This is a genomic window from Stenotrophomonas sp. GD03794, assembly GCF_029842145.1.
GTDB lineage: Bacteria > Pseudomonadota > Gammaproteobacteria > Xanthomonadales > Xanthomonadaceae > Stenotrophomonas > Stenotrophomonas riyadhensis.
The window spans coordinates 1-57,671 of the sequence record NZ_JAOCFV010000028.1 but is presented as its reverse complement, the minus strand read 5'-3'; the positions used below and the strand labels follow the sequence as shown (position 1 = coordinate 57,671).

Sequence of the window (57,671 nt, the reverse complement as noted above, 5' to 3'; positions counted from 1 at the left end):
TGCCGTGCGCGTGGCGTTGCGCCTGCACACGTTCCCCGGCCCCCACGCCGCCTTCCGATGCCCCTGCGCCACTTGCGCCTGCATCGCCGTTTCCGATTTCCGGGACACACCACGCCGCCCATTCCCCTATTCCATACCTACAAGGGAGCCCCATGCAGGACACGCCCGATTCCCATGCCCACTTCGGCTGGTTCAAACGCCGCCGCCACCTGAAGGTCGATGAGATCACCGTCGTCGACAAGCCCATGCTCAAGCGCGCCGTCGGTGCCGCCGCCCTCGGCAATGCCATGGAGTGGTTCGACTTCGGTGTCTACGGCTATCTGGCCGTCACCATCGGCCGGTGTTCTTCCCGTCGAGCAATCCCACCGCACAGGTGATCGCAGCCTTCGCCACCTTCACCGTGGCATTCCTGGTGCGTCCACTCGGCGGTCTGGTGTTCGGCCCGCTCGGCGACCGCTATGGGCGCCAGAAAGTGCTGGCGTTCACCATGATCCTGATGGCGCTGGGTACCTTTGCGATCGGCCTGATTCCTTCCTACGAGCGGATCGGCATCTGGGCACCGGTGCTGTTGCTGCTGGCGCGCGTGGTGCAGGGCTTTTCCACCGGCGGCGAGTATGGCGGTGCGGCCACCTTCATCGCCGAGTATTCCACCGACCGCAACCGCGGCCTGATGGGCAGCTGGCTGGAGTTCGGTACGCTGGGCGGCTACATCGCCGGCGCCGGTACCGTGACCGCGCTGCACATGCTGTTGAGCAGCGAACAGATGCTGGACTGGGGCTGGCGCATTCCATTCCTGGTGGCCGGCCCGCTGGGCCTGCTCGGCCTGTACATGCGCATGAAGCTGGAAGAGACCCCGGCATTCCGCGCCTTCGCCGAGGAAGCCGAGAAGCGCGAGCACGACCGGCCCGGGCTTGGCGCGCTGTTCCAGGTGCACGGCCGCCAGCTGCTGGTGTGCATGGGCCTGGTGCTGGTGTTCAACGTCACCGACTACATGCTGTTGACCTACATGCCCAGCTACCTCAGCGTCACCATGGGCTACGCCGAGAGCAAGGGCCTGCTGCTGATCATCATCGTGATGCTGGTGATGATGCCGTTGAACATTGTCGGCGGGTTGTTCAGTGACAAGCTGGGCCGCCGCCCGATGATCATCGGCGCCTGCATCGCGCTGCTGGTGCTGGCGATTCCGTGCCTGCTGCTGGTCGGCAGCGGCAACGACTGGATGATCTTCCTTGGCCTGATGCTGCTGGGCCTGGCGCTGGTGTGCTTCACCAGCTCGATGCCGTCCACGCTGCCGGCCCTGTTCTATACCCCGGTGCGCTACAGCGCGCTGTCGATCGCCTTCAACGTCTCGGTATCGCTGTTCGGTGGCACCACGCCGCTGGTTACTGCATGGCTGGTGGAACGTACCGGCGACCCGCTGGTGCCGGCCTACTACCTGATGGGCGCAGCGGTGATCGGCCTGGTCACCATGCTGTTCGTGAAGGAAACCGCGGGGCTGCCGCTGCGCGGTTCACCGCCGGCAGTCGGCAGCGACAAGGAAGCCGCCGCACTGCTGAAGAGCGATGTGCCGGTGACGGTGGACCCGAGCCTGCCGCCACTGCCGGAGGCTGCGGAACCTGAGCAGGTAAAGCCGGCCTGAGGCTCGGCGGAGCCGGCGTTGTAGAGCCACGCCCGCGCCCGGTTGCCTTTCGGGGGATCAGCCGAGCGTGGGCTCGGCTCTACAACGCATGCGCCCTCAATCGGGCGCAGCGTTCAACTCCATCGCGCGCATTACGATGGGTTTGGCCCAGTCCGGCGTGTGCAGCAGTTCGGCCACCGAGACCGGGTACTGCAGCTGGCCATGTGCCATCGCCAGCACCGGCAGCGGTTCGACGCAGCCTTCGGCATCGGCGGGCGCGCTGTTGTCGTAGACATGCAGTTCGGCCAGGTGGGGCAGCAGTTCCAGCAGATTCTCGCGCGCCGAATCGAAGCGCGCATGGATCTTCTCCACCGGGATGTCATGGCCGCCGGCAGCCACCCGCGCCGCAACGCGGGCGATATGCAGTTCCACCGTGGCCAGGCCGCAGAACCAGATCGCAACGTGATGGCGTTCGCAGGCTTCGCGCAGCAGGCGGGGAATGGTGTTGCCGCCCAGCGTGGTCTCGAAGGCGAAGTCCGTGCCATCGGCCATGGCCTGGCGCAGGCGGCGGGTGCCTTCCTGCCAGGCCTCGGCATTGGCGTCAGGCAGCGGCCAGCCGGTCTCCACCAGGCGGCGGGTGAACGAATCGGGGTTGAACCAGCCCAGCCCTTCGGCTTCCAGCCAGGTGCCCAGCAGCGAACTCTTGCCGGCGCCGTTGACGCCGGCCAGCACCAGGATCCGCCCCATCGGTCAGAGCGGACGGCCGAGGGTGACCTTGCGACCGCGACGGATCGGCTGGCCGAGCACCTTGCCCAGCCCTTCCCCACGCTGCAGGCCGGCCAGGGTCTGGTCGAATTCGCTGCGCAGGCGCAGCAGCTCTTCGTTGCGCTCTCCGGCGTCTCCGCCAGCCGCCTTGGCCAGCAGCTCCTGGTAGGTGCGGATGTCGACGATCACCGCTTCGGGGTGATTGTGGTTGGTAATGACCAATGCCTGTTTCTCACGCACGGTACGCATCAGGCTCGGCCAGCCCCGGGTCTTCACCGATGAGGCCGGGGCCTTTTCAAGGCCAGGCAGATCCAGCGGCAGGGTCATGGCACGGCTCCAGGCGGCGACGGTTGTGGCCATTATGCCCAATTTGGCCCAATTGGGGATAAATGGACATTCAGCTGCCCGAACCGGGCTCCGACGCGCCCGGGGCATCGGTCTGCAGCAGGCTGTCACGCTCGCGCAGCGGGAAGCGGATCCAGGCATCCAGCCCCTGCGGGCCGAAGCGCAACTCGCCGCTGCCGGCCAGTTCATAGGGCACGCGCTGCTCGATCAGCGCCCGGCCCAGGCCACGCTGGCGTGGCAGCTCCCAGTCCTCCACCTCGGCATGGCGCTCGGACCAGTGCAGGCCCAGCCAGGGCTGCCCAGCCTGAACCTGCAGGTCCCAGGTCACCTCGATGCGACCGTCTTCATGGCTGAGCGCGCCATGCCTCAGGGCGTTGGTCGCCAATTCGTGGATCGCCAGGGACAGCACTTCGGCCGCCTTCGGTGGCAGCAGCACGTCCTCGCCCTGCAGGCGATAGGCGGCCGTGGCCGGCATCTGCGCTGCGATCTCCTCATCCAGCATGCCGCGCAGGCAGACCCCCGCATTGGCGCCACGGGTCAGCAGGCTCTGCGTGCGCGCCAACGACATCAATCGTCCGCACAGGCGCTCGGCATATTCGTCCACGCTGCTGACCGACGCGCGGGTCCGCCAGGCAATGGCGTGGATGGTCGACATGATGTTGCGCACCCGATGCTGCAGTTCGGCCAGCAGCACCGACTGGCGCTCGGTGGCGCGCTTGAGATCGTCGATGTCCACGGCAATGGCGAACACGCCGCTGACCTCGCCATCGGCGTCGCGCAACGGCGCCGCAGCGACCCGCGTCCAGCGCGCGCGCCCATCATCATGCAGGTACTGGAACTCCAGCCCGGGCACCACCGTCTCGCCGCGCATCGCGCGGGCGATGGCGAAGTCGTCCGGCCCGATGAGGCTGCCGTCGGCATGCCAGCCCCGCCATCGATGCTGGTTGGCTTCATCGGTGGAAGGCACCTTGCCGCTGGGCAGATAGCCACGCATCTGGTCATTGGACAACAGCATGCGACCTTCAAGGTCGACGATGCACAGGCCCACCGGCAGCATCTTGAAGGCGAGCTCCAGACGGCGCTCGCTCTCGCGGCGACGCAACTCCTCGCGCTCGCGCGCTGCCTGCGCCACATGCGCGGCGGTGGTCTCGAACAGGGTCACCAGGACGCCATTGATGCGCCCTTCCTCACCACGGATCGGGCTGTAGGTGATGGTGAACCAGATGTCTTCCAGCCGGCCGTGGCGCGCCAGCGGGTACAGCTTGTCTTCGAAGGTGAGCGTCTCACCCTGCCAGACACGGGTATAGAGTGGGCCGTTGATGTGCCAGACCTCGGGCCAGCATTCACGGGTCGGCTGGCCGAGCCCGCCGGGATGCTTGTCGGCCAGGATCTCGGCATAGCCGTCGTTGTAGAGCTGCACCAGCTGCTCGCCCCACAGCACGATCATCGGGAAGCCGTGGGCCAGCATCAGGTCCACGGTGGCGCGCAGGTGTGGTGGCCACTGGTCCAGCGCACCCAATGGCGTGGACGACCAGTCGTGGCGGGCAATGCGGGCCGCCATGCCATCGTGGCGGGCATGCAGGCGCAGTGCGGGTGGCATCGCCCCGCGCGGTTCGGCAACCTGGAGACCTTCGATACGGCGCACCATGCGGCGCGATCAGGCGATGCCCGCAGAAGCCTGCGGCGTCGCCACCAGCCCGGCCAGCTGCTGGACCAGGGCTTCGATGTGATAGGGCTTGGTGCAGCGCGGGGCGGCAGCGAAACGACTGGGCAGATTGTCGTCGTAGCCGGAGGTCAGCAGGAACGGGGTGCCGGCCTCGGCCAGGCGGTCGGCCAGTGGATAGACCTGTTCGCCGCCCAGATTGATGTCCAGCAGGGCCACATCGATGGGATGTGCATCAACCAGCTGCCCCAACGCCTGCAGGTCACCGGCAGGCCCCACCACCTGCGCTCCCTTCAGTTCGAGGTAGTCGACCAGGAACATTGCAATGGCGAATTCATCTTCCGCCACCAGCACACGCAACCCTTTCAGGCCCTCTGGTTTGTTACCTGCTTCCAGCACGCCCTGCACTCCTCGATGCACGCGACCCGCCTGCGGTCGCCACGCGGGCAGGATGCGCGATCGGCCCTACAAGAGCGCGTGATGATCGATGAAGACTCCGCGCAGAGCGTACTCACTCCGTCGTTGCATGGACACCACTGGGCGCAGGTTCAGAACGCGCGCTCCCACTTCAGGCTGAGCAGGCTGCGGTCATGGCTGTACAGCCAGCCGACGTTGCTGTCGATGCGGGCGTAGCGCAGGCTCAGGCTGGGCACCAGCCCGGCCACGGCAAGGCGCTCGCTGCGCAGGATGGCGATCAGGTTCTGTTCGTCGTCCTGCCTGCGCGCTTCCAGCAGGGGACTCCAGGCATCGTAATCGCGATGGCGCAGCGATATGAACACAGTGGCCGTGGTGCCGCTCCACTGCCGTGCCGCGCCCAGCCGCAGGCCGCGCTGGCGGTAGCCGTTGGCCGGGGCGGCAGCGCTGCTGTCGGTGACATCCAGCCCGGCAAAGACCGTCCAGCGCGGATTGAGCGCGCGGAACCAGGTGGCATACAGCGATGCCAGCTCGCCGTCGTAGTTGCCGGCCAGGCCCTGCTGGCGATACCGCTGGCGCTTCCAGTCGGCCTCCAGCTTGAGCAGGCTGCGCGCGTCCAGCGCATATTGCCATTCCCCGTGCACGCCACTGCCGCCCTGCAGCGCATGATTGCCCAGGCCCTGGTAGTCATAACTGGGGGCAAGCATCACGGTCTGCCGTGCACTACGCCAGCTGTAGCCCGCCTGCACGTTGGCATTGAGCTCGTTGTAGGCACTGTGCCCGCGCCATGCCTGACCGAAGGCAAGACCGCGCACGTACAGCCCATGATGCCCGCCGAGTACCCAGCGCCGTTCCAGGCTGGCGTCGTAGTCGAGGCCCGCCGCGCGCTGTGCGTCGGGCAGTTCCCGTTCGATGATGCAGGCGTCGCCTACGCCGAACAGGCAGGTGCGACTGGCCGAGCTGCGGTTGATGTTGTCACTCCATGCCGGGCCGGCGGACAGCGCGCCTTTCCAGCGCTGGCGCGCCTGCAGGGCACCCAGGTAGCCGTCCACGCGCGCGCGGACGCCGGCCGTGGCTGGATCATCGGCATTGATGCCATCCGCGATCGCCGTGAACAACGCCACCGCATCGCGATCGCGCTGGTCCTCGGCGTAGACGCGCGCAAGTTCAAGGCGGGCCGGCAGGAAATCCGGCTGTGCCTCCAGCAGCGCCTCGTACTCGTTGGCCGCGCGATGGTGATTGCCGGCCACCCGCGCCAGGCCGCCCTGCGCATAGTGGCGCAGCAACGGGTCGTGGCCAGGCAGTTCGATGTATTCATCCAGGAAGCGTTGCGCGGCGCCCCATTGCTGATGCTGCAGCGACAGGTACAGCGCCTGGCCCAGATCGTCGACCGTGCGCTCCACGCGCAGGGTCTGGCCGTCGATGGTGATGGTCGGTCGCTCCGACTCGGCCTGCTGCAGGCGCTGCTGGTCCTGCTGCTGGTGGCGCAGGTCGGTGCCCTGTTCGAGCACGCGGCGAAGATCGTCCTGCTGGGCGCACACGTCGGCGGCCGCCAGCAGCAGTACGACAAGGAAGATGGGATGGCGCATGGTCGATCCGTGGTGGTGCATGCAGCGGGCCGAAGCAGGGACTGGCGGATCGCGGCTTGTCCCTGCCCTGCCCCGTCAGGGGCGTGGCAATCAGTTCTTGCTGCCGCCGAAGGCGGTGTCGTACTGGCTGTTGCCGCTGAAGGTGGCGATACCGGCCAGGGCGGCCGCGTTGGCGCCGAAGAACTGCCCCTGGGTGGTGCCGGCAACGCTGCCGTTGGCGGTGGCCGAACCGGCGAACGATGCGTCGGCACTGTTGATGTTGGCAACGATGGCCAGGTTCAGGCCGTTGCCCGACAGCGCACCATCCAGGGTGCCGGCGCCGAAGTCGGCGTCGAAGGTGCCGCTCAGCAGGTTGCTGCCGTTGAACTTGTTCAGGCCAGCCACGGTGTAGGACGCCACGCCGGCAGGCAGCGTGGTGCCGGCGCGGTCACCGACGAAGTAGACCTGGCGGTTGTTGAAGCCACCGGCGGCGCCATCCTTGGACCACTCACCGAACCAGACATCGCCACTGCCGACCTTGACGAAGTTGAAGTGGCCCATACCGGCGTGGCTGCCCGGTGCGCCGGTGATCGGCATGGCCAGGGTACGTACCGTCACGCCATTGACGGTGGTCGGTGCCGAGTAGGCGCTCAGGCCCTGGAAGTCCACCGGCTTGGCCTGGGACACGGTACCGACACCGATACCGGCCTTGCCAGCGCGGTGCGGGCCGCCATTGACCTGCGATTCGCCAACCGCCACATACAGCTCGGCATCGGTCTTGGCACTGGCGGCACCGACGATATCGGCAGCCTGCGCGGCACCGACCAGAGCCAGCGAGGCAGCAACGGCGAGAACCGAACGGGAGATCATTTTCATGGTATTGCTCCTTGGTTGAGGGAACTACGGGTACAACGCTTGAAGGTGGGAGATCAGAAGCGCGCGGTGACGCCGAGCTTCAGGGTGCGACCCGGGGCCGGCAGCGTGGACCGCGTGGCTGGATCGACGTAGTAGCGGTTGCCGAGGTTGCTGCCGACCAGTTCGACGCTGGCATGCTCGTTGAAGCGCCAGCGCGCATAGGCATCGACGGTGGTGATGTTTCCCCAGGTGAACGGCACGTTCTGCCAGAGCAGGCCGCTGCCACCGCTCAGCAGGCGGTCACGGTAGGCCTGCAGATCAGGGTTCTCGTGGCGCTGGTAGTGCACGATGCGGCTGCCAAGCTCCAGGCGCTCATCGAACAGGCGCGTGCCCAGCGACCAGTTGATCGACAGCTTGGGAATGGCCTGGGTCAGCAGGTAGCCACCGACGAAACCATCCTGCACGCAGTTCGGGACCAGGCCGCGGTTCGCATCCAGGAGCACCGCCGTGCTCTCGTCACACACCTCGTTTTCCAGCGTGCGGGTGATGCCCAGATCGGTGAAGAAGCGCCGGTTGTCGAAGCGGGCCTGCAGTTCGATGCCACGGATGGTCTGCTTGTCGATGTTGTCGAACAGGAAGTTGCCATCGCGCTCGATCACGTCACGGGTCTTGTGCACGTAGTACGCCAGCTTGACGTCGGCATCGGCGGTGTTGCCGAACAGGGCGGACAGGTTGTGCACGTAGCCCACTTCGTAGTTGTAGGCGTGCTCGGGCTTGAGCGCATGCAGCGGATTGAGGCTGCCGGAGAAGGCAATCGTGCTTTCGAACATGCTCGGGAAGCGCACCGCTTCGCTGTAACGCACGTAGGCACGGGCGGCCGGGGACAGGTGTGCAGTGGCCGAGAAGGTCGGCAGCCAGGCATGGTCGCGGCGGCGGCTGTTGCGTGCATCGACCGGCTGCGACTGTACGCTGTTGCCGATGTTGCAGACCTGGTCGCTGCCGGCAAACACCGGCTGCACGCCGGGAATGGCCGCCACTTCGCCATTGAGGCAGGGATTGCCGGCGCGGGTGTAGTTGCCATCGGCATCGGGCAGCCAGGGCCGCGTGTACCTGACCGGACGCGGCGTCTCGTACGGTGCCAGCAAGGCACGGATGCTGTCATCGATGAACCAGCCCATGCCGCGCTTTTCCCATACGGCGCGGCGTGCTTCCAACGCGTCGATGCGGGCCTGCAGATTGGCGGGACGGGGCGGCAACTCGTTCACGGTGTACTGCGCTTCCTTGCCACCTACGCCCTTGGTCAGCAGCTCGGGGTGCGCCTCGAGGAAATCGTCGAAGGCCCAGTAGCGGCTGTAGCGCACGCCTGCATTGAGGGTAAGGAAGTCGACCGGACGCCACTCCAGGGTCAGGTAGCCCTCACCCTCCTGGCGGCGCCCGGCACGCGGGAACATGCGCCAGCCATCGGTGGTACCGAAGTACGGATCGCTCGAGCCGAGCTTCTCGTACTGCCAGTTGCCGCCCACGGTCAGGTCCAGGGTCGAATGCAGGGCGAAGCGGTTGCTCAGGATCAGGCCGGTGCGGTCGTTGCGCGCGTTGGCCAGCGCGGTGTTGCGCAGGATCGGGCTGGCGTCCGGGTTCCATGCCGGATTACCCACTGCGAAGTTCGGGAAGCCGCCTGCGGTGTAGGTATCGCTGTCCGTCTCGGTGCGCCACAGGTTGGCGTAGAGGTCCAGCCAGCGGCTGCCGGCCGGTTGGAAGCGGTATTCCAGGTTCCAGGCATCGGACGCAACCCGGCTGAGCGGCCACTGGATGCGCCCGTAGTCGGGCGCGGACAGGATGCGCGACGGCATGATCTCGCCGTAGTGGGACAAGGTGCGCCGCCAGGTCGCCTTCAGCTGCTGGTCGTCGTTGATCTGCCAGGTTCCCTTGACCAGCCACGACTCCTGTTCGCTGGAGGTATTGGGCACTTCATCGCCCGGTTTGAAGTAACGCGCCAGCGTGGTGATGTAGTCGATGCCCTGGTACTCGTACTGCTCGCGCCGGTCCTGGTCGTAGTACGCGCTCCCCTTGCTGCCGGAGAAGTAGTTGCCGCGCTTGCGCCAGGCGTAGGCAGCCATCAGGTCGACGTTGTCGCCGCGTACGCCCAGTGCCAACCGCCAGGCCTGGTCTTCGCCATCGAAGGGGTTGTTGCCACTGCGCGACTTCACCGGCACCACCAGGGTGCGGTCGTCATAGGGTGAGTTCGGCGAGCCCTGCGGGAACCCCGGCACGGTGCGGTAATCCTCGCCGGTGTGCAGGTGCGGCAGGCGCGGTGCCACCGCATTGCTGCTGCCTTCGATCTTCAGCTCCCCGCCGAAGCGCTCGCCGGCAGCAACAATGTCGTCAACGTCGATGGTCTTGATCACCAGCGCACCGCCGATCCCGCTGTGCACATCGCGCACCAGCCCTGGCCCCTTGATGACCTGGATGCCACCAATCAGGTTGGGATCGATGTAGTTGCGGTTGCTGACGCCGTTGTAGCCGCGCCAGACCGTGAGCGCCTGTTCGCCACCGTCGATGCTGACCGGCACCCGCCCGGGCCCCTGGATGCCACGGATGTTGACGTCCAGCGCGCCGCTGTTGCGCGCATCGCCGCTGAACACGCCGACCAGATCCTTGACCACGTCGGCCGGATTGGAACCGCGATAGCGCTCCACCCGGTCGCGCCCCGAATACGCCGTGGTCAGGTCCAGCGCGAACACATCATCGTAGCCGCGCCGATCGCGCGCCTCACCCCCTTCCGACTGAAGGCGACCGGCCACGTCCAGTGTTTCGGTCACCCGCACCCCTTCCCCTTCACCCGCCTCCGCTGCGGCTCGCAGGCTCCAGGTACCGTCCATGCCACGCTGTGCGCGCACGCCGCTGCCGCGCAGCAGCTGCTGCAGGGCCTGCATCTGGCTGTACTCGCCACTCACCGCACTGGAGCGGCGGCCCTCCACCAGGTCACTGCGGAACACCACCTGCACATCGGCCTGGCGGCCAAAGGCACGTACGGCATCAGCCAGTGGCTGCTCCGGGATGGCGTACTGGCGCACCGGCGCGACGATCGCCGGTTGTGCCTGCACGGCCGGCACCCAGGCCAGCGACAGCAATGCGGTGGAAACGGCCAGGGCCAGAACGGTGGCGCGACGATGACAGGCGGATGCCGTGGACGGCATGGACAGGAACTCCTCAAGCGTGGCTGGACCACGGGCACATCCGGTGCCGGTGGTGTGTCTGGCTTGAGGAAAAACGGTGTTTCGCTCTGGCTATACCTCTATAGACAGCGGGACACTGCAGGTGCCCACGGTTTTTTCATGTTTTTTTCATGCGGCCCGTTCATCCGGGTGCTACGCGGGCCTCACCACACCACCAACGCGCCACCGGGCAAGCGCTGCACGCGCAGTCCTGCCTGTGCGGCCACCGCATCAATGGCAGTCTCCGGCTGCTGCAGGTGGAACAGGCCACTGACCCGTACGCGTGCGCCCTGCCCGCCCAGTACCCAGACCGGGGCACGGCGGTAGCGCGCCAGATCGGCGATGGCCTGCGCGGCCGGCTGATCGTCGATCACCACCTCGCCACGCCGCCACGCCGCCATGGTCTCGCGATCTTCCAGCTGCACCGGCTGCAGCCAGCGACCGTCACGGAACACGCGTGACTGCCCCGCATGCAGGCGCTGTACGCTGCCATCGCCCGGGAACACGTCGACCACACCCTCGCTGACCTGGGTGGTGACCGTGGTATCCAGCATCGACACACTGAAGGCGGTACCAATGTCACGAACCAGGCCGCCCGCCGCCTCGACCTGGAACGGGCGCGCCTCGTGCGCCACCTGGAACCAGGCCTGGCCGCGCAGCAGGCGCAGGTGCCGCTGCTGGCCATCGAACTCGACCGCCAATGCGGTGCCCGCATCGAGCACGGCAGTGCTGCCGTCGTCCAGCTGCACCACGCGCGGCGCATCACTGCTGCGCAGGTCACTGCGCGCCAGCAACAGCGCCTGCGGTGCGGCCGCGACCATCAGAACCACGGCGGCGGCGCTGGCCAACAGCCATGGCAGGCGACGGCGCGGTGCGACCGGACGCAATCCCTGGCGGTCGGCGGTCAGTTCCGGCAGCGCCGCCAGCACGTCGGGCCCGGCGGCATCCAGCCCCTGCCAGAAGGCCTGCTGCTGGCGCCAGGCCAGCGCATGGCGCGGATCGGCCTGCAACCAGCGCTGCAGGGTTCGTTGCTGGCGTTCCGGCAGCGGGCCTGCACTGCACCGGATCACCCAGCGCAACGCCTGCCTGGCCTGACGCGGCGAGGGTTCGGACGTGGTCATGGTTGTGGCCTGCCGCACCACGAACGGGTGCGCTTTCCTGTTGTGACAACGGCGGGCGCGATCTGCCCACTGCAATCGCCGCTCATCGATGCATTCCCTGCTGGTGCTGCTGGATCAACAGTGCCGCGCGCAGCACATGCTTGCCGACCAGGCTCTTGGAAATACCCAGCCGTGTCGCGATCTCGCGCTCGCTCAGGCCCAGGTAGCGGTTGAGCACGAAGCACTCGCGGACCTGCGCTGGCAGCGCGAGGATGGTCTGGGTGATCTCGCGCAGCTGTGCCTGGTCCAGTGCCTGGGCCTCGCCGTCGTGGCCCGCCTCGGCCATGTCGGCGGCGTACTCGGCCATCGCGCGCCGCTCGCGGGCGTCGGCCTGGCTGCGGTTGAGTGCATGGTGATAGGCCATCCGGTACAGATAGCCGCGCGGCTCCAGGATCGGTGGATCACCGGGCACGCTGCTGGCCTTCAGGTACAGGTTCTGCAGGGTGTCCTCGGTACTGGCCGGGTCGAGATAGCGCGCGATGAAGCGAGACAACGCACGGCGCTCGCGGATCAGCAGCTCGACCAGCGCCAGGGCATTGGGAGACATAGGTGCCAAGGCCGGACCGGGGAATGATGGGCGTGATGGCGACGGTCCGGACATGGATTGTGGGCTGCGCGGCCGCAGGCGGCAAGCGAAGGCCGGTCGCGCGGCACCAGGATCATCCACGCATGGCGTGGATCTACCAGGCGGCGGCGGATCCAGTAGATCCACGCCATGCGTGGATGCGGAGCCTACGGTTCGTCCAACGCCTCGAAACGCTCGGCGAGGTAATCGATCAACGCGCGTACCGCCGGCAGCAGCCCACGCCGCGAAGGGAACACCGCATGCACGATGCCGTGTTTCGGCACCCACTCGGGGAGCACCGGCAGCAGCGCCCCGCTCTCCAGCTCATCGGTGATCATCATCCGCGGCAGCATCAACAGCCCGACCCCGGCCACCGCAGCTGCGCGCAACGCGATCATGTCATCGCTGACCAGGCGCGGGCGGTGATGCACGCTGGCCTGGACCTCGCCAGGCCCATTGTATTCCCACACATGCTGCTGACTGGGCGAGGCCAGATCGACGGTCGGCATCATCGCCAGGTCGGCCGGCACCTGCGGCGTGCCCAGCCGCTGCAGCAGCGCCGGGCTGGCACTGGTGCACCACACCCGGCGCGCCAGCACGCGTACCACAAGGTCGCTGTCCTCCAGTGGCGGCGGCCGTACCCGGATCGCCACGTCCACGCCCTCGCCCACCACATCCACGCGGCGGTTGGTGGCGTCCAGCTGCACCGTCACCTGCGGGTGCAGGGCGAGGAAGTCGGCCAGCATCGGGCCGATGCGCGCGTGCAGGATCGCGATCGGGCACGCCAGGCGGATCGTGCCGCGCGGCTCGGCGCGCGACATCGCAATCGCTTCTTCGGCTGCTTCGGCTTCGACCAGCATCGCCTTGCAGTGGCGGTAGTAGTCCTGGCCGACCTCGGTGACCGAGAAACGCCGCGTCGAGCGCTGGATCAGGCGCACGCCCAACCGTTCCTCCAGCAGCGCGATGCGCCGGCTCAGTTTCGACTTCGGCATGGCCAGCGCCCGGCCGGCCTGCGAGAAGCCGCCGTGCTCGACCACCATGGCGAAGTAGAACAGGTCGTTGAGGTCGCAACGGCGGATATCAGCGATGAACACGGGGCGATCTCCTGTGGCGCAAGGCGCGCACCCATTGTTCACCAGATAGGACTATGACGGCAAATATTGACGTCTACCGGCCCAATTGTCGCGGCGATATCGTCTCCTGCAACGAAGAACAGCGGCCGGCAGCCCCGGCCAGGAGATCGCCATGAAGCGTGTCACCGGTACCTACAGCGCCCCCCGCCCGCACTGGGTAGGCGACGGATTCCCCGCCCGCTCGATGTTTTCCTACAACACCCACGGCCAGCACCTGAGCCCGTTCCTGCTGCTGGACTATGCCGGCCCGTACAGCTTCGCGCCCAGTGATACCCCGCGTGGTGTCGGCCAGCATCCGCATCGCGGTTTCGAGACGGTCACCATCGTCTATGAGGGCGAGGTCGCCCACCGCGATTCGACCGGGGCCGGCGGCACCATTGGCCCGGGTGACGTGCAGTGGATGACCGCTGCCTCCGGCATCCTCCACGAGGAATTCCACACGCCGGAATTCAGCAAGCGCGGCGGCACGCTGGACATGGTCCAGCTGTGGGTCAACCTGCCGGCGCGGGACAAGATGGGCGCACCGGGCTACCAGACCCTGCTCGACGCCGACATTCCCTCGGTGGATCTGCCTGAGGGCGCCGGCCGCGTGCGGGTCATCGCCGGCCGTTTCGACGGCCATGCCGGCCCGGCCCGCACCCACACGCCGATGGATGTCTGGGACATCCGCCTGCGGCAGGGTCACCACGCCGAACTGCCGGTGGCCGATGGCCGCACGCTGGCGCTGGTGGTGTTGAAGGGCTCGGTCCGGATCAACGGCGGCCAGCCGGTCGGCGAGGCGCAGCTGGTCACCTTCGATCGCAGCGGCGAGGACGTGTTCGTCGACGCCGACAGCGACGCCACTGTGCTGCTGCTCAGCGGCGAGCCGATCGACGAGCCGGTGGTGGGCTATGGCCCGTTCGTGATGAACAGCCAGGCCGAGATCGCACAGGCGGTCAACGACTTCAACAGCGGCCGTTTCGGCCAGATCGCGCACTGAGCGCTTCCGCGCGGCGGGCGATGACCCGCCGCGCCAATGGGCCATCGCCCACTTTCCCCAGGAGACTGACCATGAGTACCCCCGCCAACTTCAACGGCGCGCGCCCGGTGATCGACCCGGACAACGCCGCGATGCTGCTGATCGACCATCAGAGCGGCCTGTTCCAGACCATTGGTGACATGCCGTTCACCCGCGTGCGCGCCCACGCCACCGCGCTGGCGAAGATGGCCACGCTGGCAAAGATGCCGGTGATCACCACCGCCTCCGTTCCGCAGGGCCCGAACGGCCCGCTGATCCCGGAGATCCACGACGCGGCCCCGCATGCCCAGTACGTGGCGCGCAAGGGTGAGATCAACGCCTGGGACAACCCGGAATTCGTTGCTGCGGTGAAGGCCACCGGGCGCAAGCAGCTGATCATTGCCGGCACCATCACCAGCGTGTGCATGGCCTTCCCGTCGATCGCCGCCGTGGCCGATGGCTACCAGGTGTTCGCGGTGATCGATGCCTCGGGCACCTATTCGAAGATGGCCGAAGAGATCACCCTGGCCCGCGTAGTGCAGGCCGGCGTGGTGCCGATGGACACCGCCGCGGTGGCCTCGGAGATCCAGCGCAGCTGGAACCGCGACGATGCCCAGCAGTGGGCCGAGGTCTACACGAAGATCTTCCCGAACTACCAGCTGCTGATCGAGAGCTACCTCAAGGCGCAGGACGTGCAGAAGAACCAGGAGCAGCTGGATTCGCAGCGCAGCTGAGCTACCCCCCGGGGTGCCGGCCCGCTGCCGGCACTCCTCCCAACCGGAGACCCATCATGTCCAGTGAACCGATCCGCGACCCGGCCAGCGACCACCTGCTGACCCCGAAGAATTCCGCCTTCATCATCATCGACTACCAGCCGGTGCAGGTGAACTCCATCGCCTCGATGGACCGCCAGCTGCTGGTCAACAACATCGTCGGCACCGCCAAAGCCGCTGTGGCTTACGGTCTGCCGATCGTGCATTCGACGGTCAACGTCAAGACCGGCCTGAACAAGCCGCCGATTCCGCAGCTGCGCAAGGTGCTGGGCGACTACCCCACCTACGACCGCACCACCATCAATTCCTGGGAAGACGTCGAGTTCCGCAAGGCGGTGGAGGCCACCGGTCGCCGCAAGCTGATCATGACCGCACTGTGGACCGAAGCCTGCCTGACTTTCCCGGCCCTGGATGCGTTGAAGGAAGGCTATGAGGTGTACGTGGTGGTCGATGCCGTTGGCGGCACTTCGCTGGCGGCGCATGATGCCGCGTTGCGCCGCATCGAACAGGCCGGGGGCCAGCTGATCAGCGTGCCGCAGTTGTTCTGCGAGCTGCAGCGCGACTGGGCCCGCTCAGAAACGGTGCCGGCGTTCATGAACCTCTTCATTGAAACCGGTGGTACGGCAGGCATCCAGTTCTCGTACGATCGTACCGAGTGAATGGGTGGCGGCGCTGGCCTTGGCTGGCGCCGCCTTTGGGAGCAGTCGAGCATGGCTCGACGCTACAGTGGGTTTGGTCGAGCGTGGCTCGACGCTAGAGACAGATGGAGAATGTGATGGCCTACGCGCGCATTGTTTCGACCGGCGACAACTACCTGCACCACATCAGCAATGGAAGCTTTGATGTAGACGCTGACGAGCCCGCCTCGCTGGGCGGTCAGGGCAAGGGCTTCGCGCCCTTCGATCTGTACCTGGCCTCGCTGGCCGCCTGCACCGCCATCACCCTGCGCATGTATGCGCAACGCAAGGGCTGGGAGCTGGGCGAGTTCCATGCCGAGCTGCGCTCGGAACGCGACGAAGATGGACGCTTCCACGTGCACCGCGTGCTGCATGCCAGCGCCGAGCTGAGCGATGCGCAGTGGCAGCGGTTGCTGGAGGTGGTGGAAAGGACCCCGGTGACGCTGGTGATGCGCGAAGGTGCGCGCATCACCAGTGAGCGCGGCTGAAGGAGGTCTGGCCCACCTGCGGCGGATCTTGGCCGGTTCCTCGCTTGCTCCGGCCTCGCCCCTGTTCCAAGCTGCGCGTCCGCGTTCGGATGCAGTGAGCGCGCAGCAACAGGAGGACCGCACGCGATGTTACGTGCCCATGCTTTGGATCTGGATTTCAACGGCCGCGCCCTGCTGGCCGACGTCAACCTGCACCTGCCCTCAGGTGCCCGCATCGCCCTGATCGGCGACAACGGCAGTGGCAAGAGCTGCCTGCTGCAGATGTTGGCCGGTACTCTGGTGCCCAGTGGCGGGACCATCATCCGGCGCGATGGCGCACGCATCGCCTACGTGCCGCAGCACGTGCTGGATGACTCCTCTCGCAGCGGCGGCGAGCAGATGCGCCATGCGCTCGCCCGCGCGCTCGATGCCGCCCCCGATGTACTGCTGCTCGATGAACCCAGCAATCACCTGGACCGCAGTGCACGCCGCTCGCTGATCGCGCGCCTGCGCCAGTTCCACGGCGCACTGTTGGTGGCCACCCACGATGAAGCCCTGATCGATGCGCTCTGTAATGAGCTCTGGCACATACGTGGCGGGCGCGTGAGCCACTTCGGCGGCCGCTACCGCGACTATCAGGCGGACCTGCAGCAGCGACGCGAGGCCAGCGACCGGCAGCTGCGCCAGCTGGATCAGGAGCGCGGCCAGGCCCATGAGGCGTTGATGCGCGAACAGCAGCGCGCTGCCAGCTCGCGGGAACGCGGTGTGCGCAAGGTGGAACAGCGCAAGTGGGGCGGCGTGCGTTCAGCCACCAAGCTCGGCCGTGGCAATACCACCGCCGGCAGCAAGCAACTGCTGATCCGTGAGCAGCAGGAAGACATCGTGGCTCGTCGCAATGACCTGCAGCGCGAGACCATCATCGAGCCTACCTTCGCGTTGCCGGCCGGCTGGCGACGTGAGGGAGTGGTGGTGCAGCTGACCGACGCCAGCGTGGCGCATGCCACGGAAACGGTGCTGGGTGGACTGCATCTGCGCCTGGATGTCGGCGATCGCCTGGCGATCACCGGTGACAACGGCAGCGGCAAGTCCACGCTGGCACGCGCGCTGTGCGGCGACCCAAGCATCCGCCGTGATGGTGACTGGTTGCTGCCGCCAGCTGATCAGATCGCCCTGCTCGACCAGCACTACCGGGACCTGCCGATGCAGGCCACGCCTCTCCAGGCGCTGTCTGCCCAGATGCCGGACTGGAGCCAGACCCAGTGCCGGCTGCACCTGGCCGACTTCCTGTTCCGCGGCGATGCCACGGCGCAGACGCCCGTGTCCGCATTGTCCGGTGGCGAACGGGCGCGGCTTTCATTGGCATTGATGGCGGCCAAGCCCCCAGCGCTGCTGGTTCTGGACGAACCAACCAACAACCTGGACATGACGCTGCGGATGCACCTGCTGCAGGTGCTGCGGGTGTTCCCGGGCACTTTGGTGGTGGTGTCGCATGACGACGCGTTTCTGCAGGCGCTGGAGCCGGGACAGGTGCTGGCGTTGTAGCTGCCGCCGGGTGTGGCCTATCCACATACGGCGTGGATCTACTGTAGAGCCGAAGGCAACGGCAGGGGCTGTTGCCAACGTCGCGTGCAACCGCCCGAAAAGCCGAGCATGGGCCCGGCTCTACGGAAGGCTCAGCGCCGTGAATGCAGCACGGTACGCTGGCGCATGGCGTTGAATTCCTGCTCCACCTGCTGGATGTCCTCGGCCTGGAAGCCGGCCGCATCCAGCAGCTGGTCGGCGGCAGCCGCCGCCAGCGGATCATCGTCACGCTGGCGCCAGCAGCGCGCCGGCAGGAAATAGCCCACTTCGCTGCGCCCGCGCATGATCACCACCGGCCGGCCCGCATACAGCAGGAACTCGGCCAGGTGCTGGCGCAGGCCCTCCACTGAAACATAGGCCGGTCCAACACCCAGCATCTGGCTGGACGGTTCGGGACTCTCGAACAGCTTGCGACGGCTCATCCACTCCTCCTTTTGAACAACGCGTGGTCTCCTTTCCTTAGACGGGCGCATCGCTGCGCCCCCGCCACGCACTACGTGATCCGCATCACGCCCGCCACTCAGAACCCGGTGTTGAACTCCAGCTGGAACACGTCGATCGACAGCGGCGCGCCGGACACTTCCTTGGCCGCCATCCACTTGCCGCTGATCCAGCTGCGTGCATCCAGCGCGTAGGCGCCGCCCACGTAGTAGCCGCGGGCGTTGGTGCCGCCCAGGTGGAAGTTCGGATCGTTGTAGGCATCGGGCAGTGCGTCGGCCTCGATGTGCTTGTAGCCCAGCAGCGCCTGCCACTGGCCCTTCTCCTTCAGCTCGGTGGCACCGAAGGTGGCCTGCACCATCCATGCGGTGTCGCCACTGCGGAAGGTATCGATGCCGACAGTATCGCCGGCGCCGTAGTTGTTGACGATGCCGTTCTGGGCACGACTGAACATGGCCTGCTTGTCGTAGGCCAGGTTGCGGATGTAGTCGCCATCCAGGCGCAGACCGATGCCCTGCGCCAGCTGCGTGTCCCAGCGCAGGTTCAGCGTGGCCAGGCGGAACGCCGAGGCCAGGCCGACATACTGCGGGGTCGGCGTACCGGCCGGATCCACCGGATTGCGCGCGATGTTGCGGATCAGCATCAGGGTATTTCCCTTCTGCATGAACGCCGGGCGCGACCAGTCGGTGTCGCAGCCCACCGCACCCGAGTACAGCGAGCACGTTGAGGACAGGCGGCCGCTGATGTTCTTGAAGTCGTAGTAGCCCAGCGCAGCACGCAGCGCGTTGTCATCGTTGAAGCGCCAGTTCACGCCCACCTGGGCACCGGACAGCCACTTGTTCTCGTTCGGAGTCTTGACCTTGCTCTGGCTCGGCGAGCTGTCGGAGGTGTACTCCAGCGGTACCACCGCGAGGTTGCCGAACAGGTCGAGGTCGCCACCATCGAAGTCATACTTCAGGTTCGCGGCCAGGCCATCGAAGTTGAGATCGTTGGAGAACAGCGTGTCGCTGGTCCAGAACGGATTGCCGAAGCGGCCGCCACGCACCGTCACCCAGTCCGCCGGGCTGTAGGCCAGCCAGGCCTGGTCCAGCCACACGTCCTTCTTGCTCAGGCCGCCGCCTAGCTGCTCGGTGGTCGACACCGGGCCATTGCTGCTGCCGCTGGCCAGGCGCACGCCGGCCGTGGTGTGCTGGCCAATGGTTGCCTCGATGCCCAGGCGGGCACGGATGCGCCACAGGTTACGGCGGTCCTGGCGGGTGTTCAGCAGCGGCGGCAACTGCAGGTTGGTATTGGTGTTGGTGTCGAAGCCGTTGCCGGAGTTGATCGACGACCAGTTGCTCACGATGTCGCTGTTGCGCTCGGAGTAGAAGCGCGACTCGCTGCGCACACGCATGTCACCGGTGACCTTGATGCGCTTGGTCCACTCGGCCACTTCGTTGGGTGCCGCCCAGCCTTCCGACTTCGCCTGCGCCATCACGTCCTGGCGCACTTCGTCGCGGATACCGTCGCGCACGCTCTGCGGTACGTACGGCACGCGCACGTCACCGGCCTCCAGGGCCACGCCACCGCTCGCCGCGGTGCTGCCCGTGGCTGCAGTGCGCTGTGCGGCCGCCGCTTCGGCTTCGGCCTGTACCAGCAGTGCCTGGCCGTCTTCGGGTTTCAGTGCACCGCTGGCGATCAGGCCCTTGATCAGCTTGACCATGGTGGTTTCGGCCGCCATCGCACCGGCCGGGGCGGCCAGGCTGAGCAGCACGGCGCAGCACAGCAGCGCCCGTCGGGCCGGCCGCGGGCGGCGGGAGTCGGTTCGTGCGCGGACGTGGTCGTTCATCACGGTTCTCATCGAAAGAAGGGAAATCACGGAAGTCGGAGTCAGGCCCCGGGCCGGCGGCCCTGGATCAGGACGCGGGCGGGGAAATCGAGTGACGGCGGCGGTGCCTGGTCAACCTTGCCGATGCGACGCAGGGCATCGAGCACGGCCGCGTCGGCCTCCTCGTTGCCACTGCCGCGTACCAGTTCGACCTTTTCCAGGCGGCCGTCGTTGGCCAGCCACACATTCACCTGCAGCTGGAACGCCAGGCGCTTGACCTTGTCGTCGCGCGAGATCGCCTGCTGCATCAGGTAGCCCAGGTAGCGGCCGTAGGTAGCGTTGCCGGCGCCACCACGGCCAACGCCGGACGAACCGCCACCACTGCCGGACTGGATACCGAAGTTGTCACCACCGGCCTGCGCGTCGGCATTCATCGTCACCGGATCGCTGTTATCCGGCGTCGGCGTCGGCTCTTCGGCCGGCGTCGGCTGATCCAGCGGCTCCGGTTCGGGCATCGTCTCTTCCGGCGGTGTCTCCGGCTCCGGTGGTTTTTCCGGGGGCGGCGGGGGCGGCGGCGGAGGGGGTGGCAGCGCCAGCATCGGCGGCTGCACCACCGGCCGACGGGTGCTGGCGGTGTCCTTGAACAACAGCCACCACACCGCGATGCCGAGCACCAGCAACGCGGCCAGCACCAGTGCCACGGTCACCAGCAACTGGCGACCGCGCATGCCGGGCTCCGGTCGAGGGGGTTGATGGGCCGTCATGCCTCAACCCTGCGCCTTGCCGGTGACCAGGCCGATCTGGGCCAGCTCCAGGCGCCGCAGCAGGTCCAGCACCTCGACCACGCGGGCGTACTGCACCTGCGCATCACCGCGCACGATCACCGGGAAATCCGGCGTGGTCGCGCGTTCGGTACGCAGCCGGTCTTCCAGCTCGGCCATCGTCACCGGGTAGGCATCCAGGAACACCTGGCCACTGGGGTCGATGGTGATCGCCTTGGTCTTCGGCTTTTCCAGGGCCACGCTGTTGCTGGCCTTCGGCAGGTTGACCTCGATGCCGGGGATGGAGGCGTTGCTGGTCAGGATGAAGATCACCAGCACCACCAGCAGCACGTCGACGAAGGGCGTTACGTTGATGCCCTTCTCGCGCTTCTTGATGCCGAACTTCGCCTTCTGGCCCATGGCGCGCCCCTCAGCCCTGGACCGCGGCCGGGCCGCGCCCGTCCTGCTCTTCGGCCAGGCGCGCGGCGAACTCGTCGATGAACACCGCCATATCCGCGCCGATCGCTTCGGCACGCGCACCCAGGTAGTTGTAGCCGAACAGTGCCGGGATGGCGACGCCGAGGCCGGCAGCGGTACACAGCAGCGCCGCGGCCATGCCGGGCGCCACCGAGTTGATGTCCACCGCGCCGGCCATCGCCGCCACCACGAACACCAGCATGATGCCGATCACGGTGCCGAACAGGCCCACGTAGGGCGCACCTTCGATGGTGGTCGACAGCCAGTTCATGCGCCGTGCCATCGCTTCCTGCTCGCGCACCATCACCGCATCCATCGAGGCACGGATCGCGGCGATGGTGGCGCCGCTCAGGTAGCCACTGTTGCCGTCGCGCTGGTGGCGCTGCTGCATTTCATCGATGGCCACCTGGTAGATGCGCCACAGCGAGCCGTCATGCATCGCGGTCGGCGCCTTGCCCTGGCGGTCCATCTCGGACAAGGTCCGCAGCGGCACGCCGGACAACTTGCCGAAGCTCTCGGTGAATACCGCGTTGGCCTTGCTGGTACGGCCGAAGTGGCGGCTCTTGGCGATCATGATCGCCCACGACAGCAGCATCATCAGGCCAAGGATGGCGACCACCACCCAGGCATCGAACGGCATCGCCTTGAGAATGAAGCCGAAGTGGCTCTGCCCGGCGGATTGCTCGTCGGCGCCGTAGCTGATCAGGCGCGAGTCGGCGCCCTGAGCGGTGGCATCGGCCAGCAGCAGCGCGGCCGGACGTGCCACCCGCGAGATGCGCAGCTCATCCAGAGCGCCTTCGAAGTTGGCCAAAGGCTGTGCAGCACCCGGGGCATCGGCGCCCACCACCGGCGCGGTACCCAGCGCCGGCAGCTCGCCGCTCAGCTGGGCCACTACACGGCCGTTGAGGTACAGCTGCAGCGCACCCTTCTCCGCGGTCAGTGCCACGTGCGCCCACTGCCCTTCCGGAATCGGCTGTGCCGGCGTGCTGCGCTGGCCATTGAGTTGCACGAACGGCACCCGGTTCTCGATACCGACCACCAGCTCGGAGGCGCCATCGCGACGGGCATAGATTGCTTGCGCCGCATTGTTGCTGCCCGGCTTGATCCAGGCCGAGAGGGTCAACGGCGCCCCCGCTTCCTGTGCCAGCGAGGCGCTGGCCGGCAACGGCAGCGGGCCTGCGCCCAGCTGCACGCCACGGCCGATCACCGAACCTTCGGACGGCGGCACCACAGCACCGGCATTGTTGCCGTAGGCGGTGGTGTCGCGTGCCGGCGCATTGGCTTCGGCGAAGTGGTAGACCAGCGTGTAGTCCGGGTCGAACACCTGCTGGCCGTTGCCGCTGGCCGGTGCCTTCTCATTGCCGTAGTACATCCAGATCGTCTGCGGCGCGGCAGCGCTGACTGCCGGCACGTCCACCCAGACCAGGGCCAGGCCCAGCTTGGGATCGAACTGCTCGATCTGATGGGCCAGCACGGTGCGGCCATCGCCCGACACGAAGCGCAGGTCGTTGCCCATGTCCTGGGTACCGTCGAAACCGAAGTTGCCGGTATGCAGGCGCAGCAGCAGCGGCGTGCGGCCCGGGTCACCGGCCAGGCCCGCGCCCTGCGGGCCGGCGTCGACGGTGATCGGCTTGCGGTACTTCCATTCGGCCTGCCACCAATTGGCATCGGCCGCAGCAGCAGGCAGCGCAAGCAGCGCGGCCAGCAGCAACAACACTCGGGAAAGCAAACGGTCCATGCGAAGGGTCTCCGGAGAACGCATGTTCAAGGGAAGGGTCAGTAACTGGTGCTGATGTTGAAATGCAGGCGTGGGTCGTCCTTGCGCGTGACCGGGCCATCGGCATAGGGCCAGGCGTAGTCCAGGCGCAGCTGCAGGTGCTCACCCAGGCGCAGCTGCGCGCCCAGGCCGACCGAGGCCAGGTTGTACTTGTCACGCTGCTCGGGCAGCGGCTGGCGCAGGCGCAGGTAGGCGGCGTCGGCAAAGCTGTAGACGCGCAGATCCGTGCCGCTCCACAGCGACCACGCCGGGGTACGCCATTCCAGGCTGGCCAGGCCGCCGTAGTCGCCGATCGCCTCGGCCGACAGATAGCCGCGCACGGTGTACATGCCACCGGCGGCGAACTGCTCGGCCGACACCAGCGGTGCGTCGGTCACCTGCAGCGAGCCGCGCGCGTACCACTGCCAATCGCTGCCGAAGGTGTGGGTGTTGGCCACATCGGCCTTGAACGCGATGAAACTGGGGTCCGCCCAGTAGCGCTTCTGCCCGAATCCGATGGCATCGCTGCCATAGCCGAACAGGCGGCGGGTACCGGCCACCAGCTGGGTATTGATGCTCAACTGATCCTGCTCGCCCTGGCGCACACCGACAAACGCCAGGGTGATCGGCGCGTACTTCAGCGGCGTCTTCAGGCTCTCCTTGCCCATCTGCGTGTCTTCCTCGGTGTCCTTGAAGTCCACGCCGAGGCTGAGCTGGCGCCACCACTGGCTGCTGCCGGCCAGTCGATAGTTGAGCTTGAGACCGATCGAATGGCCGTTGCCGATTACATTGGTTCCGGTGCCGGTACCCACCTGCCCACCCGCGTTCAGCACGCGGCTGTCGGACTTGTAGCCGGACGCTTCCAGGCTCCACGGCGTGCCCTCGAACGGCATCATGTACGAGGCCGAGAACACCTTGGCCTGCTTGGTATCTTCCGGCGCCAGGTACACGCCGATGTTGGCGCTGTGCCCGCGCTTCCACAGGTTGTCGTAGGCCAGCGATGCACTCAGGCGCAGCTTCTCGGTGTCGGCGCTGTGGTCGTTGTTGAGCGCCGCGCTGGCACGCCACGGCGACTTCTCCTCGACCTGCAGGTCCACATCCATCGTGCCCGGCACCTGGCCCTCGCGCACCAGCGGCATCACCTGCCGACGTCCACCTTCATTCAGCGCGGTCAGTTCCTTCTGCGCCTGGTCGAAGTCCGGCACCTTGCCCTCGGCAAGTGCCGGCACGCGTTCGCGGATGCGTTCGGGCGATTCGTGCTTCGTGCCTACGACCCGCAGCTGCCCGATCGGCGTCTGCTGCACCTTCAGCAGCACCACGCCACCACTGACCTGCTGCTCGGGCAGCTCGACGTAGACCGACTGGTAGCCTGCCTGCTGGTACAGCGCATTGACGGCATCGCGCGCCTTCTCGACATCGGCCAGGGTCTTGCCCGGGCCGAGGAACGGCTCCACCGCACGTTCGATCTGGCGCGGATCGAGCACGGTGTTGCCGCGCACGATGTATTCATTGATGTTCACGCTGGGCGCAGGCGCCGCGTCCTGCGCGAACAATGGCAGCGGCATCGCGGCCAGAGCCAGCACCAGCGGATGCAGGCGCAGCGGAAGGCGGACGGCTCGGCACGGAACAGGAGTCATCGAAGGCATCGCGTCGTATCGAAGGGAGTGGCCAGGGAGCGGCGCGTGGGTCTATCAACAGGACGTGTACGTCGCGTCAAAACCGCCAATAGTTTTGTGACAGTGCTGTCATCTTTTGACAGCGCCGGAACAGTTGCAGGCGGACACTGTCTTCGCCATACGTCTTCATTGCTGAGCGTCGGTTTTCGCAGGAGATTCAAGATGAGTGAGTCGTTGAAGGCGGGCCTTCGCCCTGCCCTCGCCCTTGCCTTGTTGCTGGCGTTGCCATCGGCCTGGGCCGGAGAGGCGAAGAAACAGGACGATGCCGCACCCTGCATCGAAGTACAGGTCAATGGCGAGCGCATCCCCGCCTGGGAGTGCCTGCAACGCAAACTGGCCCCGGCGCCGAAATCGGCGAAGTCACCGGCGCTGCCTGAAGCCGAACGCCTGATGCGGCAGCCGGGCAACCAGCTGATGCAGTACAACCTGGAAGGCACACGACAGCGCATGGGCGATGCCTTCGGTCGTTCGGTGGAACCGCAGCGTCCGGCGCGTTGAGCCTGCGCAGCTGTAGAGCCGGGCCCGCGCTCGGCTGCGCCTACCTGCGTTGCGGACGGCACGCGAAAAGCAGCCGAGCGTGGGCTCGGCTCTACAGGGAGCCGGCGGGCACGATGCCATCGCTTGGCACCGCTGGCAGCGCGGGCACCGGCAGGCTGCGCGATTGCCCGGCCTGGTTCAGTTCCACAGCGCTGGCGCTGATGCTGGCCAGTACCGTGCAGGGTCCGAGTCGTTGGCCGGGCGCATACGCTTCCGCTGGGCGTCCATCTACCGAGAGCAGGGCCAATGGCGCATGGTCACCCGCCATCACGCCCAGCACGACCACCTCGGTCTGCACCGCGCCGGGAGACAGCAACCGCACCAGTGGCAGGCTGGCCACTGCATCGAACATCGGCCGTACCGGCGCCTCGGCATGCGCTTCGCTCGCGGCCGCCGCTGGCGCCACCGCAGACAGGGTGACGCTCCAATAGGCCACCACGGCCAGCAGCAGCGTCGCCGCCAGCAGGGTCAACATCCGATTCCGATCCCAGCGCCTGCCGTCCATGTTCAACATCATCGCCACGTTCGTGTCCGCCTACGCTAGCAGGTGCGGCTGACGCTTTTGTTTCATCATGCGGGCCTACGCTGGCACGCATCGGCAAGGGACAGGAGGCAATGTCGATGCGACGCATCCCGCGTGGTTTCACCCTGCTGGAACTGATGGTGGTGCTGGTGATCATCGGCATCTGCACGGCAGGCATCGGCCTGGGCCTGGGCAGCCTGCTCGACCCCGCGCGCCAGCTGCGGCAGGAAGGCGAACGACTGGCGCAGCGCCTGCAGGTGGCGCGCGACGAGGCCCGCATCGATGGCCGCCCCCTGCGCTGGCAGGCCGACGCCGCCGGCTATCGTTTCAGCCGCCTCGAAGGCAGCCGCTGGGTCACCGTTGAACGCGATAATCTGCTGCGTCCACAGAAGTGGCAGGCTGCAGGCATCGCGGTGCAGCCCACCACCGCCATCGAGCTGAGCCCGGAGTGGATCGGTACCGCCTGGGAGCTTGGACTGTCGCTGGACGGCCGCGCACTGCGTCTTCGTGATGATGGCAGCGGACAATTGCAGGTCGTGCAGTGAAGCAGACGGCGCGCGGATTCACCCTGATCGAGGTGTTGATCGCGCTGGCGATCGTATCGATTGCACTGGCTGCGGTGATGCGCTCGGTGGCAGTGGCGACCGACGATCAGTCACGGCTGCGCGACCGTCGCCTGGCGCTGTTGTGTGCGCAGGACCGCTGGCAGGAGCTGCGCCTCGTCGGGCAGCCGCCGCAGGATGCGCGGCAGCGCTGTGTGCAGGGACGCGGCAGCTTCCTGGTCCTGCAGCATCTGGGCACTGGCAGCGACGGGCAGCCGCAACTGGAATTGACCGTGGTGGCCGAAGATGCACCGCGACAGTCGCTGGCGCGGATGCAGCTGCCGTGGACGGCGGCGCAATGAAGCGTACCGCAGCAGGTTTCACCCTGATCGAGGTGATGATCGCGATCACCATCATGGGCGTGCTGGCGCTGATCTGCTGGCGTGCGCTGGACAGCGTGGCCAGCAGCGACCAGCGCCTGCGCCAGGCCGATGCAGAGACCACGACGGCGCTGCGCGTGCTGCAGCAGTTCCAGCGGGATATCGAGATGCGCGCAGACGATGCGCTGATGAATGGCGCGGTGCGCCCGGCAGATCGTCCGCAGCGATTGGTGCCCCCGTCGCTGGTGAGCGAGCGGCACCCGGATGGCAGCTTCGCGCTGGAGATCACCCGCAGTGTCGGCAGTGATGGGCGGCACTGGCAGCGGGTGCGCTGGTGGCGGCAGGGCAGCACGCTGTGGCGGGCCAGTGGTGCGGCTACGGACCGGTATCCCCTGCCCGCACCGGATCCGTCGAAGGGCCTTGCGGTGGCGCGCGATGTGCAGCGGTTCGAGGTGCGGGCGTGGCAGCCTGGAACGGGATGGGCCGTGTTGCCGAGCGAGGGCGAGGTATTGCCGGCCACCGGACTTGAACTGCGGTTGGGCCTGCGCGATGGGCGTGGGCCGTTGAGTTACCGGCGGGTGCTGGAGCTTTAGGATTGGTTCGTGGCGCCGCATCCACGCATGGCGTGGATCTACTGCCGAGCCTGTTCCTGCTGCGCGGCCTGCTCTGGTGGGTGCCGACCTTGGTCGGCACTGAAGCTGGCCAAGCCATCCACGCATGGCGAGGATCTACTGCCGACCAGGGTCGGCATCTACCGTGACACATGCGCGCGTCCCTCCTGCCGCCGGGTGCTCTCCTGCACCCGGCGGCGCTGTGTCGGTGGTCCTCACCGCTGATGGCCGCTCCCTGCCCTCCGTGCCGTCCTGGCTGGGGCCGCCACCGTTCCCTGGCGGCTGGCCCGATGCTGCAGCCCGATGCGCTGCATCGGGCAATGCGTGCCGACCAAGGTCGGCACCTACCGGGGCGTGCTATGCCTATCGGCGCTGCGTGCCTTCGTCGCGGCTTGCCTGCGGGAACTGGAAGGCGCTGTTGGCGTCGTAGCCGCTGTTGGCGGTCGTGCCGCGCGCCGGCGGCGCAATGCTGCTGGTGCCGCTGCCGAAGCCGAGGATCTGCACGCTGATCACCGAGGGCTGGTTGCGCCGTGCGTCGTCCTGGCTCTTGCGCATCACGTCCTGTGCCGCCTGGCTGGCACTGTTCGCTGCAGCACTGGCCGACGCCAGCGCATTGACGTTCACCGTGGCCAACACCGGCAGGCCCTTGCTCTCGCCCTGCACCTGGATGTTGGCCGCGTTGAGCACCTGCAGCGCGGCAAGGTTGATGTTGCCCGAAACACGGATGCCCGCTTCGCCCGCATCGATGGTGCCCAGCGGCGCGATCAGGTCGACGTCGCCCGGCGGCACTTCGGGAATCGGGTCCAGCGTAGCGAAGCCGGCACCGCTGACCGGTGCGAGCGGTGACAGACTGACGTTGCCCCAACGGTCGTACAGGCGGCGTGGCGGGGTATACACCAGCGTGGTGCGCGAGCCACGGCCCGCATTGATGTCGCCCTGTTCGGACCAGGCCAGGATGTCACCGCCAAAGGTGGTCATCACCCGCGACAGGCCCAACAGCACGCTGTCCTGGCTGAACAGCCGGATGTCGCCCTGCCCCTGGGTCACCAGGCCCGCGCTTGCCGGCGGCGCCTCGCCAACCACGCCCACCACGATCTGCCCGCCCGGCGCCATCAGCTCGATGTTGCCACCGGCCTCGGTGCGTACGCCGGCGCCGCCATACATCACGATATCGCCGGTGCGCTGGATCGTCTTGCCCGCTGCATCCTTGTCCGGCATCAAGGTGGCGATGGCCTCGCGGCCGCGCAGGTAGGAGCCTACGCGCGGGCCATCCGCATCGGTGTACTCGCGGCCGCCCTCGCGCAGTTCGGCGTAGTAGACCTGGCGCAGGAAGATGCGCTGCTGCTCCTGTGGCAGTGTGTCGAACAGGGCCAGTGCCTGCGCGCCGTCAGCGCTGATGTTGAAACGCTCCAGCAGCCACTGCTTCAGTTCCTTGTCATAGACCTTGACCACCTTGCCCGGCTGCGACGCCAGTGTCTGCGCGGGATCGGCCAGCCGTGTCGCATCCAGGTAGCGTGCACGCACGGCGCCGAAGTCGACCTGCTGGTTGCCGGCGGTCATCGCGATGCTGGCACCCGGGCGCGTGTCGCCCTGCACCAGGCCGCCGCGGCTGACGATGCTGCCGCGGTCTTCCTGGCGCAGCTGACGGCCGGCGCTGACATCGACATTGCCGCTGCCGTATACGGTGACGTTGGCATGCACGATGTCCCGCCCGGCCTGCAGCACCGTGACATCGCTGGCACTGTTGTTCAACGCAAGGACGGTGCTGGACAGGATGTCCTGGCCTGCACGCAGCTGCACCGGCGCAGCCACATCAATCCACTCGCGAACGGTGCGGCGGCTGCCACCGGCGGCGTTCAGCATCCATTGTTCGCCCGTGCGCAGACCGATGATGTCGCCCGAGCCTGCGTAGAAGCGGTTCGGCGTGCCCCCGGCGGTGCGTGCCACCGCCGCCATGGGACGGTTCGGCCCAAAGGCGAACAGCGGTATGGCATCGCCCCATGTGGGTACCCGAGCATTGATGCCATCGGGCGAAATGTTGCCGAGCAATTCGGTGCCCTTCGCGTCCCGTGCGGTGAACACCGGATCGAACGGGGATGGCAGGCGAGTGTCCGCACCAGAGCTGCTGATGTACGGTGACCGATCGCCGGCGATGATCGAATTGCCAGCCAGCAACTGCATGCTGCCCGTAGGGGAAGGAGCGGTAAGCAGTATGTTGTTCTCACCGCCTTCGCCCAACTTGATGTCGCCGCTGGTGGCCTGCACCTGCAGCCTGGAGGGATAGATCCAGTAGGCGAAATTGTCGCCGGTGGATTCCGATCGCAGATTCTGCCCCGGGGTGCTGGCATGCGCTGTCAGCGGGGTGGCGTCGCCGCCGAACGAAACCAGATTTACTGCCGTGGCCGCGGTCCACAGCGAGAAGCCGGTAGTACCCGCCGCAAGGCCGCCTCCCGCCAGCGCCACCTGCGGCGCATTGAATTGCACCACACGGCCGGCATCGGCGACGCCGCCCAGGATGACGTCGCCCCGGGCGTGCAGGTTTGCCACGGCGTCGCCCAGCACCAGCACCGGACCACCCATCGCCTTGCCACCGAAAGCGCGGAACGGATCGCTGGGGCGCAGGCCACTGCTGGGATCAGTGTACTGGGAGATGCCGACGGCACTGCCGCCAATGCGGGAGGCCTCAAGACTCAGGCTGCCGCGCAGGTTCGTGAATGTGCCATTGAGTTCCAGGTCCTGCTCGTTGCTGACGTGATTGATCGTAGTGGCCATCAGGTTCGGGTTGAGTGCACCGCTGGCGCGCAGGCTCAGATCGCCACCACCTGTCAGCACCAGCCGCCCATCATCAACACGTCCGGTCGAGCCCACGGCTGCGTTGATCGCGGTGGAGAAACGGGTGCTGCTTGTGTTCTTCAGCGCGTCACCCTTGGCATCGGTCACACCGGCATGCCTGCCCGCATCAATCTCCAGATTGCCGCCACCCAACGTACCAAAGCCGGTGAAGCCGACCATGCGTGGACTGGGGTTGGAGAACGTGGACACATTGGCGTAAGTGCCGAAGTTGATCCACCAGGCGACAGGCTGCTGCTCGACGCCCGCAACCGCACCTGTGCCCTGGCGCCACAGCCAGTTGGCAACCGCGCCGCTGGCGTGGTTGGCCAGGTCACCCGCCGCCGAGCCGGACGACGACAGCGCACCCCATGTTGCCCCGGTCACGTCGCGGCCGGCCGCGATGCTCAGGTTGCCGCCGTGATCCGGATACCACGCGCGATAGGCGGCAAGTGCCGCGTCATAGTCACCGCTGGACTGCTGCAGCCCGAGCAATGCCTCGCGTCCGGACGGCGGCGCGCGCTCGGACTGGAAACGGGCATCGAGGCCATTACCCAGCGCGGTCGGCGTTCCCGCGGTATAGACGCCGTACACCGAGCGCATCGACAGATCGCGGCCGGCCATCAACTGCAGGTCGCCACTGCCGGTGCGCAGCACGCTCCACAGCGGCGTGCCATGTTTCGGTTGACCCATGGTCGCAACGTCACGCATCTCGCCGGGCATCACGCAGATGCCCGAACTGACCGAACCGCACAGCTCCTCTTCGGTCATCCCGAACATCTCGGCAGTTTCCTTCACGGGCATGCCGACCAGCGACGGATCGCCCATTTCATCGGCACCTTGCGCCGTGAACAAGTAAGGTGCCGCCTCGCAGCTGCTGCCAGCCGCGCAGATCGCAGACTCGGGCTTGCCCAGGTGCTCGGCCAGCGCCTTCACCGGCTTGCCGACCCAGCTTGCATCCACTCCTTCGCGCTGCGCGCCCAGGGCGGTCACCCGTTGTTCGCGCACGAACGTGGAGACCATGGTAGCCGCACGCACAACGCCGTAATGGCTATCGGCCATCACCAGATCGCCGCTGCCGATCCGCCGTGCGCGCGGGTCGGCCGCCTCGGTATCGGCGCCCGCAACGGCGGTCAGATCCCACGAGGTGGTGCCCTCGGGCAACATCTGCGCCAACGCCCAGTTGCGTCCCTGTCGACCATCGCTGCCCACCGGGCGCAGGTTGATCGGTTGCCCACCGGCCAGCTCCAGCGTGGTCATTGCCGGAATCAGTGAACCTCGCGCCAACGGGGTGCGCGTCGCCAGTCGCAGCTCCGTCGGCAATCGCGCGCCGGCCGGCCAGGTCGTGGCCCTTACGTTGGCCTCGCTGCGCAGCTGGAAGCCCGCGCCCAGGCGCGAACCAGCGGGCAGCTGCAGCGCCTGCGCCAGCACGCTGCCTGCGGCATGCACCTGGCCATCGGTCAGCGTGACGGAGGCCGGCAGCACATAGCCCGCCGGCAACGTAAGTGCCTGCCCCAGCGTCATCTCCACCGGCAACCTGGTGCCGGCAGGCAGCACCGCATCGCGCACCGCAATCGCGTAATTCAGCACGGCACCCGCCGGGAAGCGCGTACCGGCCTCCAGTACGACGTTGTCATTGGGCACCAGGATGTCGCTGCCGAACGGTGTAATGCCGGCACCGAAACTCTGTCCAGGCACCAGCTGCCAACCGCGATCATCCGGGCTGGCAGGTGGCGGCGCAAAGCCGTCGTTGATGCTGCCATGGATGAACAGGTCGCCGGCTGCGCGCAGGCGCAACGCGCCCGCCTCACCGAAGCCGCGTCGCGCGGGGTCCTGTCGATTGGCCTGCGGGCCGTAGCGATAGCCGGAAAGATCGATATCGCCGCTGACGGTCAGATCACCATGCGGGTTGCTGGACGAGATCGCGCCGACGACATCCACGCCGGGACGCAGGCGCACGGTCCCCAGTGTGGCCAGCCGTGCCGACAGCCCGGCATTGCCCAGCGCGGCATTCATCCATGCAGTGTTGGCTGGGTCAACCACCGTATCCAGCCACGACTGGGTAACCAGCTGGCCGCGTCGGCCGTTCACATCCGCCGTGTCAGCCAGGGGTGCGTCGTCATAGCGGCGCACGCCGGTCACGAAGATATCGCGCGCGCCGAGTACCTGCACGCCACTGCCGGTATCGACGCCGGCATCGTCGCTGCCCACTCGCGGCACGTTCAGCACGAACGTGCCGCGGGCGCGTCCATCGTTCTGCCCTGCTCCGGTACCGACGGCAACGCCGGTGCCGCTGCGAAGATCGATCCGCGCCGCCGAACCCAGCTGCACGCGCCCATCGCGGCTTTCCAGCTCGACGATGGCACGGTTCGGGCTGTCGATGATCTTGCCATAGCTGTCCACACGCAGTGCCGTGCCGTGGGCGTCCAGGCTTCCGTCCAACTGCAGGCCATCGCGCGCGGCCAGGCGGATGCTGCCAACCTGGTCGCCGCTGGCGTCGATGCGCCCGAGCACCCGCAGCGCACCACCGTCGACGCTGATATCCACCTTGCGCGCTTTCACTTCGTCGCCGATCAGCAGGTCTCCCTGCTTGATCTGGAAGCTGCGCGCTCCAGTGACACCGTCGCGGGTAAGGCGCTGGTTGAGGCCACTGAAGTCTGTCAGTTCACGTGCGCGCACCACCAGCTCACCGTTCTCATACGGCACCAGGCTGCCACCTGCGTCCAGCGTGCCGCTGGCCTGGCCAAGCAGCCGTCCTGCCAGGTCGACATGCCCGCCGGCAGTACCCAGCGCGGTCACGGTGAGACGACCCGCGCGGTTGTTCTGCGCCGACAGATCGACGCGCGATGCTGCGTCGCTGCGCACGTCACCTTCCGTTGCTGTCAGCGTGACGTCACCGCCGACACTGTAGGTATCCACATCGAACAGGCTGACCTTGCGCCCGGCCAGATCGAGGTTGGCGCTGCTGCCAAGCTGCACCGAGCGGGCCGCCGTGGCCGCCAGGCGGCCCGAGGCCAGCGCGATACGGGTGTCGAGGAGAATATCGTCGGCGTCCAGCGTCAATTCTGCGCCCAGAGCATCGGCCGCCGTCGAGGCGCCTGCGCCGTGCACGCGCAGCGTGCCACCAGCAGTCACCGCCAGCTTCGCGCCTGCTTCGGCAGTGACCAGCGGTGCCTGGATATCGAGGTTGCCGCCACTGTAGGTCCAGCCCTTGGCTGGGTCGTAGGCGCCCTGGAACTGATGCACATTCAACGCACCATTGCCGGCGAAGACCACCTGCTGTGCGGCACGCAGGTTCACCCCGGCGAAGCCGAGGACCTGGCGTCCGGCCACGACCTCCGAGGCGGGCCACGACTGTGGCGCCGGGCCGAGCCGCAACGTATCGGCAATGATGTCCAGCTGGCCACTGCCAAGGCGGTCGACCATCGCCGCCCCGCCGGGCTGCGCGGCATTCGAATCCGCAAACCCACTTGCCGCAAGTGCACCGGCCCAGGTGAGGTTGCCGGCGAAGATGCGCGCACGGTCGCTGCTGTTGCCATAGCCATGGATGGCCGGTGCGCCCAGCACCAGGGTGCGCAGGCTCGACTTGCCGGTCGCGCTGTCGCGCGTATCAAGATCGACACTGCCGAATACATTGATTGACTCGGCCGCCGAGAGCTTCAGCGTCTCCAGTGCCGGTGCGCCGGTGGCGGTATTGCCGCGCAGCAAGGTGGTCAGCACCTGCTGGTTCATCAGCATGCCCGGCGGCAAAGCGGCGGCCGCGGCGGCCTGCGCGATGGCATCGTCGCTGCCCAGATTGATCGCCGCCACGCTGACGCCGAGCTGGCGGGCGCCGTAGCTGGCCGTATCGCGCAGCTGCAGGCCGCCATTGGTGGCGACGTTGATGCTTCCCTCCGACACCAATCGTGCCTGGCCCGCACACTGACGGCCCGGGTCGCAGGTGCCGATGTCGAAGCTGACCAGCGACGGATCGGCTCCCTCGCGCAAGGGCGCGGCCAGCAGATCGGTGCGCCCGTTGGACACCACCATCACTCCGCCTTCGGCCTGGTAGTAGAAACCGGCGTTGTCGGGCAACGGAGCGGCGCCGCGACCGAGCGTGTCGATGCCTGCGCCTGCCTCCACGCGCACGCCCTTGCCTCCGGCCACCGCCCCCAGAATCACCTCAGGCGCACGCAGGACCGCGCCGTCCCGCAACACCAGGTTCTGGCCGGCACCGGCCACCTGCAGGCGCTGGTTGCTGGTCGCGCGGACCTGTGCGTTGAGCACCAGGCGCGAGGGCTGCAACGCGTTGAGCACGTCCGCCTCGATGGTGGCACCATTGCCAGTAGAACTGGGCGTGCGACCGGCCGCCACCACTTCCAGTTCACCCAGCCGGTTGACCAGGTTCACTTCCACCGAACCGCCAATGCCGGCGCTGCCCGCCGCCGGCGCAAACCGGGTCTGGCCCTGGAAACTCACAGCGGGCGTGCCGTCCCTGCCGGCGCCATTGCCAAGCCCGAGGCGCAGCGTGCCGGCATCGACGGTCTGCCAGCCGCGCGGCGTGCCCAACCGTTGTGCCGACGTGGTCACGAATGCGTTGTAGCTGGTCTCGTTGTAGCTGGAATGCCGGCGAACGGTATCGGCCGGGGTCAGCAGCAACGCGGTCAGCAAGGGCGAACGCAGGCCACCCAGCGTCGACCCCGTGTGTCCGCCGACCATCCAGGAGCCGGTGCCGGTGGCCAGCGGTGCACCGATACCGACCGCGCCGGTGCGCCCCAGCTCCACCCGGAACGCGCCCTGCTGCAGCGCGAAGCTGGCCGGCAACAACGTGTAGGTGCCAGCCGGCAATCCAGGCACGCCTGCGGGAATCGTGATCTGCTGGCCAATGCCAGGGTCCAGCGAGCCGTCACTCAATCCCAGCGGCGCTGCACTGCCGGTGTAGCCGGGCAGGATCGCATATACCGGACTGGCCGATTCGCTGAAGCCATAACGCGGATTGGCATCGGCCAATGCATGGCGCAGGATGTCGACCGAGCCACCGCGCCCGCTGACAAAGGCAGCACCGGTCAACTCGCCGCCGCCGGAGAGATCCAGCAGCGCCCCTTCGGCCACCTCGGTACGGCTGCTGATGATGGCGATGCCCTTGGGGTCCGCGCCGGGCGCGACACCGCCTACCGGCGGTATGGCATGGGCGCTGCCGTCCCTGCGCCAGTCCACGCCATCGACGGTGCCACCGAACGGCACACTGAGCCCCGCGCCGCTGGTGGAGGTCACGCTTCCGGGCAGCAGCGTCACCGAGCCGGCCCGGCGCCCGTCGGCATCGGTACCGCCCAGGGTGATGGCGCCCAACGGCGCCCGGAGGATGCCGCCCTGCTCGATGGTCGCTGCCACCACTGACAGGCCGCCGGACACCGACAACGGCAGGACTGGAACCGCCCCGCCAAGACCATGGATGCGCACGATGCCTTCGGCATCATCCCAGCGGCTGATCGCACTGCCCGGCTGCGACACACCGGCCGCCAGCACGCCGCCCGCATCGGCCACCGGGTACAGCTGCGCTGCGGTTACGTCCAGGCTGCGCGGCGCGATCAGCTGCGCGCCGGTACTGCCGAGCGCTGCGCCACTGCCCAGGAAGCGCAGATCGCCGCGACTGCGCAGTTGCACGTCATCAAACCCCGCCAGCCAGGTGGTATTGCGCAGGTCGATCAGGTCCGCATCCACACTGAAGCGATGCTGGCGACCGGTATCCACCGCCACGGCAGCGGTACCGACCAGGGTATCGCCAGGCAGCCTCAACCAGCTGCTCTGCGCCAAGCGCACGTAGGGCGCGCTCAGCGCAAGCAGGCCGCCAGCGCTGCCGCCCTGCAGCATGCCCAGCCCATCCTGTTGCAGACCTTGGAAGCGCAGGCTCTGGCCGAGGCGCAGTTCCACATCACCTTCGGCACGCACGTTGCCGAACAGCGAAAGATTGTCGAAACCACCGGCACCGACCTGCGCCGCCGACAGGCGTGCGTGCCCGTACTGCAGCTTCGCCGGCACGGCCTGCTCGCGATCGTCCTGGCTGAGCACGATGGCGCGCGGCGCCAACACATCTTCGCTGGCACCGCCCGCATGGATGCTGCCTCCGAAGGCGATACCCAGGGTTCCGCCCTGCGCGCCGGCGCCGCCTGCAGCGGCCTGCAGAGCGCCCTGCAAGTACAGCGCATTGGCCGAGCGCACCACGATGGTGCCGCCATCGCTGGCCACATCCTGGCGGCCGGCGCCATCGATGTCCAGCTGCGCCGAACTGCCGTTGGCCAGCAGTTTCGCACCGCGTTCAACCACCACGAATGCATCCACCGGCCGGTCAGGCACGTTGTCCTGGCCGTCCCAGTCGAGCGCGCCTCCAATCTCGATGCTGCCCCCCTTGCGCACCTGCCCGCGCAGGCGGCCACTGGCATCACGCGCAGTGAAGGCGTCACCGCTGACGTCGAGTACACCCTGCGCACCGATGCGGTAGGTGCGCTCGTTGCGCTGCGAATCGAACAGGCTGGTCGGTTCGCGAATGTCATCCAGGCGGATGCGGCCACCCGCCGCTTTCAGGCCGCCATCAACCGTGATGCTGCCCGCGCCGCGCAGGGTGATCGATTGACCGGCATCCACGCTGACCAGGGCGCCGCGACCGATGCGCAGATCACCACCGGCCTCGCCCTGCTGTGAACGCAGCGTCAGGCTCGCACCGTTGCGCTGACTGAACCTGCCGGTGATCGGATCCGCGCTGTACAGGGGTGCCGACCAGACCTGCAATGCGTCGTGCCGGTCGCGTGCCTGCATCGCTGCTTCGGCCAGGCGCAGGCCCGGCATGCGCACGGCGACGATGGCTCCGTCCGCCACCTCCACACCTTGCTGGCCATTGATGTCATAGCTGGCAAAGCCCTTTTTGAACAGGGTCTCCTGCAGGGTGAGTGCGCCGTCGGCCGGCTGCCCGCCGATCACGATACGCCCACCATCGCCCAACGACAGCGTACCGCTGCCGCCGCCGAGCGCGCTCAAGCGTGCATCGCCGGACAGCTGCAGGCGACCGACCCGTCCACTGCTGTCGGCCACGCTCGCTGCCTGCAGGCTGACGTCGCCGCCCTTGCCGATCGTGACCTTGCCCTTTGCATCAACCCGACCGCCGCCATCGACGCGCACGTCGCTGCCCGGCACCACAACATCATGGCTGTTCTGCAGCCGCAGCTTGCCGCCGTCAGTCCACGCCATGCCCGGGCTGGACGCCGGTTCCAGCAACGCATTCACCCAGCGGCCACTGAGATCGATGCGCGTGCCCTCCGCCAGGGCCACGTGCGAACGGCCGCCCTGCAGCAGCCAGGCGGCGGGAGCGCCCACGCGGGTCAGTTCATTGCCCGCCTGCACCTGTCCACCCGCGATCTGAATGTCACCCCCCAGCAGTACATCGGCGGCCGTGAGCACCAGCTGGCCACCGTCCTGCAGGCGCAGCGCACCCTCCACCGCGATGCTGCCACCGCTGGCCAGATCGATGCGTCCCCACTGCTGCGCGCTGAGCTGGTTGGCATCCAGCCACAGCGTATTGCGCTGTTCCTGTTGCAGCGGCGCCTGCAGGGACACGTCGGCGGCAGGCAGCCCGCCATCGACGATCCGCACCTGTGTGTCGAACACCGCGTTTCTGCCGTTGCCGTCGTAGCGCCCAAGCCACAGCTGGGCATTGCGCGCTACGGCGGTCTGCGCCTGCGCGTAGCCGTCGCGCGCAGCATCGGGTGTCTTCGATTGCTGCGCACCCTGGAAAGTATCGGTCGCCACCTGACCCTGCAGTACCGCACTGGGCGCGGACACCAGCAGACGGCCCGCGTCGCGGCCCACGGTATAGCCGTTCTCCACCCGCTGTTCGGCACCGATCAGCGGATTGCGGAACACATCGGTGGCTCCCCAGCGCTCCTGCTTTACTTCAAAGCCCCGATACAAGCCGTCGTACCGCATCTCGGCCGGCGCATCATCCAGCCGGTACAGCTGACCGTCGGTGCCACGCAACCAGCTCTGCTTGATGGCACCGCTCTGCACATCCAGGCTGCCGCCAGCCAGGTTGATCCTCGAGCCGGCATGGGTGACCACTTCGCTGCCGGACAATTGCACGGTACCGCCCTGCGCGGCCCATTCGCCGATCGAATGGCCCTGGTTGTCGAGATACCCCCCGACTTCCAGCAGGCCACCACCGGCATACCAGCGCTCGGCGGTGTTGCCACCGGTGCCTGCGGCCACGTGCTGCAGCTGGCGGCGATCGATCCAGACCTCGCTGCTGATCAGCTTGCCGCTGTCGCGGTTGTCGGGCGAATCACGCAGTTCGTTGCCCTGCACCTTCACCTGGACGTTGTTGCTCTCCATCGCAACCCGCACGCCCACCGCACCGGACACATCAATGCGCGCGGCATTGCCGGCGTAAGTCCGGCGTGCGGCTTCCGCTACCACCTGACCGCCGGTGGCCACGGTCAGCGAACCGTCCTGGAAATTCACGTCGCCGCCGGACACAATCTCCACGCGTGACTGGTCACGCCGGTCCTGCATGCGCGAGAGATTGTCGAATGTGCCAGTGCTGCTGGCGCCGCGCAGCAGGTCCTGCTCGGCCGAAGCCTTGACCAACGCATCACGGCGGCTGTCCAGGGCCGTGTTCTTGCCATCGTCTTCGATCAGCACCGCCGTGGTCGCGCCGCTGGCCAGGGTGACCGTACCGGCACGGTCGCTGATGGCGTTGAGCAGGTGCACCGTGCCGCGCTGGTCCAGCGTGGTAGTGGCCACGGCTACGCCGGCCTGTTCCACCCTGCGCCCGGCCAGCGTGATGTCGCCCTCGCGCGCCTGGATCAGGCCGCTGTTGCGCACGCTGCCGGCATTGCTGCCGGCCGCGATGCGTGGCGCGATCTCGTTGCCGGCTGTGGTCGATGCGGTGTTCTGCGCGGTACCCACACCACGTCGTATCACGAACGCGTCACCAGCGGCCAACTGCGTCTGGCCCTTGCGCGTTTCAATCTGCCCTGCATTCTCCACGGTGTGGCCGGCCAGCAGCACATAACCACCGGCGCGGGTTGCCGAGGCAGGCGCCTGCGTGGTGATGCGTGCACCCTGCTCAACCAGGACCTTGCCGAAGGCATCGGTGAGCGCAGCGGTGTTGTTGTCGCCACTGTACAGGCCGTTGTCACGGAACTGGCCATCGCTGATCCGTGTCGCTGCCGCGACCAGATTGCCCACGTTGACCTGGCTGTTGTTGCCGAACACCACGCCGTTGCGATTGACCACGAACACGGTGCCGTTGGCCTTCAGCTGGCCGAGGATCTGGCTCGGACGCGCGCTCGGATCATTGACCCGGTTCAGCACCGCCCAGTCCGCATTCTGTTTGAAATCGAGCGTGGTGTTGCCGCCGATGTTGAAGGTTTCCCAGTTCAGGATCGCGCGGTCGGCGGTCTGCTCGATGCTGACCTGCACCTTGCCGTCGCTGCCCTGCGACTGGATCGCTTCGCGCGCATTCACCCAGCCACGGGTCAGCGGATTCTCATCAACCTTCAGGCCGTCCTTGCCGAGGCCGTCAGCAATCACGAACCCGGCGGCGCGCTGCTGCGTGCGCGCCTGCTCCTGCAAGCGCTGCTGCAGCGCAATGGCCTGCGCGGCGGTGCCCAGATTGTCGATCGACTGCTGCAGTTTCTGTCGCGCTGCATCCTGTTGCTGGACAGGCAACTGGAACTGGATCGGCACACCGTTGGGCATGCGCCCGCTCTGCGCGGCTGCGCCCTGCGCTGCACCGCGGTCGGCAAACCAGCCTGGCGAGAATGCCTGCTGCGCCTGGGCAGGCAGCATGGGCGTGGCGCCCAGCGCAAGCGCGATGGCCCAGGCCATCGGATGGCGGTGCGGCGCAGTGTGCGGAACAGGCGAGTGCAGGTGCGACATCAGGACCTCGAGCGACCGACGGACGGTCTGCGGCATAGGAGAGATTCGACTGCCCGCAGGCATCGCCGGGCACTATCAGATAGACGTTGTCCGCGCCGGAAAAACGACAGCTTCTTCACATTCGGCGCGACCACAAAAAAAAGGCGCCGACCTCGCGGTCGGCGCCCTGTTCAGCAGGTACGGTGGATCAACGGCCGATACCGGCGCAGGTGCTGGCGTTGCCCAGACCGGTGGCCGGGGTGGCCGAGATCAGGTTGTTGGCAACGGCTTCACGCCAGGTCTGGGTCAGCGGGATGAAACCGTGCGCACGCACGGCAGCATCGTTGTTGCCATCCACGCCCAGGTTGTAGTGCTTTTCCAGGAAGTTGCGCACGGCCTGGCGCTGCGGCAGGGTGCGGTAGCACTGTGCGAACACCAGGTTGGTGTAACCGGCGATCGGGTAGCCGGCGGTCGGGTTGGTGAACACCGGCACCCACTTGGCCGGGTTGGCAATGTCGGCACCGGTCGGCGGGGCGACGGTGTTCAGGGTAGCGGCAACGCTCACTTCATCCGGCGAGAAGCCCTTCACCTTGGCAATCTTGGTCGCATCCTGCAGGTTCGGGATCACGTCCGGGCCGACATAGCCGATGGCGCCGGCAACCTGGTAGACACGGTTGTACAGCGAGGTGCCGCCGGTGGCCGGGGCCGCTTCCAGGAAGGCCGGCAGGTTGTTCTGCGCATCGCGGGTGAACAGATCAGCGAAGGTCGACTTGACCTGGAACTTGCCGCCGACCAGACGGGTGGCGCTCAGGTCTTCGGTGGCGCAGGCGGCGGTCAGGAAGCGGGTCAGCAGCTCGCTGGTGCCGCTGCTTTCGCCGCGGTAGATGACCTTGATGGCGCCGCTGCGGGCGCTGTCCAGCTGCGACCAGTCGTTGATCTTGCCCGAGAACACGCCGCAGATCTTGGCCACGTCAAGGTTCAGATCACCACCGGCCTTGTTGTACGGCACGGTGACCGAGGTGGCGACCGACGGCAGCTGCAGCACCGGGCCGAGCGTGGAGGCCAGCGCCGAGCTGTTGTAGTTGCTGATCTCGGTGCTGCTCAGGACCGAGTCGCTGCCAGCGAAATGGACGTTGCCGGTGCCGTTGGTGATGAACAGGCCGATGGTGTTCTCGAGGAACGCCTTCTTGCCGGTGCCCGAGCCGGTCACGGCGTAGCTGAAGTTGGCCGGCAGGATGCTGTCGGCCTGGCCCTTGTACAGATCGGCCGGCAGCGAGGCGCCACCACCGTTGATGAGGGACTGCTGGGCCGAAGCGGCACCGGCGGTGGCGAGCAGCGCGGTGGCAACCAGCGCGGCCAGGGTCTTGTACTTGTTCATGATCTTCTCCTGAAGGGTTTACTACGAAGGGAAACACCAAGGGAGGAACGGTCACTACACGCCTGCTGCCGCCGAGGGCCTCCCAGCCCACTCTGCGGCGACGTGGCTATGCTGGTCCGCGCCGATGACAGGCCGCTTAAGAAACCTGTGGAAGATCGAAAAAAGGTGTGGAGGATTGTGTGGAGAAATCCAGGCATCAGTAGATCCACGCCATGCGTGGATGCACCGCATATGACGCGCGTCGCGCAATCCGTCCACGCATGGCATGGATCTACTGCACCAGCTGGTTCATTTCCATGATCGGCATCAGCACGGCCAGCACGATCGTCAGCACCACGCCGCCCATCACCAGGATCATGGTCGGTTCCAGCAGCGCAGTCAGCGCCATCGCGCGACGCTCGATCTCGCGCGAGATCGTCTGTGCAGCGCGGTCCAGCAGTGGCGCCAGCGAGCCGGTCTTCTCGCCGCTGGCCACCAGGTGCACCAGGATCGGCGGATACACCTTCTGCACCCTCAGCGCAGCACCCAGCGCCGCACCTTCGCGCACGCGCGCAGACACGTCATCGGCACAGCGCGCCAGCAGCGCATTGCCAAGCGTCTGCCGCGCCGCCTCCAAGGCACGCAGCAGTGGCACACCGGCATCCAGCAGGATCGCCAGCGTCGAGGCAAAGCGCGCACTGTTCACGCCCAGCACGAAACGCCCGACCATCGGCACCCGCAGCAGCATCGCGTCCCATCGCAGGCGCAGCTCGGGCTTGCGCAGGGCCAACCGCCATGCCACCACCAACGCAGCGATGCCGAGCCCTGCCCACATGCCCCAGCTGCGCACGAACGCGCTGGCGGCCAGCATCACCTGGGTCAGCATCGGCAGCGTCTGCCGCGCCTGCACGAACGCGGTCACCACCTGCGGCACCACGTAGCTGAGCAGGAAGATCACGATCGCCACCGACACCAGGCTGATCGCCGCTGGGTAGATGAAAGCGGTCAGTACTTTGGCCTGCAGCGCGTTGCGTTCTTCGATGTAGTCGGCAAGGCGCTCCATCACACGTGCAAGATCACCGGAATCCTCACCGGCGCCCACCAGCGCCCGATAGATCGGCGGGAAATCGCGTGGCCGCGCAGCCAGCGCAACGGTCAGGCGCTGGCCGGCACGCACGTCGGCGCGCACGGCGGTGAGTGCCTGGGCCACGTGCGGGCGCTCGGCCTGTTCAATCACCGCACTCAATGCAGCTTCCAACGGCAGGCTGGCGGCCAGCAGGCTGGCCAGCTGACGCGTGGCCCAGGCCAGCTCGCTGGCAGACAGCCGCCGGGCGCCCCAGCCACTGCCCGCACCGCGCGCCGCGCGGACCTGCACGGGTGTCAGCCCACGACCGCGCAGCAGCTGGCGTGCGCCGCGCGGGCTGTCGGCGTCCAGCTGACCCTTCTCGATGCGGCCCTGCGCGTTGGCGGCATGGTAGTCGAACAGCGCCATGCAAGCCTCAGTCGTCGCCGGTGACGCGCAGGATCTCTTCCAGCGTGGTCACCCCGCTGTCGACCCAGCGCTGACCGTCCTGGCGCAACGTCCGCATGCCAGCACGTCGTGCCGCCTCGCGCAGCGCAGGTTCCCCCTGCCCTTCGTGGATCAGCGCACGCACGCGGTCGTCGACCACGAACAGTTCGTGGATACCGGTGCGTCCCCGGTAGCCGCTGTTGGCACAGGCCGCGCAGCCCACCGCACGCCACACGATACGGCCCTCGTCGTCCACCTCGGCGCGCCGGCACTGCGTGCACAGCCGCCGCACCAGCCGCTGCGCCAGCACGCCGCGCAGCGACGAGGCCAGCAGGAACGGTTCCACGCCCATGTCGGCCAGGCGGGTCACCGCCGAGATCGCGTCGTTGGTGTGCAGGGAGGCCAGTACGCCATGGCCGGTCAGCGACGACTGCACCGCAATCTGCGCGGTCTCCAGGTCGCGGATCTCACCGATCATGATGGTGTCCGGATCCTGGCGCAGGATCGCGCGCAGCGCCGTGCCGAAGCTCATGCCGATACGCGCGTTGACCTGGATCTGGCCGATGCCGGCGAAGTCATACTCCACCGGGTCTTCCACGGTGAGGATGTTGCTGGTGCTGCTGTCGAGCTGGCCCAGCGCGGCGTACAGCGAGGTGGTCTTGCCGCTGCCGGTCGGGCCGGTGACCAGCACGATGCCATGCGGCTGCCGGATCAATCCGGTGAACGTGGCCAGGGTGTCATCGGCCATGCCCAGGCGCTGCAGCTGCAGACGGCCGGCATCCTTCTCCAGCAGTCGCAGCACGGCGCGCTCGCCATGCCCGGTCGGCACCGTGGAGACGCGGATGTCCAACGGACGCCCACCCACCCGGATCGCGATGCGCCCGTCCTGCGGCAGCCGCTTCTCGGCGATGTCCAGGTGGGCCATGATCTTGATGCGCGACACCAGCGCCGCGTGCAGTGCGCGCCGTGGCTGCACCATGTCGCGCAGCGTGCCGTCCACCCGGTAGCGCACCACCGAATGGGTCTCGAACGGCTCGATGTGCAGATCGCTGGCGCCATCGCGTGCGGCCTGTGCCAGCAGCGCGTTGATCATGCGGATCACCGGCGCATCGTCCTGTGCATCCAGCAGATCGGTGACCTCCGGCATGTCCTGCATCAGCCGGTCCAGATCCACTTCACTTTCAGCAGCCCCGACCACGGCAGCGGCATCGCCGCCGTCACGGTACTGCTCACCCAGCCGCTGCTGCCAGGTCGCGGCATCCAGCGCCTGGAACGGCAGCGGGCCATGCCGTCGGCGCAGTTCGGCCACGGCCCACGCCGCGGTGTCGGCGGTGCCCAGCAGCACCGACTCGCCGCCAACTTCGGACAGCATCACGCCGTGGCTGCGCACCCAGGCGTACGGCAGTGACGCGGCGGTGCTCACGGCCCGATCACCAGTTCCGGCGTGTAGCCCAGCCCGCGCAGCTGCTGCAGTGCCGGGTCCAGCGTCGCCGGGTCGCGCGGCAATCGCACGCGCAGGCGTTGCCCGCTCTCGCCCGGCGTCGCTTCGGCATAGGCCTGCAGGCCCAGTGCCCGCACCTGCGCCACGCCCTGGCTGGCACGCGCCGGGTCCAGCCCCTGCGCGAACTGCACCAGCTGCGCATCGCCGTCACCGGACGGGTACAGCGCCGCCAGGCTGCTGTTCTGCAGCGGCTGGCCCTGGCCATCGCGTGCATTGCCCTGGCCGAGTACAGACAGGTCCTGCGGTGGCAGCTGCGGTGCCGACAGCGCCGGCAAGGCCCAGCTCTGTACCGGCTGCGCGCCGGCCTGCGCGTTGCGCATGTAGTCGTAGCGGTCGCGGGTCAGGCGCTGGCCGGCGGCCGGGTCACGCACCACGTGCGGGCGCAGGAACACCATCAGGTTGGTCTTGGCGCGCTTGCGCGTGTCGCTGCGGAACAAGGCACCCAGCACCGGGATCTTTCCCAGCCCCGGCACCGCATCACGGCCATGGCTGACGCTGTCTTCCAGCAGGCCACCCAGCACCATGATCTGGCCATCGTCCAGCAGCACGCTGGTATCCAGGGCGCGCTTGTTGGTGATGATGCCGGCCGTGCTGTTCGCGCTCTGCGCGTCGATGCTGCTGACTTCCTGGTAGATGTCCAGCTTCACCGTGCCGCCCTCGGAGATCTGCGGGCGTACCCGCAGCTTCAGGCCCACGTCCTCGCGCACGATGGTCTGGAACGGGTTGTTGCTGCCGCCACCACCGTCGGTCACGTAGCGGCCGCTGACGAACGGCACGGTCTGCCCGACCATGATGCTGGCCGCTTCATTGTCCAGCGTCATCAGGTTCGGCGTGGACAGGATGTTGGCACCGCCCTTGCTCTGCAGCGCGTTGGCCAACGCCTTCATGTTGAGGATCTGGCCGACGCCGGGCAGGTTGATGGTGCCGTCGATCACGCCGATCTTCAGGCCATCCTTGGGCAGCACGTCCAGGGTGGTGCGTGCGGTGGTGTTCAGCCCGCTGCCACCGGTGGTGCCGCCGAAGTGGGTGCCGCCGAAGGTGCGGCCATTGCCCAGCATCCACTGCACGCCCAGTTCGGCCGCGTCGGTCTGGTTGACCTCCACGATCAGGCTTTCCACCAGCACCTGTGCACGACGCTGGTCGAGCTGGTCGATCACCCGCCGCAGGTTGCGGTACACCGGCTCGGGGGCGGAGATCAGCAGCGTGTTGGTGGCCACGTCCGCCTGCACCGAAATGCCATTCTGGCTGAAGCCGGTGCTGCCGGCGTCGATCGGGTCGCGGCGGTTCGGGTCCAGCCGTTGCGATTCCAGCGCATTGCCACCGGTCTTGGCCTGCTGCGGCTGCGACGGCTGCGCCGGTGTGGCGCGGTTGGCGTCACCCGGCAGTGGCGTGATGCCTTCGTTGCTGCCCATTGCCGGTGCATCGCTCTGCCCGGCCACCACGCCGCGCAGCACGCCGGCGAGCTGATTGGCCTGGGCATTGCGCAGGTAGACCACATGCAGGTTGCCGGACTCGTCCTGCGCGCGGTCCAGCTTCTCCACCAACTGCCGCGCCAGGCGCGTTCGGCCCGGGCTGCTGGAACGCAGCAGCACGCTGTTGCTGCGGGGGTCGGCCATCACCACCACCTTCTGGCTGGGCTCGGCGCCCTGGGCATCCAGCAGCGGCGCGACCATCGCCGCTACGTCTACGGCAATGCCCTGCTGCAGCTTCACCACATCGGTGTCCATGCCGGCCGGTGTATCGACACTGGCGATCACCCGCGCAATGCGCTCCAGATTGTCGGCATAGTCGGTGATCACCAGGGTGTTGTTGCTCGGGTTGGCGGTGATCGGATTGTCCGGGCTGATCATCGGCCGCAGCACCGCCACCAGCGCGGCCGCGTTCTCGTAGCGCAGCGCGAAGGTGCGCGTGGCGACCTCACCCCCTGCACCACCGGTGCCGACGCGCCCGCCCAACAGCTTGGCCTCGGCCTGCGGAACCACCCGGCTGACGCCGCCGTTCTCGACCACCGCGAAGCCACGCATGCGCAGCGCGCCCAGCAGCAACTGGTAAGCCTGGGTACGGCTGACCGGACCATCGGAAACCACGGTCATCTTGCCGGTCACCCGCGGATCAACCAGGAACTGGCGGCCGGTGAACCGTGCTGCCATGCGCAGCACGCCGCCGATATCGGTATCCACCAGGTTCAACTGCACCGGCTCATCGCGGGCGTCCTGCGCCTGTGCCGGCGTAACAACGTGAGCGGCACCCACGATCAGGGCCAATACAGTGCTGCAGGCAAGGCTGCGCATCGCCCTCATGAATGGCCACCCGCAGTGAGTGCCATCACGATGTTTCCGGATATCCGTGCCGCCGGCATGTTCGCATCCCCTGTGCGTGTCAGTTGCAGCTGCTGCAGTTCGATGGCCGGATCGGCCAGCACGGGCAGCAGCCAGTTCCACAGTGCGTCAGCAGGTACCGCCTGCACCTGCAGGTGCCAACGCCCGTCGCGTGCTTCGACATGCAGTCCATCGGCGAGGCCGGCGGACTTGATTCCATTACGCAGCGCGGCCAGCGTCGGGCGCTGCCCCTGCACCTGCTGCTGGCGTTCGCGTGCACGCAGCAGCGGCGCCAGTGCGCGCGCCTGCGCCTGCAGCCGCGGCAGCTCAGCCTGCCAGTGCGCACGCTGTTTCAGCAGCGGCTCCAGCCAGAAGGACCACAGCCCCGCTGCCAGCAGCGCCAGCACCATCACCCACAGCATCCAGCGGTCGCGCGGCGGCAGGTGTTGCCAGCGTCGCTGCAGACCGGCCACACCCTCGCCCAGGCGCATAGCTCTGGCGGTCACTGTCCGCCCCCGCTCACGCGCAGGCGTCCACCGGCCTCGCGCGCCAGCTGCAGGCCCTGCACCTGCACCGCCTGCTGCCACTGTTCCAGCCGCTGTGCGTCATCGGCTACCGCCTGCGCATCGGCGTCCAGCTCCAGTTCCAACTGGCCGGGTTGATAGTGCAGGCCGCGCACCTGGCCGCCCAACTCCGGAATCGCCTGCAGCATCGTTGCGACCTGCCGCTGCACCGGTGGCAACGGCGGCGCCGGCAACGGCACGGCCAGCGCGCGCCGCGCCTGCAGCACCGGGTCCACCACATCGGTGATCTCCGGAAAGTGCGAGCTGAACTGCCGCGCCATGTCCTGCTGCAACGCCTCGCCCTCGCTGCGCCAGCGCGAGACCTGCAGCTGCAGCCCAAGCGCAGCCAGCAACACCGCCGCCAATGCGAGGCCGATCGCCACGCGGGGTGCCTGCCTGCTGCGACCCGGCAGTGGCAACGACCACGCTGGCGCGGGTCCGCACGCCTGCCGTTCATGCGCGACCACGGTGGCCGGCAGGTTCTCCGGCCACGCCGACGGCACGCTGTCGATCCACTGCACGGCCTGCACCCCGGATTGCTGAAGACGCGCCGCGAGCGACTGCAGCACCGTCGCTGTGTCGCGCCCACCGCACCACTGCACAAAGCCACGATCGCGCCCGCAGCGCACCAGCAGATGCTCACCGGCAGCCTGCAGCGTTGCCTGACCGTTCTGCCACGGCAGCAGCAGCGGGGTCGGGTACAGTGCCTGCAGCTGCAGTGCACATGAAGCCAGCAGCTGTTGCGCCTGCAGGACTGCCTGCTGGCCAAGCCACGCCACCGGAACCGTGCCGTCCGCCGCCTGCGCACCGTGTGCCAACGCGACCTCCTGCAGGTCATCCAGCAGCATCGCCTCTACTTCGCCCTGCAGTGCGGCCTGCAGCCTGCGGCCCGACAGTGGCGGCAACTGCAGTTCCAGCAGGATCAGGTCCTGCGGATCGAGACAGGCCAGCACCTCGGCCTGCGGATGACGTTGCCCGAGCACGGCCAAGCCCTCGCGGCCATGGGCCAGCACCCCACCCTTGTGCATCTGCGCCCACTCGACCGTACTGTCGGCGCGCAGGTGTTCCAGCGCCGGCAGGCGCACCCTCAGCTGCACGCTCATGCGCCAATCCTCGTCCACACACGCTGCACGCGCACACTGTCATCGCGGTACTCGCGCCAGATCAGGGCCCGGAAGTCGACCGCATTGCCATCGGCCTGTACCTGGCCGACGGCAAGGAACCACTCGCTATGAATGCCAAGCGGCACCACGGCCATCTGCGCGTTGCTCAGTTGCAGTCGATTGGCGATATCGCCGCGGTTGAGCAGCCAATGGCCACCATCGCGCTCACCGAGCAGCGCCTGCAGGCGCCCCGGCTCCACGCCGGGAGTGACCGCCTGCAACACGCTGATGTCACTGGTGTTGGCATTGACCAGGGTCTGGGCCGGCAGCACCACGGTGCGCCGTGCCAGTGCCTGCACCGCCACTGGGTCGGCGCCCGCCAGGGCCTGCTCGATCACCAATTCACGCGGCAACGGCGCCTGCGCCTGCAGGTCGCCATCACGCAGCCGCGCCTGGATGTGATCGGCAGCAGATGCACAGGCACCCTGCCCCAGCCCCTGCCCGGCACACAGCGCGATGAACGCGCGCCGTGCCTCCGGGTCCGGCTTGCCATAGGCCAGCAGGTTGCGCAGGTTGAACATGGACTGTGCATCGACCAGCTGCAACTGCACCGGCAGCGGCGCCTGCAGCGTCAGTGGACGCGCCCAACGGCCGCTGCGCACCGTGGTCAACTGCTCCTTTACATCGTCACGCAGCTGCTGCGCCGCGCGCTCCAGGGTGGCATCGACCGCCATGCGCACCTGCGCACGCAGCTGGTCGCCACGCAGCGCACGCAGCTGTGCCGACTGCCGGGTCAGCAGTGCAGTGGCAATCACCGCCACCAATGCCACCACCAGCAGGGCGACGATCACCGCCATGCCGCGCTGGCGGGTGCACGGGACCGAACGCGTCCGGGCTGTCATCTGCACGCCTCACAGCTGCCAGGAGCCGATGTCCGCGTTCCCGGCGTCGCCACCGGGCTTGCTGTCCGCACCCAGCGAGAACACATCGATGTCGCCATGGGTTCCGGGAATCTGGTACTGGTACGGATGGCCCCATGGGTCATTCGGCAGGCGATCCAGATACGGTGTCACCGGCATCGCACCGCCGCCCTGCGGCGGCTTCACCAGCGCCTGCAGGCCCTGTTCGGCGCTGGGATAGCGCCCGTTGTCCAGCTTGAACAACTTCAATGCCTGCATCAGCGCCGCGATGTCCTGGCGCGCCGCCACCACGCGCGCCTGGTCGGGACGGTCCATCAACCGCGGCACGATCAATGCCGCGAGTATGCCGATGATCACCACCACCACCATGATCTCGATCAGGCTGAAGCCCTGCTGCCGAGCCCTGCGACCACCCACCTGCCTTGCCATTGTTCCGCCCTCGTCATCCTGGAAGAGACCGCTGCGCCATGGTCAGCGGTGCATGTGTCAGTACGATAAACATCCGCCTGCTATTCGCTGCGCGTGTGCCTGTGCAGGCGCAGCACGTGCCGCAGGTACACATGCAGACTCGAACAAGTGCTGCGGCACGCTGGCCAGCGCATCGTCGATGCAGCCGCGCAGCAACGGGTGCGCGCAGGCCTGCAGCAGGCGCACGCACTGCATCGGCGACCACGCGGTGCCATGGTCGAGGCCGATGAACATCCGGTAGGCCTGGTGGTAGCGCAGATCGTCGTACACGCGCTGCGCACTGGTGAGATCACGCACGACCACCAGCAACGCCGCACGTTGCAGCTGCCGCACATCGCCCGCGTCAAGCGGCAGCGCGTTCATGGCCGCTTCGGGCCAGGGCCGCAGCTGCAGATCGAGGGCGCGCCGCAGCGCGGCCAGCGGATGCGCGCTGCTGTCCAGTGCCGCCCAGCGCGCCGCATCGGCCCAGGCATCACTGGACAGCACCCAGACCCACGAGTGCCCATAGCGCTGCACGTTCACAGGCGTGTGCCGAGCCTGCTCCAGCGACTGGCTCAGGTGGCGATCCAGTTCCAGCATGCTGATCCTGCGACTATCTGCCATCGGCGCCGCCCGTGCTCCACGACGCGTGGTGCGTCGTACTCTGGAGAAGACGTCAGCAAGGCAGGTGAAGCGACAACGCGAATGCGTCTCTGTGCGCTGCGTGGCGCTTCATCAGCAACGTCATCGCAGCGTCATCTGCCTGCAGGCTTCGCGCTCCAGTCGCGGCGCCTCGCCCCCGCAACGGCGCGCCAGTATCGCCACATCGCTGCGTGCGGCGAACGTTGCCAGCGCATTGGACATATCCACGTCATCGCACCATGACGCCATCGCAACACGCAGCGCCGGCAGCTGCCAGCCATCCATCACGCCCTGGGTGCCGGCCACGAACCAGTGCCAAAGACGATGGTGCTGTACCTGTTCGTGCAGTTGCACGAGATCGTCGATGCCGTGCATGCCCATCAGCAGCAGCACGCGCGCCATCGCCGCAGGCGGCAGCGTGCCGGCCTCAGCGAGGGGCAGCACCTGCTGCTGCAGCCGCAACAGCATCGCCAACGGGTGGGACTGCGGATCGAACTCCAGCAGAACGGCCTGTTGCTGCCATTGCGCATCGGAGACCACGCACACCCACGGCGATCCATAGCGATGCACCATCAAGGGCCGTCGCTGCGTGGTTTCCAGCAACGCCGACAGATTGCGGCGCAGATCCAGCACACCGATGGTCTCGTTGCGCATCCTTGGCGTCTCCTTGCTTGCAACAGCCCTGCGCGGCGCGCACGGCCAGCGTCTTCATCTAACCAAGGACGGCAATGCCACCCGGAAAGCGACGCAGATCCAGCGACATCGTCAGTCGCAGCTGCTCCAGCGCCGCGTCCGGATCATCGATGCGGAAACGGCCGCTGACCGGGGCCCGCGCCAATGCCGATTCGCCCAGCAGCACCTTGCCGCGGCGGTAGCGGTTGATTTCATCCACCACCTCGCGCAATGGAGCGCGGCGGAACACCAGCATGCCCTCGGTCCAGGCGCTCACTTCCGAGGCCAGGGCTTCGGCCACCACGCCACTGAGGCGCTCGTCGTACTGGGTCTGCTGGCCCGCCTGCAGCTGCAGGCGGCCCTGCGGGTGCTCGATGCGGGCGCTGCCCTGCAGGCAGGTCACCCGTACCTGGCCGTGGGTGTTGCGGACGTCCAGGCGCACCGCACCTTCATCGGCAATCACGCAGCCCGGCCCCGCGAACAGGGCAAGGCGCAGGCCTGCCTGGGTTTCGATCGCGGCCTGGCCCTGCACCAGCTCGAAGCCTTCGCCCTGCGTGTCCGAACGACGGCGCAGGCTGCTCTGCGTATCCAGTTCGATCTTCAGCTGCGGCAAGGGCGCGATCTGCAGCCGTTCACCGGTGCCGGTGTGGAAATCGGCCGCCATCGCCGTCACCGAGGGCCACAGCCCCAGCGGCGGGCGGATCGCCGCCACCACCACCAGACTGGCCGGTGCGGCAATCGCGGCGCCCAGGAAGGCGCGCCGGCTCCAGCGCTGGGCCGGCGTCGGCGCGACCGGCTGGCGCGCAGCAGCGGGCAGCTGTTCGCCGGCCAGGCGTACCTGCTCCCATTGCCGGCGCGCACGGCCGAATGCTTCGCGATGACGCGGATCAGCCTCGCACCACTCACGGAACCTGCGCCCATCGGCGGCGGTGGCCTCGCCCGAGGTCAGCCGCACCACCCACGCGTGGGCCTGACGCTCGACGGCATCCAGCGGGCGTTGCGGACGATCGTCAGGATCCATGGGGGCTCATGCCGGACCCGCACGCTGCGGGGTTCTGCTCGGCGTCAAAGTGTAGACGGATGCCGCCGCTCAGAACCGCACCTGGCGCCCCTGCCCGCTGCGCTCGGCCAGGTAATCCTGGGCCGCCTTCAACTCACGCTGCACCAGCCGCAACGACACGCCCAGCTGGTCGGCGACGTCGCGCTGCTGCAGGCCATCGACGCGGATCGCCAGCAGGATGCGGCGTCGGCGCTCGGGCATGCGCTGCAGCAGGCCGACCATGTCTTCCAGCGCGAAATCCAGTTCGGCCGCCTGCGCCGGGCCCGGTGCCGGGTCGGCCATCTCCATCAGCGCATCCACCTCTTCCAGGCTCAGCAGGCGGTGGTCGGCACGCTGGCGGTCGATCACCGTGTTCATCGCCATGCGCAACAGGTAGGCCGCGGGGTTCTGCACGGCATCCAGGCGGTCACGGCGCGCACTCAGGCGCATCCAGGTGTCCTGCAGCGCATCGCCGGCCAGCTCCTCCGAGCCCAGCTTGCGCACCAGCCGGCGCTTCAGCTCGTCGTAGGCCCCCAGAAGGTGGTCCATCAGGTCAACTGCCCCAGCCGTACCGTTGCTCATGTTCGAATCCTTGAAGTCATGGAAGGGGCGCGCGCCGGCCACAGTCGTGGTCGGCGCCGGAAGGACGGATCTGCAGGGTTACCGGCTGCGGCAGCGCAGCGGCATCGCGCGCCAGCACCAGGCCCTGCAGCGCCTGAAGCAGGCGCGCATCGCGGCGGGCACTGCCACTGCCGGACAGCAGCTCGGGCTGCTGCACCTTGCCCTCGCCGTCGACGTGGAAGCGCAGCGTTGCGGCATAGCGGCCGGGCGCGATCTCGGGGTCGTCACAGAACGCCGCACGCAGGCGCTGCTGCAGCCCGCCATAGCGGCGCCGACGCTCGGCATCCGGGAGCTCGGCGCCAATACCGGGTTCGGCTGCCGCGGGCGTGCCCCGGCGCAGCACCACGCGCTGCTCGCCGATCACCTCGGCCTCGATACCGGAATCCTGCAGCAGGATCTGCAAGGCAGGCAGCGGCGCAAGGCTGGCGCGCAGCGCATGGCTGCTACGGCCCGCGGCAAGATCGCCCGGGTACATCACCGACCACCCGCTGATGACGCTGAAGCGCTCGACCGCCTGTTCCAGCGGCTGCGCGGGGATGTCGTAGGCATGAACACCGTCCTGCGCCACAGCGGCAAAGGACAGCAGCAGCCATGCGGCGATGGCCACCTTCCAAGTTCTGACCGCATGGTGTCCATTCAGCCCCCTGACGTAGAACACATGACCCTCGGCAGCGACAGCAGCTGCAGTGGACGCGCGCCACGACCGGAACCCCGGCCCGCGCGCGACCAGCAAGCGGGCTCAAACCGTACCGGGGGCACATGTCATTGCGATGACCGCTGCCCACGGCCGACCGTCGGGCCAGCCTTCCTGGAGCCAGTCACGGATCAGGCATCAAAGAATCGAACAGACCATATCCTCCAGGCGTGGGGTCAGAGCCCGTTGCACAGCAACGGGATCCGACCCCGACAGGTCGCGGGGAACTGTCAGGCGCGGGGCGGTGTGGGCAGGCAGGACCGTTGGCGCCATGGATGGCGCCATCGAGCCCCCATGGATGGGTCTACGGCGTGTCCTGCCTGGCCACACCGCCCCGCCGCCCTGGGAACATCGCCGTTGCAGTTGCTTCGGCCGTTGCCTCTGCGGGTGCCGGGTGCAACCCGGCCGGCCCCCCCCATCCTCAAAGCGGCAGCTGGGTGGTCTGCTTGATCCGCTGCATCGGAATCTCGGTCTTGGTGTTCTGCACCCCGGCAATCCGGTTCAGGTGCTGCATCTGGAACTGCCGGTAGGCATCAAGATCCGCCACCGCCACCCGCAGCAGGAAATCGCAGTCGCCCGCCATCAGATGGCATTCAAGCACTTCCGGGAAAGACTTGATGCTGTTGATGAAGTGGTTGGTGGTGTCCTCGTCCTGCCCGCGCAGCCACACCCGCACGAACACCGTGAAGCCACGCCCCACCTTGGCCTCGTTCAGCAGGGCAACGTAGCGGTCGATGTAGCCGCCTTCCTCCAGCAGCCGCACCCGCCGCAGGCAGGCCGAGGGCGAAAGGCCCACCAGCCGGGCCAGCTCCAGGTTCTGCAGGCGTCCGTCACGCTGCAGGGCGTCGAGAATGCGGCGATCAAGGTTGTCGAGCTGGTACTGCATGGAATTTCACCGTTGGCGACCTTGGCCGCATGGAATCTCAATATTCCCTAATCGAATGGCATCAACGCAACCCGATTTCGCGATCGGACCGCTAGCATGGGCCACCCCCACCTCGTTGTGCCGTTCCATGGACGCCCGTACCACCCTCCCCCTGCCCGACACCTGCGATACCGCCCCGCGCGCCGAATTCCTGCGCGGCCTGCGCGCCGCCGTACCGGTGATGATCGGCTTCATTCCCTTCGCCCTGGTGCTCGGTGCCCAGGCCGCCCAGAAGGGCCTGAGCGCGCTGGAAGTGCCGCTGATGACCGGCCTCAACTTCGCCGGCGGCTCGGAATTCGCTGCCGTCGAACTGTGGACCTCGCCGCCACATATCGCGCTGATCGTGGCGATCACCGCGCTGGTCAACAGCCGCCACCTGCTGATGGGTGCCAGCCTGGCCCCGCTGCTGCAGCACCTGCCGCGCCGCCGCGTGCTGCCGGCGCTGTTCTTCATGTGCGACGAGAGCTGGGCGATGGGCGTGGCCGATGCGCGCCGCCGTGCGCTCGGCTTCAGCCTGGCCTATTACCTGGGCGTGTCGGCAGGCCTGTACACGGTCTGGGTCGCCTGCACCGCGCTGGGCGCGATCGTTGGGCCGATGCTGGGCGACATCCACGCCTACGGTTTCGACATGGCCTTCCCCGCCGTGTTCCTGGTCCTGCTGCGCGGCATGTGGCAGGGCATGAAGGCCGCGCGCCCGTGGCTGGTCAGCCTGGTGGTGGCCACTGCCACCTACCTGCTGGTGCCGGGTGCGTGGTACGTGGCCAGCGGCGCACTGGCGGGCCTGGCCGCGGCCTGGCTGCTGGCGGAGGACGCGGCATGATCTTCAACGGATTGATCCACTGGACCTCGGTGCTGACCATCGTGCTGATGGCCGCCGCCACCTACCTGACCCGCATCGTCGGCTTCCTCGCGCTGCGCAACCGCACGCTGAGCAAGCGCGCGGTAACGGTGATGGAAGCCGCGCCGGGCTGCGTGCTGATCTCGGTGATCGCGCCCGACTTCGTCGCCGACAAGCCCGCCGACCTCGCCGCGCTGGCGATCACCCTGCTGGCTGCCACGCGGCTGTCGATGCTGCCGACGGTGCTGATCGGCGTGTTCTCGGCGGGTGTACTGCGCTATCTGATGGGCTGACGCGCTCGCCGTTCCTGTAGCGCCGAGCCCATGCTCGGCTGCTGGCATTCCCGCTTGCCGCGTGAGCCGAGCATGGGCTCGTCTCTGCAGAGATTCTCCCTGCGACACCCGGTCGCAGCCGTTCCCGCCACCCACTTGATCAATGTCAAACCGCCCGCCGCCGTGCGGGCGTATTTCTATGCAGGACCCGAACACGCCGGCGTTACCGGCATCCACAAGGACCCTGCGATGAGCTACACCCCCGACAACGCCCAGCTGCTGAATGCCATGCAGAACGTCATGGTGATCTCCACCACCGACCTGCAGGGCAACATCACCTACGCCAACGACCTGTTCTGCACGCTCACCGGCTTCGCCCGCGAGGAGCTGATCGGCCAGCCGCACAGCATCGTGCGTCATCCGGACGTACCCAAGGCCGTCTACAAGGACATGTGGGACACCATCAAGGCCGGCAAGACCTGGACCGGCATCGTGCCCAACCTCGGCAAGGGCGGCGTGCTCTACGTGGTGGACACCACCGTGCAGCCGCTGTTCGATGCCGAGGGCAACATCACCTCGTACATCAGCATCCGCCGCGTGGTGAACGACCTGATGCAGAACTACGACCTGGTCGAGTTCAGCAAGGAAAAGTTCGACGACTTCTACGAGGCCGCGTGAACGCCCTCCCGACCAGTACGCCCTTCAGCCGCCTGCTGGTGGGTTTCGCGTCCGAGTCGGGCAATGCCCGCGCCCTGGCCCAGCGCCTGGGCGCGGACCTGCAGCCGCACGCGCCGCAGGTGCTCCCGTTCAACGATATCGACGTGGCCAGTCTCGGCCACGGCGATGTACTGCTGGCGATCTCCAGTTCCTTCGGTGACGGCGAACCGCCAGCCAACGGCGAGCAGTTCTTCGAAACGCTGCGCCAGACCCCGACGCTGAGCGGCCTGCGCTATGCAGTATTCGGCCTCGGTGACACCGGCTACCCCAGCTTCTGTGGCTTCACCAAGGCGCTGGATGCCGTGCTGAGCGAGCGCCAGGCGCAGCCGCTGCTGCACCGCGTGGATGCCGACCTGGGCTACGAGCAGTTCTTCCAGCAATGGCAGCCAGTGCTGGGCCAGGTGCTGGACGGCGACGTGAACGCGGGCCAGGACCTGCACCTGCAGGTCACCGCCTATGGCGAAGACAACGCCTTTGCCGCCCCCATTCTGGAACGCCGCCGCTTGAACAGCAGCGACCCGGCCGCCTGGCACCTGCAGCTGGACATTGCCGGCAGTGGCATGGCGTACCGCGCGGGTGACACCCTGCACGTAGTACCCGAGAACGACCCTGCCCTGCTGCAGGCATTGGCCACCTGGTATGGCGACACCGCCGCCGTGGCCGCCCTGCATGACCGCGAGCTGCGCCTGCTGAGCAAGGGCGTGCTGCGCGAACTGGCCAGGCTCGGCGGCAGCGAGCTGCTGAAGGGCCTGCTGAAGGTCAGCCAGAAACGCGAGCTGGAAGCCTACCTGCACGGGCTGGACCTGCTGGACGTGCTGCAGGACCACGCTACCCCGGACAGCGTGCCGCTGGCCCGCCTGCACGAGCTGCTGTCACCGCGCCTGCCGCGCGCCTATTCGATTGCCTCGCACCCCTGCAACGACCAGCTGAGCCTGTGCGTGCGCGAAGTACGCTACACCCTGCGCGGCCGCGAGCGCGTTGGCACAGCCACCGGCAGCCTGCTGCACGGTGGCGACCATGCCCGTGTGTACTGCCGCTCCAACCCCGGCTTCCATCTGCCCGATACCGGCGAAGCCCCCCTGTTGCTGGTCGGCACCGGCACCGGCATCGCACCGTTGATGGGGCTGATGCAGGAGCTGCAGGCCAGCGCCTGTGCGCGCGAAGTGCACCTGGTGTTCGGCGAGAAGCACAGCCAGCACGATTACCTGTACCGCGAACAGCTGCAGGACTGGCACACGCGAGGCGTGCTGGCCGGCCTGCATACTGCATTCTCGCGCGACGGCGTCGAAAAGGTCTATGTGCAGCATGTGCTGCAGCAGCGCGGCGATGACGTGCGCGATGTACTGGCCCGCGGTGGGCATCTGTACCTGTGCGGCAACAAGAGCCATGTGGAAGGCGCGGTGCGCGAGGCCATCGATGCCATCGGTGGCGAAGGGCGCTGGGACGCGCTGCGGGGCGAAGGCCGCACCCATTGCGAGTTGTATTGATCCATTCCACTGGATTGCACGAAC

General features: G+C 67.6%; 45 protein-coding genes and 1 pseudogene. 14 read left to right on the top strand and 32 right to left on the bottom strand.

What is annotated here, in order from left to right; translation table 11 throughout:
* Nucleotides 1-152: 152 nt before the first annotated feature.
* A pseudogene (gene proP, locus N5D91_RS15190) lies at nucleotides 153-1,639 on the top strand (glycine betaine/L-proline transporter ProP).
* 96 nt (nucleotides 1,640-1,735) lie between these two features.
* Here proP and N5D91_RS15185 read toward each other — a convergent pair.
* From N5D91_RS15185 to N5D91_RS15140, 10 genes are all read right to left on the bottom strand, one after another.
* Complete coding sequence (locus N5D91_RS15185; protein ID WP_180853949.1) at nucleotides 1,736-2,365, bottom strand: AAA family ATPase; 630 nt, start codon at nucleotides 2,363-2,365, stop codon at nucleotides 1,736-1,738.
* A gap of 3 nt (nucleotides 2,366-2,368) precedes the next feature.
* On the bottom strand, nucleotides 2,369-2,710 hold the full coding sequence (locus N5D91_RS15180) for a type II toxin-antitoxin system prevent-host-death family antitoxin (RefSeq protein ID WP_110712500.1): 342 nt from the start codon (nucleotides 2,708-2,710) through the stop codon (nucleotides 2,369-2,371).
* A gap of 70 nt (nucleotides 2,711-2,780) precedes the next feature.
* Nucleotides 2,781-4,376 (bottom strand): PAS domain-containing protein, encoded by a 1,596-nt coding sequence (locus N5D91_RS15175; protein WP_180853950.1) that lies wholly within the window; start codon nucleotides 4,374-4,376, stop codon nucleotides 2,781-2,783.
* Between the two features lie 9 nt (nucleotides 4,377-4,385).
* The gene (locus N5D91_RS15170) at nucleotides 4,386-4,790 is read right to left on the bottom strand and encodes a response regulator (protein WP_110714327.1); all 405 of its coding nucleotides are present in this window, start codon (nucleotides 4,788-4,790) and stop codon (nucleotides 4,386-4,388) included.
* Between the two features lie 149 nt (nucleotides 4,791-4,939).
* Nucleotides 4,940-6,394: a porin family protein gene (locus tag N5D91_RS15165; RefSeq protein WP_180853951.1), complete on the bottom strand. Its 1,455-nt coding sequence runs from the start codon at nucleotides 6,392-6,394 to the stop codon at nucleotides 4,940-4,942.
* A 90-nt stretch (nucleotides 6,395-6,484) separates the two neighbouring features.
* Nucleotides 6,485-7,249 (bottom strand): Slam-dependent surface lipoprotein, encoded by a 765-nt coding sequence (locus N5D91_RS15160; protein WP_180853952.1) that lies wholly within the window; start codon nucleotides 7,247-7,249, stop codon nucleotides 6,485-6,487.
* Between the two features lie 53 nt (nucleotides 7,250-7,302).
* Nucleotides 7,303-10,425, bottom strand: a complete 3,123-nt coding sequence (locus N5D91_RS15155; protein WP_180853953.1) for a TonB-dependent receptor — start codon at nucleotides 10,423-10,425, stop codon at nucleotides 7,303-7,305.
* 182 nt (nucleotides 10,426-10,607) lie between these two features.
* A complete protein-coding gene (locus N5D91_RS15150; protein ID WP_180853954.1) occupies nucleotides 10,608-11,564 on the bottom strand; it encodes a FecR domain-containing protein in 957 nt (318 codons plus the stop codon).
* Nucleotides 11,565-11,646: 82 nt separating this feature from the next.
* Complete coding sequence (locus N5D91_RS15145) at nucleotides 11,647-12,150, bottom strand: RNA polymerase sigma factor (protein ID WP_049462496.1); 504 nt, start codon at nucleotides 12,148-12,150, stop codon at nucleotides 11,647-11,649.
* A 185-nt stretch (nucleotides 12,151-12,335) separates the two neighbouring features.
* Entirely contained in the window at nucleotides 12,336-13,262 is a 927-nt protein-coding gene (locus N5D91_RS15140) for a LysR family transcriptional regulator (RefSeq protein WP_180847657.1), read from the bottom strand.
* 151 nt (nucleotides 13,263-13,413) lie between these two features.
* On the opposite strand from N5D91_RS15140, the gene N5D91_RS15135 reads away from it, so the two are divergent.
* The 5 genes from N5D91_RS15135 (at nucleotide 13,414) to N5D91_RS15115 (ending at nucleotide 17,757) form a co-directional block, all read left to right on the top strand.
* Nucleotides 13,414-14,280, top strand: a complete 867-nt coding sequence (locus N5D91_RS15135) for a pirin family protein (protein ID WP_180853955.1) — start codon at nucleotides 13,414-13,416, stop codon at nucleotides 14,278-14,280.
* A gap of 71 nt (nucleotides 14,281-14,351) precedes the next feature.
* Complete coding sequence (locus N5D91_RS15130; protein ID WP_180853956.1) at nucleotides 14,352-15,032, top strand: hydrolase; 681 nt, start codon at nucleotides 14,352-14,354, stop codon at nucleotides 15,030-15,032.
* A gap of 56 nt (nucleotides 15,033-15,088) precedes the next feature.
* The gene (locus N5D91_RS15125; protein ID WP_110712507.1) at nucleotides 15,089-15,730 is read left to right on the top strand and encodes a hydrolase; all 642 of its coding nucleotides are present in this window, start codon (nucleotides 15,089-15,091) and stop codon (nucleotides 15,728-15,730) included.
* A gap of 116 nt (nucleotides 15,731-15,846) precedes the next feature.
* Nucleotides 15,847-16,236, top strand: a complete 390-nt coding sequence (locus N5D91_RS15120; protein ID WP_110712508.1) for an OsmC family protein — start codon at nucleotides 15,847-15,849, stop codon at nucleotides 16,234-16,236.
* Between the two features lie 126 nt (nucleotides 16,237-16,362).
* Nucleotides 16,363-17,757 carry an ATP-binding cassette domain-containing protein gene (locus tag N5D91_RS15115; RefSeq protein WP_110712509.1) on the top strand — a complete coding sequence of 465 codons (1,395 nt, stop codon included), beginning with the start codon at nucleotides 16,363-16,365 and terminating at the stop codon, nucleotides 17,755-17,757.
* Between the two features lie 131 nt (nucleotides 17,758-17,888).
* Here the strand turns inward: N5D91_RS15115 and N5D91_RS15110 are convergent, their stop codons facing one another.
* The 6 genes from N5D91_RS15110 to N5D91_RS15085 all read right to left on the bottom strand — a co-directional run bounded on the left by N5D91_RS15110 (nucleotide 17,889) and on the right by N5D91_RS15085 (nucleotide 24,672).
* Nucleotides 17,889-18,218: a hypothetical protein gene (locus N5D91_RS15110; protein WP_005409871.1), complete on the bottom strand. Its 330-nt coding sequence runs from the start codon at nucleotides 18,216-18,218 to the stop codon at nucleotides 17,889-17,891.
* Between the two features lie 98 nt (nucleotides 18,219-18,316).
* Entirely contained in the window at nucleotides 18,317-20,062 is a 1,746-nt protein-coding gene (locus N5D91_RS15105; protein WP_012511241.1) for a putative porin, read from the bottom strand.
* A gap of 41 nt (nucleotides 20,063-20,103) precedes the next feature.
* Nucleotides 20,104-20,769: a cell envelope integrity protein TolA gene (locus N5D91_RS15100; RefSeq protein WP_049399763.1), complete on the bottom strand. Its 666-nt coding sequence runs from the start codon at nucleotides 20,767-20,769 to the stop codon at nucleotides 20,104-20,106.
* 39 nt (nucleotides 20,770-20,808) lie between these two features.
* Nucleotides 20,809-21,222: a biopolymer transporter ExbD gene (locus N5D91_RS15095; RefSeq protein ID WP_180853957.1), complete on the bottom strand. Its 414-nt coding sequence runs from the start codon at nucleotides 21,220-21,222 to the stop codon at nucleotides 20,809-20,811.
* 10 nt (nucleotides 21,223-21,232) lie between these two features.
* The gene (locus tag N5D91_RS15090; RefSeq protein WP_279907087.1) at nucleotides 21,233-23,017 is read right to left on the bottom strand and encodes a MotA/TolQ/ExbB proton channel family protein; all 1,785 of its coding nucleotides are present in this window, start codon (nucleotides 23,015-23,017) and stop codon (nucleotides 21,233-21,235) included.
* Between the two features lie 38 nt (nucleotides 23,018-23,055).
* The gene (locus tag N5D91_RS15085) at nucleotides 23,056-24,672 is read right to left on the bottom strand and encodes a ShlB/FhaC/HecB family hemolysin secretion/activation protein (RefSeq protein ID WP_049399765.1); all 1,617 of its coding nucleotides are present in this window, start codon (nucleotides 24,670-24,672) and stop codon (nucleotides 23,056-23,058) included.
* A gap of 201 nt (nucleotides 24,673-24,873) precedes the next feature.
* Between N5D91_RS15085 and N5D91_RS15080 the strand changes: the two genes are divergently transcribed.
* A complete protein-coding gene (locus N5D91_RS15080) occupies nucleotides 24,874-25,209 on the top strand; it encodes a hypothetical protein (RefSeq protein ID WP_049399766.1) in 336 nt (111 codons plus the stop codon).
* A gap of 91 nt (nucleotides 25,210-25,300) precedes the next feature.
* Here the strand turns inward: N5D91_RS15080 and N5D91_RS15075 are convergent, their stop codons facing one another.
* Entirely contained in the window at nucleotides 25,301-25,765 is a 465-nt protein-coding gene (locus tag N5D91_RS15075) for a general secretion pathway protein (RefSeq protein ID WP_180853959.1), read from the bottom strand.
* A gap of 104 nt (nucleotides 25,766-25,869) precedes the next feature.
* On the opposite strand from N5D91_RS15075, the gene gspH reads away from it, so the two are divergent.
* Genes gspH through N5D91_RS15060 form a run of 3 tightly spaced genes read left to right on the top strand, consistent with a single transcriptional unit; the run spans nucleotide 25,870 to nucleotide 27,286 of the window.
* Nucleotides 25,870-26,316: a type II secretion system minor pseudopilin GspH gene (gene gspH, locus N5D91_RS15070; protein ID WP_180853960.1), complete on the top strand. Its 447-nt coding sequence runs from the start codon at nucleotides 25,870-25,872 to the stop codon at nucleotides 26,314-26,316.
* Complete coding sequence (gspI, locus tag N5D91_RS15065) at nucleotides 26,313-26,675, top strand: type II secretion system minor pseudopilin GspI (RefSeq protein ID WP_180853961.1); 363 nt, start codon at nucleotides 26,313-26,315, stop codon at nucleotides 26,673-26,675. Before gspH ends, gspI begins: the two co-directional genes overlap by 4 nt.
* On the top strand, nucleotides 26,672-27,286 hold the full coding sequence (locus tag N5D91_RS15060) for a prepilin-type N-terminal cleavage/methylation domain-containing protein (protein WP_180853962.1): 615 nt from the start codon (nucleotides 26,672-26,674) through the stop codon (nucleotides 27,284-27,286). Before gspI ends, N5D91_RS15060 begins: the two co-directional genes overlap by 4 nt.
* A 381-nt stretch (nucleotides 27,287-27,667) precedes the next feature.
* Here N5D91_RS15060 and N5D91_RS15055 read toward each other — a convergent pair whose 3' ends face one another.
* From N5D91_RS15055 to N5D91_RS14985, 15 genes are all read right to left on the bottom strand, one after another.
* Nucleotides 27,668-40,042 carry a filamentous haemagglutinin family protein gene (locus N5D91_RS15055; RefSeq protein WP_180853963.1) on the bottom strand — a complete coding sequence of 4,125 codons (12,375 nt, stop codon included), beginning with the start codon at nucleotides 40,040-40,042 and terminating at the stop codon, nucleotides 27,668-27,670.
* Nucleotides 40,043-40,229: 187 nt separating this feature from the next.
* Nucleotides 40,230-41,399, bottom strand: a complete 1,170-nt coding sequence (locus tag N5D91_RS15050) for a substrate-binding domain-containing protein (RefSeq protein WP_049400282.1) — start codon at nucleotides 41,397-41,399, stop codon at nucleotides 40,230-40,232.
* Nucleotides 41,400-41,670: 271 nt separating this feature from the next.
* Complete coding sequence (gene gspF / locus N5D91_RS15045) at nucleotides 41,671-42,870, bottom strand: type II secretion system inner membrane protein GspF (RefSeq protein WP_180853964.1); 1,200 nt, start codon at nucleotides 42,868-42,870, stop codon at nucleotides 41,671-41,673.
* Between the two features lie 7 nt (nucleotides 42,871-42,877).
* A complete protein-coding gene (gspE, locus tag N5D91_RS15040) occupies nucleotides 42,878-44,311 on the bottom strand; it encodes a type II secretion system ATPase GspE (protein WP_180853965.1) in 1,434 nt (477 codons plus the stop codon).
* Nucleotides 44,308-46,689 (bottom strand): type II secretion system secretin GspD, encoded by a 2,382-nt coding sequence (gspD, locus tag N5D91_RS15035; protein WP_180853966.1) that lies wholly within the window; start codon nucleotides 46,687-46,689, stop codon nucleotides 44,308-44,310. The genes gspE and gspD overlap by 4 nt, the downstream gene beginning before the upstream one ends.
* Entirely contained in the window at nucleotides 46,686-47,213 is a 528-nt protein-coding gene (gene gspM, locus N5D91_RS15030) for a type II secretion system protein GspM (protein WP_049463070.1), read from the bottom strand. The genes gspD and gspM overlap by 4 nt, the downstream gene beginning before the upstream one ends.
* Nucleotides 47,210-48,373, bottom strand: a complete 1,164-nt coding sequence (gene gspL / locus N5D91_RS15025) for a type II secretion system protein GspL (protein ID WP_180853967.1) — start codon at nucleotides 48,371-48,373, stop codon at nucleotides 47,210-47,212. The genes gspM and gspL overlap by 4 nt, the downstream gene beginning before the upstream one ends.
* A complete protein-coding gene (gene gspK, locus N5D91_RS15020) occupies nucleotides 48,370-49,275 on the bottom strand; it encodes a type II secretion system minor pseudopilin GspK (RefSeq protein WP_180853968.1) in 906 nt (301 codons plus the stop codon). The genes gspL and gspK overlap by 4 nt, the downstream gene beginning before the upstream one ends.
* A 9-nt stretch (nucleotides 49,276-49,284) precedes the next feature.
* Nucleotides 49,285-49,722 (bottom strand): type II secretion system major pseudopilin GspG, encoded by a 438-nt coding sequence (gene gspG / locus N5D91_RS15015; protein WP_110712520.1) that lies wholly within the window; start codon nucleotides 49,720-49,722, stop codon nucleotides 49,285-49,287.
* A 57-nt stretch (nucleotides 49,723-49,779) separates the two neighbouring features.
* Entirely contained in the window at nucleotides 49,780-50,340 is a 561-nt protein-coding gene (locus N5D91_RS15010) for a hypothetical protein (RefSeq protein ID WP_239496473.1), read from the bottom strand.
* Nucleotides 50,341-50,484: 144 nt separating this feature from the next.
* Nucleotides 50,485-51,036, bottom strand: coding sequence for a hypothetical protein (locus tag N5D91_RS15005; RefSeq protein ID WP_110712521.1), 552 nt, complete (start codon nucleotides 51,034-51,036; stop codon nucleotides 50,485-50,487).
* A gap of 58 nt (nucleotides 51,037-51,094) precedes the next feature.
* Nucleotides 51,095-52,075 carry a DUF4880 domain-containing protein gene (locus N5D91_RS15000; protein ID WP_107433708.1) on the bottom strand — a complete coding sequence of 327 codons (981 nt, stop codon included), beginning with the start codon at nucleotides 52,073-52,075 and terminating at the stop codon, nucleotides 51,095-51,097.
* Between the two features lie 69 nt (nucleotides 52,076-52,144).
* A complete protein-coding gene (locus N5D91_RS14995; RefSeq protein WP_180853969.1) occupies nucleotides 52,145-52,675 on the bottom strand; it encodes a sigma-70 family RNA polymerase sigma factor in 531 nt (176 codons plus the stop codon).
* A 16-nt stretch (nucleotides 52,676-52,691) separates the two neighbouring features.
* Entirely contained in the window at nucleotides 52,692-53,372 is a 681-nt protein-coding gene (locus N5D91_RS14990; protein WP_180853970.1) for a TonB-dependent receptor, read from the bottom strand.
* Nucleotides 53,373-53,829: 457 nt separating this feature from the next.
* Nucleotides 53,830-54,294: an Lrp/AsnC family transcriptional regulator gene (locus N5D91_RS14985; RefSeq protein WP_005413654.1), complete on the bottom strand. Its 465-nt coding sequence runs from the start codon at nucleotides 54,292-54,294 to the stop codon at nucleotides 53,830-53,832.
* A gap of 127 nt (nucleotides 54,295-54,421) precedes the next feature.
* Here N5D91_RS14985 and N5D91_RS14980 point away from each other — a divergent pair, with 127 nt between their 5' ends.
* The 4 genes from N5D91_RS14980 (at nucleotide 54,422) to N5D91_RS14965 (ending at nucleotide 57,647) form a co-directional block, all read left to right on the top strand.
* Nucleotides 54,422-55,153, top strand: a complete 732-nt coding sequence (locus N5D91_RS14980; protein WP_180853971.1) for an AzlC family ABC transporter permease — start codon at nucleotides 54,422-54,424, stop codon at nucleotides 55,151-55,153.
* Nucleotides 55,150-55,464: an AzlD family protein gene (locus tag N5D91_RS14975; protein WP_107433709.1), complete on the top strand. Its 315-nt coding sequence runs from the start codon at nucleotides 55,150-55,152 to the stop codon at nucleotides 55,462-55,464. Before N5D91_RS14980 ends, N5D91_RS14975 begins: the two co-directional genes overlap by 4 nt.
* Before the next feature lie 228 nt (nucleotides 55,465-55,692).
* Nucleotides 55,693-56,121, top strand: coding sequence for a PAS sensor domain-containing protein (locus tag N5D91_RS14970; protein ID WP_032128130.1), 429 nt, complete (start codon nucleotides 55,693-55,695; stop codon nucleotides 56,119-56,121).
* On the top strand, nucleotides 56,118-57,647 hold the full coding sequence (locus tag N5D91_RS14965; RefSeq protein ID WP_180853972.1) for a sulfite reductase flavoprotein subunit alpha: 1,530 nt from the start codon (nucleotides 56,118-56,120) through the stop codon (nucleotides 57,645-57,647). The genes N5D91_RS14970 and N5D91_RS14965 overlap by 4 nt, the downstream gene beginning before the upstream one ends.
* Nucleotides 57,648-57,671 lie beyond the last annotated feature (24 nt).

What these genes read in the sequence shown, in the direction of transcription:
- N5D91_RS15185 (WP_180853949.1), bottom strand. Translation starts at nt 2,365, where the DNA reads ATGGGGCGGATCCTGGTGCTGGCCGGCGTCAACGGCGCCGGCAAGAGT.
- N5D91_RS15180 (WP_110712500.1), bottom strand. Translation starts at nt 2,710, where the DNA reads ATGACCCTGCCGCTGGATCTGCCTGGCCTTGAAAAGGCCCCGGCCTCA.
- N5D91_RS15175 (WP_180853950.1), bottom strand. Translation starts at nt 4,376, where the DNA reads ATGGTGCGCCGTATCGAAGGTCTCCAGGTTGCCGAACCGCGCGGGGCG.
- N5D91_RS15165 (WP_180853951.1), bottom strand. Translation starts at nt 6,394, where the DNA reads ATGCGCCATCCCATCTTCCTTGTCGTACTGCTGCTGGCGGCCGCCGAC.
- N5D91_RS15160 (WP_180853952.1), bottom strand. Translation starts at nt 7,249, where the DNA reads ATGAAAATGATCTCCCGTTCGGTTCTCGCCGTTGCTGCCTCGCTGGCT.
- N5D91_RS15155 (WP_180853953.1), bottom strand. Translation starts at nt 10,425, where the DNA reads ATGCCGTCCACGGCATCCGCCTGTCATCGTCGCGCCACCGTTCTGGCC.
- N5D91_RS15150 (WP_180853954.1), bottom strand. Translation starts at nt 11,564, where the DNA reads ATGACCACGTCCGAACCCTCGCCGCGTCAGGCCAGGCAGGCGTTGCGC.
- N5D91_RS15145 (WP_049462496.1), bottom strand. Translation starts at nt 12,150, where the DNA reads ATGTCTCCCAATGCCCTGGCGCTGGTCGAGCTGCTGATCCGCGAGCGC.
- N5D91_RS15135 (WP_180853955.1), top strand. Translation starts at nt 13,414, where the DNA reads ATGAAGCGTGTCACCGGTACCTACAGCGCCCCCCGCCCGCACTGGGTA.
- N5D91_RS15130 (WP_180853956.1), top strand. Translation starts at nt 14,352, where the DNA reads ATGAGTACCCCCGCCAACTTCAACGGCGCGCGCCCGGTGATCGACCCG.
- N5D91_RS15125 (WP_110712507.1), top strand. Translation starts at nt 15,089, where the DNA reads ATGTCCAGTGAACCGATCCGCGACCCGGCCAGCGACCACCTGCTGACC.
- N5D91_RS15120 (WP_110712508.1), top strand. Translation starts at nt 15,847, where the DNA reads ATGGCCTACGCGCGCATTGTTTCGACCGGCGACAACTACCTGCACCAC.
- N5D91_RS15115 (WP_110712509.1), top strand. Translation starts at nt 16,363, where the DNA reads ATGTTACGTGCCCATGCTTTGGATCTGGATTTCAACGGCCGCGCCCTG.
- N5D91_RS15110 (WP_005409871.1), bottom strand. Translation starts at nt 18,218, where the DNA reads ATGAGCCGTCGCAAGCTGTTCGAGAGTCCCGAACCGTCCAGCCAGATG.
- N5D91_RS15105 (WP_012511241.1), bottom strand. Translation starts at nt 20,062, where the DNA reads ATGAACGACCACGTCCGCGCACGAACCGACTCCCGCCGCCCGCGGCCG.
- N5D91_RS15100 (WP_049399763.1), bottom strand. Translation starts at nt 20,769, where the DNA reads ATGCGCGGTCGCCAGTTGCTGGTGACCGTGGCACTGGTGCTGGCCGCG.
- N5D91_RS15095 (WP_180853957.1), bottom strand. Translation starts at nt 21,222, where the DNA reads ATGGGCCAGAAGGCGAAGTTCGGCATCAAGAAGCGCGAGAAGGGCATC.
- N5D91_RS15090 (WP_279907087.1), bottom strand. Translation starts at nt 23,017, where the DNA reads ATGGACCGTTTGCTTTCCCGAGTGTTGTTGCTGCTGGCCGCGCTGCTT.
- N5D91_RS15085 (WP_049399765.1), bottom strand. Translation starts at nt 24,672, where the DNA reads ATGACTCCTGTTCCGTGCCGAGCCGTCCGCCTTCCGCTGCGCCTGCAT.
- N5D91_RS15080 (WP_049399766.1), top strand. Translation starts at nt 24,874, where the DNA reads ATGAGTGAGTCGTTGAAGGCGGGCCTTCGCCCTGCCCTCGCCCTTGCC.
- N5D91_RS15075 (WP_180853959.1), bottom strand. Translation starts at nt 25,765, where the DNA reads ATGATGTTGAACATGGACGGCAGGCGCTGGGATCGGAATCGGATGTTG.
- gspH (WP_180853960.1), top strand. Translation starts at nt 25,870, where the DNA reads ATGCGACGCATCCCGCGTGGTTTCACCCTGCTGGAACTGATGGTGGTG.
- N5D91_RS15060 (WP_180853962.1), top strand. Translation starts at nt 26,672, where the DNA reads ATGAAGCGTACCGCAGCAGGTTTCACCCTGATCGAGGTGATGATCGCG.
- N5D91_RS15055 (WP_180853963.1), bottom strand. Translation starts at nt 40,042, where the DNA reads ATGTCGCACCTGCACTCGCCTGTTCCGCACACTGCGCCGCACCGCCAT.
- N5D91_RS15050 (WP_049400282.1), bottom strand. Translation starts at nt 41,399, where the DNA reads ATGAACAAGTACAAGACCCTGGCCGCGCTGGTTGCCACCGCGCTGCTC.
- gspF (WP_180853964.1), bottom strand. Translation starts at nt 42,870, where the DNA reads ATGGCGCTGTTCGACTACCATGCCGCCAACGCGCAGGGCCGCATCGAG.
- gspD (WP_180853966.1), bottom strand. Translation starts at nt 46,689, where the DNA reads ATGAGGGCGATGCGCAGCCTTGCCTGCAGCACTGTATTGGCCCTGATC.
- gspL (WP_180853967.1), bottom strand. Translation starts at nt 48,373, where the DNA reads ATGAGCGTGCAGCTGAGGGTGCGCCTGCCGGCGCTGGAACACCTGCGC.
- gspK (WP_180853968.1), bottom strand. Translation starts at nt 49,275, where the DNA reads ATGACAGCCCGGACGCGTTCGGTCCCGTGCACCCGCCAGCGCGGCATG.
- gspG (WP_110712520.1), bottom strand. Translation starts at nt 49,722, where the DNA reads ATGGCAAGGCAGGTGGGTGGTCGCAGGGCTCGGCAGCAGGGCTTCAGC.
- N5D91_RS15010 (WP_239496473.1), bottom strand. Translation starts at nt 50,340, where the DNA reads ATGCTGGAACTGGATCGCCACCTGAGCCAGTCGCTGGAGCAGGCTCGG.
- N5D91_RS15005 (WP_110712521.1), bottom strand. Translation starts at nt 51,036, where the DNA reads ATGCGCAACGAGACCATCGGTGTGCTGGATCTGCGCCGCAATCTGTCG.
- N5D91_RS15000 (WP_107433708.1), bottom strand. Translation starts at nt 52,075, where the DNA reads ATGGATCCTGACGATCGTCCGCAACGCCCGCTGGATGCCGTCGAGCGT.
- N5D91_RS14995 (WP_180853969.1), bottom strand. Translation starts at nt 52,675, where the DNA reads ATGAGCAACGGTACGGCTGGGGCAGTTGACCTGATGGACCACCTTCTG.
- N5D91_RS14985 (WP_005413654.1), bottom strand. Translation starts at nt 54,294, where the DNA reads ATGCAGTACCAGCTCGACAACCTTGATCGCCGCATTCTCGACGCCCTG.
- N5D91_RS14980 (WP_180853971.1), top strand. Translation starts at nt 54,422, where the DNA reads ATGGACGCCCGTACCACCCTCCCCCTGCCCGACACCTGCGATACCGCC.
- N5D91_RS14975 (WP_107433709.1), top strand. Translation starts at nt 55,150, where the DNA reads ATGATCTTCAACGGATTGATCCACTGGACCTCGGTGCTGACCATCGTG.
- N5D91_RS14970 (WP_032128130.1), top strand. Translation starts at nt 55,693, where the DNA reads ATGAGCTACACCCCCGACAACGCCCAGCTGCTGAATGCCATGCAGAAC.